A 55,488-nucleotide genomic window follows, 5' to 3' on the forward strand; every position below is an offset into this window, starting at 1 on the left:
ATGTAACTGCAGGTGTAACTCGCCGTCCACTTTTCGTGATGTTGGCCTCACCGGGTTCCGAGCCGAGGAGGCACCGGCAAGGATAGGAACGCTGCACCACCTTCGTCACGTCCGACTTCGCCCTTTCCTTCGTCATGCAGGAGTCCCCATGCAGGCCCAGACCCGCCGCGTCGCCGTCATCGGCGGCAACCGGATCCCCTTCGCCCGGTCCAACAGCGTCTACTCCGACGTCTCCAACCAGGAGATGCTCACCGCGGCCATCGACGGACTGGCCGTCCGTTTCGGCCTCGAGGGCGAGAAGGTCGGTGAGGTCGTGGCCGGTGCCGTCCTGAAGCACTCGCGCGACTTCAACCTGGCGCGCGAGTGCGTGCTGGGCTCCAAGCTGAGCGCCGAGACCCCCGCCACCGACATCCAGCAGGCCTGCGGGACCGGCCTGCAGGCGGTGATCCAGGTGGCGAACAAGATCGCGCTGGGCCAGATCGACGTCGGCATCGCCGGAGGGTCCGACACCACCTCCGACGCGCCCGTCGCCGTGAGCGAGAAGCTGCGCAAGAAGCTGATGAAGGTCAACGCCGCCAAGGACACCAGGTCCCGGCTCACCGCCCTGGGCCAGATCCGCCCCGGCGACATCGGCCTGGACATCCCGCAGAACGGCGAGCCCCGCACCGGCCTGTCCATGGGCGAGCACGCCGCCCTGACCGCGCTGGAGTGGCGGGTTGGCCGTGAGGAGCAGGACGAGCTCGCGGCCCGCTCCCACCAGAACCTCGCCCGCTCCTACGACGAGGGGTTCCACGACGACCTGGTCACCCCCTTCCACGGCGTGGAGCGCGACACCAACATGCGCGCCGACTCCTCGGTCGAGAAGCTCGCGAAGCTGAAGCCGGTCTTCGGCAAGGGCACCGCCGCCACCATGACCGCGGGCAACTCGACGCCTCTCTCGGACGGCGCCTCGGTGGTGCTGCTGGCCTCGGAGGAGTGGGCGGCCGAGCGCGGGCTGCCGGTCCTGGCCTACCTGACCGCCTACGAGACGGCCGCCGTCGACTACGTGCACGGCCAGGAGGGGCTGTTGATGGCCCCCGCCTACGCCGTCGCCCGGATGCTCGAGCGCGAGGGCCTGAGCCTGCAGGACTTCGACTACTACGAGATCCACGAGGCGTTCGCCTCCCAGGTGCTGTCCACCCTCAAGGCGTGGGAGGACCCGGTGTTCTGCAAGGAGCGGCTGGGCCTGGATGCCCCCCTGGGTGCCATCGACCGGGACAAGCTCAACGTCAACGGCTCCTCGCTCGCCGCCGCGCACCCGTTCGCCGCGACCGGTGGACGCATCGTGCCGGTCCTGGCCAAGCTGCTGGACCGCAAGGGCTCCGGCCGCGGCCTGATCTCCATCTGTGCGGCAGGTGGACAGGGCGTGGTCGCAATCCTGGAGAAGTAGGCCACAATCCTCCCTGTGACAGACGTCGGCAGGACCCTCAAGGACTCAGGCAAGCAAGCCAACGACAGCAAGTGGATGGACCACCTCGCGCGCGCGGGGCTCGTCGCCTACGGGGTGGTCCACCTGCTCATCGCCTGGGTGGCGGTGCAGCTGGCCTTCGGTGAGTCGGGCCGCCAGGCGTCCAGCAGCGGCGCGTTCGCCGAGCTCGCCTCGAAGCCCTTCGGCACCTTCGCCCTCTGGGCGCTGGCCATCGGGCTGATCCTGCTGGTGCTGTGGCGCGTGCTGGAGGCGGTGGTCGGGCACGAGGACGAGGAGGGGGCCGACCGCTGGAAGAAGCGGGCCGCCTCGGGTCTCAAGGCCGCGCTGTACGCGGCGCTCGCCTTCTCCGCGCTCAAGACGCTGCTCAGCAGCAACAGCGGTGGCAAGGGCCGGTCCATGACCGGCACCGTCATGTCCTGGCCCGGGGGCAGTGGCTGGTGGTGCTCGCCGGACTGGCGGTGATCGGCTACGCCGGCTACACGGCGTACCGCGGCTGGAGCGAGAAGTTCCTGGAGAGCCTCGACAGCCAGGGCCGCACGGGCGAGGTGGGTGAGGCCTACAAGTGGTTCGGCAAGGTCGGCTACCTCGTCAAGGGGATCTCCATCGGCCTGGTGGGCGGGCTGATCGTGCACGCCGGGTGGACGCACAGCGGCAAGGAGGACAAGGGCCTGGACGACGCGCTGCGCACGGTGCTGGAGCAGCCCTTCGGTCCGGCCCTGCTGACCGCGGTGGCGATCGGGCTCGCGTGCTACGGCCTGTTCTGCTTCGCCCGCGCCCGGCACCTGGACCGCTAGGGCGTTCCGCGTCCGCCCTGCGCGGCAGCGTCGTGCCTCGGCGCTGGTAGGGTCTGGCGCGCACGACATCCTTTAACGAGCCGTCCCGTGAGGCGGAGAAGGAGGTCCAGGCCGCGCATGCCTGCCCCCGCACCAGGACGCACCGTCCTCGACGCCCGTGACATCACCCGGGCCCTGACCCGCATCTCGCACGAGATCCTCGAGCGCAACAAGGGCGCCTCCGACCTGATCCTGCTCGGTCTGCACACCCGCGGCGTACCGCTGGCGCACCGGATCGCCGACGGCATCGCCGCGGTGGAGGGCGTGCCGGTCGCCGTCGGCGAGCTCGACGTCACGATGTACCGCGACGACCTGCGCTCCCAGCCCACCCGGCGCGCGCACAAGACCCAGCTCCCGTCGGGGGGCATCGACGGCAAGGTCGTCGTGCTCGTCGACGACGTGCTGTTCTCCGGCCGCACGATCCGCGCGGCCCTGGACGCGGTGAGCGACCTGGGTCGTCCCGCCGCGGTCCGCCTCGCCGTGCTGGTGGACCGCGGTCACCGTGAGCTGCCCATCCGTGCCGACCACGTGGGCAAGAACCTGCCCAGCGCCCGCTCCGAGCGGGTCAGCGTCAGGCTCGCCGAGACCGACGACCTCGACGAGGTGACGATCTCGTGAAGCACCTGCTCTCCATCGACGACCTCTCCGTCGACGACATCGGCGCCATCTTCGACACCGCGGCCGAGATGCACGACGTGCAGCGCCGGGACGTCAAGAAGCTGCCGGCCCTTCGCGGACGCACCATCGTCAACATGTTCTTCGAGGACTCCACCCGCACCCGGTCCTCGTTCGAGATCGCGGGCAAGTGGCTCTCCGCCGACGTCATCAACGTCAGCGCCAAGGGCTCCAGCGCCTCCAAGGGCGAGAGCCTGCGCGACACCGTGCTCACGGTCTGTGCCATGGGGGTCGACGGGCTCGTCATCCGGCACCCGGCCAGCGGTGCCGCGCACCAGGTGAGCCAGTGGGTCGACGCGGTGGTGGTCAACGCCGGCGACGGCACGCACGAGCACCCCACCCAGGCGCTGCTGGACGCCTACACGCTGCAGCGCCGCATGGGCTCCCTCGAGGGTCGCCACGTGGTCCTGGTCGGCGACCTGACCCACAGCCGGGTCTTCCGCTCCAACGTGCTGTGCCTGACCAAGCTGGGGGCGCGGGTCACCGTCGTCGCCCCTCCCACCCTGATGCCCGCCGGCATCGACTCCTGGTCGCGCGCCGTCGGGTTCGAGACGTCGTACGACGTGGACCAGGTGCTCCCGCAGGCGGACGCGGTGATGATGCTCCGCGTGCAGCGCGAGCGCATGTCGGGCGCCTTCTTCCCGACCGCCCGCGAGTACACCGTCGGCTACGGCCTCACCCGCAACCGGCTGGCGCTGCTGGGGCCGGACGTGCCGATCTGCCACCCCGGCCCGATGAACCGGGGCCTGGAGATCGCTGCCGACGCCGCGGACGCCGCCCAGTCGGTGGTCCTCGAGCAGGTCTCCAGCGGCCTGGCCATCCGGATGTCCGTGCTCTACCACCTGCTTGCCGGAGAGGAAGCCTGATGGCGCTCGTGATCAAGGGGGCCTCGCTGCTCGGCGAGACCTCGGCCGACCTGCTGATCCGCGACGACGTGATCACCGAGGTCGGCTCCGTCGACGCCGCCGGCCACGAGGTGATCGAGGCCGACGGACTCGTCGCGCTCCCGGGACTGGTGGACCTGCACACCCACCTGCGCGAGCCCGGCCGGGAGGACGCGGAGACGGTCCTGACCGGCTCCCAGGCGGCAGCGCTGGGCGGCTACACCGCCGTGCTGGCGATGGCGAACACCACCCCGGTCACCGACACCGCCGAGGCCGCCGTGCGGGTCTGGGAGCTGGGCCGCGAAGCAGGTCTGGTCCACGTGCAGCCGGTGGGCGCGGTGACCCGCGGCCTGGGTGGCGAGGAGCTCGCCGAGCTCGGGCTGATGGCCCGGTCCCGGGCCGGGGTGCGGGTCTTCTCCGACGACGGCAGGTGCGTCCACGACGCCCGGGTGATGCGCCGTGCCCTGGAGTACGTCAAGGCGTTCGGCGGGGTCATCTCCCAGCACTCCCAGGACCCCACGCTGGCCGGATCGTCGGCCTGCTGCCACGAGGGCGAGATCTCGGGTCGGCTCGGGCTTCCCGGCTGGCCGGGCGTGGCCGAGGAGGTCGTGGTGGCCCGCGACGTCATGCTCGCCCGGCACACCGGCTCCCGGGTGCACGTCGCGCACGTGTCCACCGCGGGGTCGGTGGAGGTGATCAGGTGGGCCAAGGCCCAGGGGATCGCCGTCACCGCCGAGGTGACGCCGCACCACCTGATGCTCACCACCGACCTGCTCACCGGCTACGACCCGACGTACAAGGTGAACCCGCCGCTGCGCCCCGACGAGGACGTCGCCGCCCTGCGCGCGGCCCTTGCCGACGGCACCATCGACGCCGTGGCCACCGACCACGCACCCCACGCTCGGCACGACAAGGAGCACGCCTTCACCGACGCCGCCTTCGGCATGGTCGGGCTGGAGACGGCGCTCCCGGTGGTGCGCACCGCGATGGAGGCGATGTCCTGGGCGGACATCGCCCGGGTCATGTCGCACACTCCGGCGCGGATCGCCGGACTGGGTGCCCAGGGGCAGGCGCTCGTGCCCGGCGCCCCGGCGCACCTGGTGCTGGTGGACCCGTCCGCGGTGGTCCGGGTCGACCGGGACGCGTCAGCCTCGCTGTCGCGCAACAATCCGTGGCACGGTCGCGAGCTCACCTCCCGAGTGGTACACACGGTGTACGGCGGTCGCGTCACCGTGCGCGACGGCGTCCTGGCGCGAGGCGAGGAGTGAAGGAGACCCGCTGATGAGTGCCCCTCACCTGCTGCACACCGTGCTGGACGCGGTCGAGATCCGGCGGGAGGCCGAGTTCTGGCGCCAGCTCCTGGACCTGGTCTACCGGCCCGGGGACGAGGCCGGCGAAGGCGACGACGAGGTGGACTGGCTGGTGCTGACCCGGGACGACGGCACCCGCGTGCTGGCGTTCCAGCGGGTCGCCGAGCAGGCCCGGAGCACCTGGCCCAGCCCCGAGGTCCCGCAGCAGCTGCACCTCGACCTGACCGTCGACACTCCTGCGGAGCTGAGCGCCCAACGGGACCGGGCGGTGGGACTGGGGGCCAAGGTGCTGCTGGACCGCTCCGCGGACGAGGACGAGCAGCTGTACGTGTTCGCCGACCCCGAGGGGCACCCCTTCTGCATCTTCGTGGCCTGAGCGCAGCATGCGGCCAGGTCGGCTCCAGCTCGACGGCCACGCCCCGAGACCGGTCCCCGTCGCGGGACCCGGCGCTGATAGGGTCAGGGACGGTTCGAACATCCTTTAACTATCCGTCCTGTGAGGCGGAGAAGGAGGTGCGGCATGGCTCTGCCTGCCCCTGCGCTCATGGTCCTCGAGGACGGGCGCACCTTTCGCGGTGACTCTTTCGGAGCCGAGGGCGAGACCTTCGGCGAGATCGTCTTCTCGACCGGCATGTCCGGCTACCAGGAGACGCTGACCGATCCCAGCTACCACCGGCAGGTCGTCGTGATGACGGCTCCGCACGTGGGCAACACCGGGATGAACGACGAGGACCCCGAGTCCGGGCGCATCTGGGTCGCCGGCTACGTGGTGCGCGACCCCGCTCGGGTGCCCTCGAACTGGCGCAGCGTCCGCACCCTGGACGACGCGCTGCGCGAGCAGGACGTCGTGGGCATCAGTGGCGTCGACACCCGTGCGCTGACCCGCCACCTGCGTGAGCGGGGCGCGATGCGGGTGGGGATCTCCACCACCGAGACCGACCCCGAGCGGCTCCTGGCCCGGGTCCGGGAGTCGGGCGAGATGGCGGGAGCCAACCTCAGCGAGGCCGTCTCCACCGCGCACGCCTACGTGGTCCCACCGGTGGGGGAGAAGCGCTTCACCGTCGCGGCGATCGACCTCGGCATCAAGTCCAACACGCCGAGGATGATGAGCGAGCGCGGCATCGAGGTGCACGTGCTGCCCGCCACCGCCACGCTCGACGAGGTCCGGGCGGTCGCTCCCGACGGGCTCTTCTTCTCCAACGGGCCCGGCGACCCGGCGGCGACGACCGCCCAGGTCGAGCTGCTCCAGGGCGCCCTGGCCGACGAGGTGCCCTACTTCGGCATCTGCTTCGGCAACCAGCTCTTCGGCCGCGCGCTCGGCTTCGGCACCTACAAGCTCAAGTACGGCCACCGGGGCATCAACCAGCCCGTGATGGACCGGACCACCGGCAAGGTGGAGGTCACCGCGCACAACCACGGCTTCGCCGTCGACGCCCCGCTCGAGGGGTCGACCGCCACGCCGTACGGCGAGGCGAGCGTGTCCCACGTGTGCCTCAACGACGACGTGGTCGAGGGCCTGGAGCTGCGCGGGCCGGACGGCGCGCTGAAGAGCTTCTCCGTCCAGTACCACCCCGAGGCCGCGGCGGGTCCGCACGACGCGGCGTACCTGTTCGACCGTTTCTGCGAGCTCATGGAGGCGAGGGCCTGATGCCCAAGCGCGACGACATCAAGTCGGTGCTCGTGATCGGCTCCGGTCCGATCATCATCGGCCAGGCCTGCGAGTTCGACTACTCCGGCACCCAGGCCTGCCGGGTGCTCAAGGAGGAGGGGCTGCGGGTCATCCTGGTCAACTCCAACCCGGCCACCATCATGACCGACCCGGAGTTCGCCGACGCCACCTACATCGAGCCGATCACCCCCGAGTACGTCGAGAAGGTGATCGCCAAGGAGCGTCCCGACGCGCTGCTGGCCACCCTCGGCGGGCAGACCGCGCTCAACTGCGCGATGCGGCTCGACGAGGCCGGCGTGCTGGCCAAGTACGACGTCGAGCTGATCGGCGCCAGCATCGAGGCGATCAACCGCGGGGAGAACCGCGAGCAGTTCAAGAAGATCGTCGACGAGCTCGGCGGCGAGTCGGCCAAGTCGGTCGTCTGCCACTCCATCGAGGACCTGCTGGCCGGCGCGGACGAGCTCGGCTACCCGCTGGTGGTGCGCCCCTCCTTCACGATGGGCGGCACCGGCTCGGGGTTCGCCTACGACGAGGAGCAGCTGCGTCGCATCGGCGGCGCCGGGCTCGCCGCCTCGCCGACCACCGAGGTGCTCCTGGAGGAGTCCATCATCGGCTGGAAGGAGTACGAGCTGGAGGTGATGCGTGACACCGCCGACAACGTGGTGATCATCTGCTCCATCGAGAACTTCGACCCCATGGGCGTGCACACGGGCGACTCCATCACCGTCGCCCCGGCCATGACGCTGACCGACCGCGAGTACCAGAAGATGCGCGACATGGCGATCGGCATCATCCGCTCGGTCGGCGTCGACACCGGTGGCTGCAACATCCAGTACGCGGTCAACCCGGCCGACGGCCGCCTGATCGTGATCGAGATGAACCCCCGGGTCTCCCGCTCCAGCGCTCTCGCCTCCAAGGCCACGGGCTTCCCGATCGCCAAGATCGCCGCCAAGGTGGCCATCGGCTACACCCTCGACGAGATCCCCAACGACATCACCGCCCGCCCGGACGGGTCGAGCACCCCGGCGGCCTTCGAGCCCACCCTGGACTACGTGGTGGTCAAGGTGCCGCGGTTCGCCTTCGAGAAGTTCCCCGGGGCCGACCAGACGCTGACCACCCACATGAAGAGCGTCGGTGAGGCGATGGCGATCGGCCGCAACTTCACCGAGTCGCTGCAGAAGGCGCTGCGCAGCCTGGAGTCCAAGCAGGCCGTCTTCGACTTCGCCGCCGAGCCCGGTGACCTCCAAGAGCTGCTGGAGAAGTCGGAGATCCCGACCGACGGCCGGCTGCGCACCGTGATGGACTCGATCCTGGCCGGCGCCACCCCCGAGCAGGTCTTCGAGCACACCAGGATCGACCCGTGGTTCGTCGACCAGCTCTTCCTGATCCGCGAGGTCGCCGAGGCGGTCGCGGCCGCCGACGAGCTCGATGCCGCCACGCTGCGGATGGCCAAGCGCCACGGCTTCAGCGACGCCCAGCTCGCCGGCATCCGAGGCATGAGCGAGGGCGAGGTCCGGGCGGTCCGGCACGCGCTCGGGGTGCGCCCGGTCTACAAGACGGTCGACACCTGTGCCGCGGAGTTCGCCGCCCGGACGCCGTACCACTACTCGTCCTACGACGAGGAGACCGAGGTCGAGCCGCGAGAGCGCGAGGCCGTCATCATCCTGGGCAGCGGACCCAACCGGATCGGTCAGGGCATCGAGTTCGACTACTCGTGCGTGCACGCCTCCATGGCGCTGTCCGAGGCCGGCTACGAGACCGTCATGGTCAACTGCAACCCCGAGACCGTCTCCACCGACTACGACACCTCCGACCGGCTCTACTTCGAGCCGCTCACCCTGGAGGACGTGCTCGAGATCGTGCACGCCGAGCAGCAGGCGGGTCCCGTCGCCGGCGTCATCTGCCAGCTGGGCGGTCAGACTCCCTTGGGCCTGGCCCAGGGCCTGGCGGACGCCGGGGTCACGATCGTGGGCACCGCGCCCGAGGCGATCCACCTGGCCGAGGAGCGCGGCGCCTTCGGTCAGGTGCTCGCCGACGCCGGTCTGCCGGCGCCCAAGTTCGGGATGGCGACCTCCTACGAGGACGCCAAGGAGATCGCCGCCGGCATCGGCTACCCCGTGCTGGTGCGTCCTTCCTACGTCCTGGGTGGGCGCGGCATGGAGATCGTCTACGACGACGCCTCGCTGCGCGGCTACATCGACCGGGCCACCGAGATCAGCCCCGAGCACCCGGTGCTCGTGGACCGCTTCATCGACGACGCGGTCGAGATCGACGTGGACGCCATCTTCGACGGCACCGACCTGTTCCTGGGCGGGGTCATGGAGCACATCGAGGAGGCCGGCATCCACTCCGGCGACTCCTCCTGCGCGCTGCCGCCGATCACCCTGGGCGCCGCGGAGATCCTGCGCATCCGCTCCGCCACCGAGGCCATCGCCCGCGGCGTCGGGGTGCGCGGGCTGCTGAACATCCAGTTCGCCCTCGGCTCCGACGTGCTCTACGTCCTGGAGGCCAACCCCCGGGCCTCGCGGACCGTCCCCTTCGTGTCCAAGGCGACCGGGACGCCGCTGGCCAAGGCAGCCGCCCGGGTGATGCTGGGCGAGTCGATCGCCCAGCTGCGCGCCTGCGGCGTGCTGCCGGCGCAGGGCGACGGCGGCACCCTGCCGGCCGACTTCCCGATCGCGGTCAAGGAGGCGGTGATGCCGTTCAACCGGTTCAAGACCCCCGACGGCCGCAACGTCGACACGGTGCTGGGTCCGGAGATGAAGTCGACCGGCGAGGTGATGGGCTTCGACGCCGACTTCGGCACCGCCTTCGCCAAGGCCCAGACCGCCGCCTACGGCTCGCTGCCCACCTCGGGGCGGATCTTCGTCTCGGTGGCCAACCGGGACAAGCGGAACATGATCTTCCCGATCAAGGCGCTGGCGATGCGCGGCTTCGAGATCCTGGCGACCCAGGGCACCGCCGAGGTGCTGCGGCGCAACGGGATCGAGGCGCGCACCGTGCGCAAGCACCACGAGGGGGAGGGTCCCGACGGAGAGCAGACCACCGTCCAGCTCATCCACGGCGGCGAGATCGACCTGGTGATCAACACCCCCTACTCCACGGGGACCGCCGGCCGTCTCGACGGCTACGAGATCCGCACGGCGGCGGTGATGGCCAACATCCCGTGCATCACCACGGTCCAGGGCCTGGCCGCCGCCGCCCAGGGCATCGAGGCGCTCAGCCGGGGCGAGATCGGGGTCCGGAGCCTGCAGGAGTGGAACGCCATCACCGGGGCCACCTGATGTACGACGTCATCTTCGACACGGTGCTGACCCGGGTGGACCCCGAGCGTGCCCACCACGTCGGGTTCGGGGCGATCCGCGCCGCGCGTCCCCTGACCCGTCGGGTGCTGGGCGCCTGGGAACGCCCGGTCGGCACCCCGGTGACGGCCATGGGCCTCACGTTCCCGCACGTCCTGGGGCTCGCTGCCGGCTTCGACAAGAACGCCCTCGGCATCGACGCGCTGGCCGGGCTGGGTTTCGGGCACGTGGAGATCGGCACCGTCACCGGGGAGCCGCAGCCGGGCAACCCCACCCCGCGGCTGTTCCGGCTGCCGGGGGACCGAGCCATCGTCAACCGGATGGGGTTCAACAACGACGGCGCGGAGGCGGTGGCCCGACGGCTGGCCGCGCGTGGCCGCAACGACGTGGTGGTCGGGGTCAACATCGGCAAGACGAAGGCGGTGCCCGAGGAGTCGGCGATCGGCGACTACCAGAAGAGCGCCGGCCTGCTCGCGCCGCTCGCCGACTACCTGGTCGTCAACGTCTCCTCGCCCAACACCCCCGGGCTGCGCGACCTGCAGGCGGTGGAGAAGCTGGAGCCCCTGCTGCGCGCCGTACGGCGGCGCGCCGACGAGGTCGTGGACGACCGTCGGGTGCCGTTGCTGGTCAAGATCGCGCCCGACCTCAGCGACGAGGACGTGCTCGCGGTGGCGGACCTCACCCTGGCCGTGGGCCTGGACGGCATCAGCGCGACCAACACCACCATCACCCGTGACCGCCTGACCACCGACCCGAGCGAGGTGGAGCGGATCGGCGCCGGGGGCCTGTCGGGCGCCCCGCTGAGGGCCCGGGCCGAGGAGGTGACGGCGATGCTGCGCCGTCGGGTGGGGCCCGACCTCACCATCATCGGAGTCGGCGGCATCAGCACGGTGCCCGAGGCGCGGGCTCGGCTGGCGGCCGGCGCCACCCTCATCCAGGCCTACACCGCCTTCGTCTACGGCGGACCGTTGTGGCCCCGGCGGATCGCCCGCGGCCTGGCCGGCGGCTGAACCGGTGCCGGACGTCGTACCCACTCGGGCGCTGCCGGACCGGGGCCCGGTGCACGCCACGGGGGAGGTGCTGGCGACCAGGCGAGCCGGCGCCTACCGCGTCCTGACGCTGGCGGTCCCGGGCATCCCCGAGCGCTTCCGGCCCGGGCAGTTCGTCGCGGTCTCCCTGGACACCGCGCACCTGGCCCGCCGCCCGCTGTGGATCCACCGGGTCCGCGCCACCGGCACGCACGGGGCGACCCTCGAGGTAGTGGTGGAGCCGTGCGGGGTGGGAGGCCGGTGGCTCAGCGCCCTGCCGCAGGGCGCCCGGCTGCCGGTCACGGGTCCCCTGGGACGCCCCTTCGCGCTGCCCCGGGAGTCGGTGCCCTGCCTGCTGGTGGGGGAGGGGTACGCCGCGGCGGCCCTGTTCAGCCTGGCCGAGCGGCTCCGCGACCGGGAGTGCCCCGTCACCATGCTGGTGGCCGCCCGGGACGAGGCCCATCTCCTCTCCGCGCTGGAGGCGCGCAGGCTGGCCCGCAGCGTGACGGTCGTGACCGAGGACGGCTCCGTGGGAAGCCGCGGCACGGCCGCGACGCACGTCGGGGCGGCGCTGGACGCCAGCGGTGCCCCCGTCGTGTACGCCGCCGGTGCGGCCTCGACCCTGGCCGTGGTGGCCCGCGAGGCCAGTGCGCGCGGCGTGAGCTCCCAGGTGGCCCTGGAGCGTCCGATGCCGTGCGCCACCGGCCTGTGCCACGCCTGCGTCGTACCGGTCCTGGGCGGCGACGGAGGGGTCCTGCAGGTCCGCGCCTGCCTGGAGGGGCCCGCGTTGCCGGGCGACCGCGTGCTGTGGGACGAGCTGGGATGAGCGGGCTCGGGCTGAGGTCCCCGGTCATGGTCGCGTCGGGCTGCGGAGGGACGGGCCGGGAGCTGGCTCCCTTCACCGACCTCGACGGCCTGGCGTTCGTCACCCGCACGCTGACCTCGGGCGCCAGGAGCGGCGGCCCGACGCCGCGCCTGGTCGAGTCGCCGAGCGGGTTCCTCAACGCCGTGGGGCTGCACAACCCCGGCCTCACGGTGTTCTGCGAGACCGAGCTGCGCTGGCTGGTCCGGGCCGGCGCGCAGGTGTTCGTCTCCATCGCCGGCTCCTCGCTCGCCGAGTACGCCGAGCTCTCGCGCAGCCTGGGCCGCACCCCCGGCATCGCCGGGGTGGAGGTCAACCTCTCGGTGCCCGACCCCGAGGGTGCCGGGGTCTTCGACGCCCGCGAGCCCTACCTGGCGGCGTCCGCGATCTCCGTGGTGCGCCGCGAGCTGCCCCGTGACCTCCCCGTCCTGGCCAAGCTGCGGCTCGACGTCTCCCGGGCGGTGGAGACGGCCCGCGCGGTGAGCGAGGCGGGGGCGAGCGCCGTGGTGCTGGGCAACGCGCTGCCGGCCGCGATGCCGGACGGGCGCCCTGCCGGACTGAGCGGCCCTGCGCTCCGGCCGGTCGCGCTGCGCTGCGTGCTCGAGGTGGTCCGCGCCCTGCCCGGGGTCGCGGTGATCGGGGCGGGCGGGGTCGAGAGCACCGACCACGCCCGGGAGCACCTGCGCGCCGGCGCGGTCGCGGTCCAGGTCGGCACTGCCCTGCTGCACGACCCCACCACCGTGTCCCGGCTCGTCTCCGACCTGGCGGGAGCCCCCCACCTGGTGCGCGGCTCGGACTCGGACCACCGGGACCAGCACCACCACCGCGACCTCCACGACCATCACGCCCCAGACCCCCACGACCCCGGGAGAGACCATGACCGTCGTACCGACCTTCGGAGCCCGGCTGAGTGAGGCGATGTCCACCCGTGGGCGGCTGTGCGTGGGCATCGACCCCCACGCGGGGCTGCTGCTGGAGTGGGGCCTGGGCGACGACGTCGCCGGGTTGGAGAGGTTCGCGATGACGTGCGTCGAGGCGCTCGCTCCGGTGGTCTCGGTGGTGAAGCCGCAGAGCGCGTTCTACGAGCGGTTCGGCAGCGCCGGGATCGCGGTCCTGGAGCGCGTGGTGGCCGAGTCCCGCGCGGCCGGGGCCCTGGTCCTGCTGGACGTCAAGCGGGGCGACATCGGCTCCACCACCCGGGCCTACGCCGACGCCTACCTGGATCCGGCCTCCCCGCTGGCCTCGGACGCGATCACCGCCTCGCCCTTCCTGGGCTTCGGGTCGCTGGACCCGATGGTCGAGGTGGCGCGGCGGCACGGCGGCGGACTCTTCGTGCTGGCTCTGACGTCGAACAAGGAGGGGGCCGAGGTCCAGTCCGCGGTCTCGGGCGCGGACACGGTGGCCGGCACCGTGCTGGCCAACCTGAGCCGGCTCAACGCCGGTGCCGAGCCGATGGGGGACTTCGGAGCGGTCATCGGGGCCACGATCGGCCGACCCGCAGAGGACCTGGACTTCAACGGGCCGATCCTGGCGCCGGGCTTCGGCGCCCAGGGCGGCACGGTGGAGGACCTGCGCCGGATCTTCGGCGCCTCGGCCTCCCGGGTCCTGCCGAGCACCTCGCGGGAGGTGCTGCGCGCCGGCCCGGACCTGATCTCGCTGCGGGACGCGGCACGTCGCGGCAACGACGCGATCGCGGTGCTGGGCGAGGGCTGAAGCAGCGTACGTGGGGGTGATCACGTGCCCGGGCAGGCCCCGCGATTGCTCGTGGACAGGCTCTCTGACTAGATTGATCGGGCCGTGAGCGGCCGCCTGCCGCAACGGCCTGCGACCCGCTGACGACACGACTTTTGCCTGCCGACGACTAGGACTGCTCACGTGGCACTGCCTCCCCTCACCCCCGAACAGCGCCTCGCGGCGCTCGACAAGGCTGCCGCCTCCCGCAGGGAGCGCGCGGAGGTGAAGAACCGGCTCAAGAACTCGGGCGCCTCGATCATCGAGGTGATCCGCGAGGGGCAGGACAACGAGGTGGTCGGCAAGATGCGGGTCGTCGACCTGCTGCAGTCGATGCCCGGCCTGGGCAAGGTGCGGGCCCGACAGGTGATGGAGCGCCTCGGCATCGCCGAGAGCCGACGGGTCCGCGGGCTCGGCACCAAGCAGGTGGCCGCGCTGGAGCGCGAGTTCGCCGACGGCGCATGAGCGCCGTGGGCTCCATACCGGTCTCCCGACTCGTCGTCCTGGCCGGGCCCACCGCCGTCGGCAAGGGCACCGTGGCCGCCGACGTCCGGCGACGCCACCCCGAGGTCTGGATCTCGGTCTCGGTGACCACCCGGGCGCCGCGGCCCGGCGAGATCGACGGCGTGCACTACCACTTCGTCGACGATGCCCAGTTCGACGCGATGGTCGCCAACGACGAGCTCCTGGAGTGGGCCTGCGTGCACGGCGCCGCCCGGTACGGCACGCCGCGCGGTCCGGTCGAGGAGGTGCTGGCCCAAGGTCGCCCGGCGATGCTGGAGATCGACCTGCAGGGGGCCCGCCAGGTCCGCCGGACGATGCCGGAGGCCCTGTTCGTCTTCCTCAAGCCGCCGTCGTGGGACGAGCTGGTCCGCCGGCTCGTCGGTCGGGGCACCGAGAACGCCGAGGAACGGGCTCGTCGACTGGCCACCGCGCGCGAGGAGCTGGAGGCCGAAGCGGAGTTCGACGTCACCATCGTGAACCATGAAGTTCACGCTGCGGTCGAGGAGTTGGTAAACTTGATGGTGCTCGACCCCGGGCGTTGATCCGACTCCGCCCGAACACCCAACTTCGAACCTTGTGAGGCTCACGCGTGTCTGCCCCCAACATCGCCGCAGAGGGCGTCACCAACCCCTCGATCGACGACCTGCTCACCAAGACCGACAGCAAGTACAAGCTGGTCCTCTACAGCGCCAAGCGCGCCCGGCAGATCAACGCCTACTACTCCCAGCTCGGCGAGGGCCTGCTGGAGTACGTCGGCCCGCTGGTCGACACCCACGTCCAGGAGAAGCCCCTCTCCATCGCCCTGCGCGAGATCAACGAGGACCTGCTGACCTGTGAGGACATCGACCCCGCAGAGCTCGCTGCCGAGGAGGCCGCCAAGGCTTCGGCGGGAGCCACCAGCGCAGAGTGACCAGCTCTGATGATCGTCCCGTCGACCACACGCCCGACCCGGTGAACCCCGTCGACGACCACGAGGCCGTGCTCCCGGAGGGGGCGCGGCCGCGTGTCGTTCTTGGGGTGAGCGGCGGTATCGCCGCCTACAAGGCCTGCGAGCTGCTGCGCCGGTTCACCGAGTCCGGCCACGACGTCACCGTGGTCCCCACCGCCGCCGCCCTGGCCTTCGTGGGCGCCCCGACCTGGGCCGCGCTCTCGGGCAAGCCGGTCTCCAGCGAGGTGTGGACCGACGTGCACCAGGTCCCGCACGTCCGGGTGGGACAGACCGCCGACCTGGTCGTGGTCGCGCCTGCGACCGCGGACGTCCTCGCCAAGGCGGCGCACGGGCTGGCCGACGACCTGCTCACCAACACCCTGCTGACCGCGCGCTGCCCGGTGGTCTTCGCCCCCGCGATGCACACCGAGATGTGGGAGCACCCGGCGACCGTGGCCAACGTGGCGACCCTGCGCAGCCGCGGCGCCCTGGTGCTGGAGCCCGCGGAGGGGCGCTTGACCGGCAAGGACACCGGCAAGGGCCGGCTCCCGGACCCGGCCGAGATCTTCGAGATCGCCTCCGGGGTGCTCCAGCGCGGCGCTGGTGGGGCCGACCTGGCGGGTCGCACCGTGCTGGTCTCCGCCGGCGGCACCCGTGAGTACCTCGACCCGGTCCGCTTCCTGGGCAACCGGTCCTCGGGACTCCAGGGCTATGCGCTCGCCAAGGCGGCCGCCTCGCGGGGTGCTAGCGTCACCCTGGTCAGCGCCAACGTCGCCCTGCCGGACCCCGCCGGGGTGCGCGTGTTGCGGGTGGAGACCACCGCCGAGATGCGGGACGCCGTGGTGCGGGAAGCCGCACGCTCCGACGCGGTGGTGATGGCTGCGGCGCCCGCCGACTTCCGTCCCGCCGCGGTGCAGGACGCCAAGATCAAGAAGAGCTCCGACGGGTCCGCGCCCGCGCTGGACCTGGTGCAGAACCCCGACATCCTGGCGGAGATCTCCTCGGCCCGGTTCCGTCCCGACGCCCTCATCGTGGGCTTCGCCGCCGAGACGGGTGACCAGACGGGCTCGGTGCTGGAGCTGGGCCGGGCCAAGCTCGCGCGCAAGCGCTGCGACCTGCTCGTCGTCAACGACGTGAGCCAGGGTGCGGTCTTCGGCAGTGCGGACAACGAGGTGGTCATCCTCGGCGCCGACGGCACCTGCGTCGAGGTCCCGCACGGCCCCAAGTCGCGGGTCGCGCACGCCATCTGGGACGAGATCTCCCGCCGTCTCCAGCCCTGAGGATTCGCCCAGTGAGACGATCGTCTTGCATGCTGACGCGGGTCTAGTGTGATCGACCACCATCAACAACCCGGGAGAGAGTGACACCGTGGCAGGACGCCTTTTCACGTCTGAGTCGGTGACCGAGGGTCACCCCGACAAGATCGCTGACCAGATCAGCGACACCGTGCTCGACTACCTCCTGGCCCACGACCCGGCGAGCCGCGTGGCCGTCGAGACGCTGCTGACCACCGGGCTGGTCGTCGTGGCCGGCGAGGTCACCACCACGGCGTACGCGCCCGTGGCCAAGCTGGTGCGCGACAAGATCCTCGAGATCGGCTACGACGCCTCCGAGAAGGGCTTCGACGGCGCCTCCTGCGGCGTCACCGTGGCCATCGGCGCCCAGTCGCCCGACATCGCCCAGGGTGTCGACGACGCCTACGAGGAGCGTCACGACCAGTCCACCGACGAGCTGGACCGTCAGGGCGCCGGCGACCAGGGACTGATGTTCGGCTACGCCTGCGACGACACTCCCGAGCTGATGCCGCTCCCCATCACCATCGCCCAGCGGCTCGCCGAGCGGCTGTCCCGGGTGCGCAAGGACGGCACGATGCCCAACCTGCGTCCCGACGGCAAGACCCAGGTCACCATCGAGTACGACGACGACAACCGCCCCGTGCGCGTCGACACGGTCGTGCTCTCCACCCAGCACTCCGAGGACACCGACCTCGCCAAGCTCGAGGACGAGATCCGGCAGCACGTGATCGACCCCGTCCTGGCGTCGTTCGACATCCCGTCGGCGGGCTACCGGATGCTGGTCAACCCGACCGGCCGGTTCGTCGTCGGAGGACCGATGGGCGACGCCGGCCTCACCGGTCGCAAGATCATCATCGACACCTACGGCGGCATGGCCCGTCACGGCGGCGGTGCCTTCTCGGGCAAGGACCCCTCGAAGGTCGACCGCTCCGCGGCGTACGCGATGCGCTGGGTCGCCAAGAACGTCGTGGCCGCCGGGCTCGCCCGTCGCTGCGAGGCCCAGGTCGCCTACGCCATCGGCAAGGCCGCCCCCGTGGGCGTCTTCATCGAGACCTTCGGCACCGGGGTGGTCCCGGACTCCAAGATCCAGGAGGCGGTGCTCGAGGTCTTCGACCTGCGCCCCGCCGCGATCATCCGCGACCTCGACCTGCTGAAGCCGAAGTACGCCCAGACGGCGGCCTACGGCCACTTCGGTCGTGAGCTGCCGGGCTTCACCTGGGAGATCACCGACCGCGCCGACCAGCTGAAGGCGGCAGCCGGTCTCTGACCGACTCCGGCCCCCCCGGCCCGCACCGCGGCGTCGGTGGCGACTGGTAGACACACCCTCATGAGCGCACACGAGGCCGGGCAGCCGGAGATGCTGCCCGGCCTTCGTGCGTCCGTGGCGGACGCCCGGGCCAAGGCCGCCGCCACCCGACGCCGCCGGGTCGACGAGGCCGAGCCTGCCGGGACCGACCCCGTGGCCCGGGTCCTGGTCGACGTCCCGCTCGCCCACCTGGACCGGCCCTTCGACTACCAGGTGCCGGCCGCGATGGCCGCCAGCGCCGTCCCGGGAGCCCGGGTCAAGGTCCGTTTCGCCGGCCAGGACGTCGACGGCTTCGTGGTGGCCCGTGCGGCCGGCAGCGACCACCCTGGTCGCCTGACGCCGCTGCGCCGCGTCGTCAGCGCCGAACCGGTGCTGAGCCCCGCGGTGGCCGAGCTCACCGGGGCGGTGGCAGCCCGCTACGCCGGCGCCCGGGCCGACGTGCTCCGGCTCGCGGTGCCGCCCCGTCATGCCGGCACGGAGTCCGCGCCGGTGGTCGGCGCACCTGACCCTGCCCCCTGCGACCCGGCCGCGGCAGCCCGCGCCTGGCTCGACCACGACCACGCCGACTCGTGGTTGCAGCAGCTGGGCGACGGCGGGTCGCCCCGGGCGGTCTGGCAGGCCGTGCCCGGCGCCGACTGGCCGACGCTCCTCGCGCACGCGGCTGCGGTGACGCTGCACGGCGGCCGCGGGGTGCTGGTGTGCGTGCCCGACCACCGCGACGTCGTCCGGGTCTCCGCCGCCTTCGAGCAGGTGCTGGGGCCCGGCCAGCACTCGGTGCTCAGCGCCGAGGCCGGGCCGGCCAAGCGGTACGGCGCGTTCCTCGAGGTCTCGCGTGGGGTCCACCGAGCGGTGGTCGGCACCCGTTCGGCCGCGTTCGCGCCGGTGCACGACCTGGGCCTGGTCGTCATCTGGGACGACGGCGACGACCTGCACGCGGAGCCCCGGGCGCCCTACCCCCACACTCGGGAGGTGCTGCTGATGCGCGCCGAGCAGGAGGGCGCCGCGGCCCTGGTGGGCGGCTGGTCTCGCACCTGCGAGGCGGACTACCTGCTCCGCACCGGGTGGGCGCAGCCGCTGGTCCCGAGCCGGGAGACCGTGCGGGCGCGGGTGCGGGTCGACGTCGCCCCGGCAGAGGACCGGGCGATCGGGGCGCGCATCCCCGGGGCGGCCCATGCCATGGTGCGCCGCGCGCTGACCGAGGGACCGGTGCTGGTGCAGACGCCGCGCTCGGGCTATGCGCCGTCGCTGGCGTGCGAACGCTGCCGGACGCCGGCCCGGTGCCGCGTGTGCGCCGGAGGGCTCCAGCTCGCCGGTCACACCGACCTGCCCACGTGCCGCTGGTGCGGTGCGGTGGAGGACCGCTGGCGCTGTGCCGAGTGCGGGCACCACGGCCTGCGTGCCCCGGTGATCGGGCGGGACCGGACCGCTGAGGAGCTGGGCCGGATGTTCCCGGGCACCACCATCCGCAGCTCAGGTGGGGAGCGGGTGCTGGACGGAGTCGACTCGCACTCCCAGGTCGTGGTGGCCACCCCCGGCGCGGAGCCGGTCGCCCTGGGGGGCTATGCCGGGGTGCTGCTGCTGGACACCTGGATGCCCCTGGCCCGCACCGACCTGCGCACGGAGGAGGAGGCGTTGCGCCGATGGCTCACCGCGGCCGGACTGGTGCGCGCAGGGGGGCACGTGATGGCGGTGGGCGATCCGGCGCATCCGGCCCTGCAGGCGCTGGTGCGGTGGGACCCAGCGGGGTTCGCGGCCCGCGAGGTGGAGCAGCGGCGGCAGGCACACCTGCCGCCGGCCGTGCGGCTGGCCACCGTCACCGGGGAGCCGGGCGCGGTCGACGACGCGCTGACGCTGCTGGCCCTGCCGGCGGTCGCGGAGGTCCTGGGTCCGGTGCCGGTGGGGGAGTCGGAGGTGCGTCTTGTGGTGCGGGCGCCCAGGAGCCAGGGAGGGGCGTTGTCCGCGGCCCTGCTGGAGCTGCAGCGGGTGCGCTCGGCCCGCAAGCTCGAGGCGGTGCGGATCCAGGTCGACCCGCACTCCCTCTGAGGCGACCACGGGCAGCAGGTCTGCAGTGCGACGTGCGGCTGCTCAGCGGATCCACTGCAGGCTGGCGTCCCGGGCCGCCTCCACCTGGGACCCGGTCTGGCGGCGCGCCATGCGCCGCAGCACCATCGGGGTCACCACGGCGCCGACCACCGCCCAGGCGCCCAGCACGCCCACGGTCTCCAGCGTTCGCCAGCTGCCGCCGATCTCCAGCTCCGCGGCCTCGTCGGGCAGGAAGGCCGAGCGCATTCCCAGCGAGAGCCAGTACATCGGGAAGAGCTGGGCCACGACCTGGAGCCAGCCCCACAGCTGCTGGATCGGGTAGAAGACCCCGGAGATGCCCGCGAGGGCCATCACGGGCAGCATCCCCCAGGTGCCGATCTTGGCCACCCCCGGGACCAGACCGCCGATCACCATCCCGATGGGCATCAGGGCCAGCAGCCCCAGCAGCAGCACCCAGACGACGGTGAACCAGCCCGACGAGCTCGCCATCAGGCCGTCGAACAACCAGAAGCTCGGCACCAGGATGACCGTGAGCTGGGGGACCAGCCCCAGTGACTGCAGCAGCAGCTGGCCGGTGAAGTAGCCGCGGAGCCCGTGGGGCACCGCCTTGTAGCGCAGCAGGGTGCCGTCCTCCTTCTCCATGGCCAGGGTGGAGGCCGGACCGATCACCACACCGAACGCCACCAGGGCGCCCAGGATGCTCGGCAGGGACACGGAGGGCAGGAGCAGGTCGGTCCCCGCTACCTCGGTGTTGCGGCGCAGGTAGAGGTAGCCGACGACCGCGGCGGCCGTGAACAGGTAGTAGCCCTGGTCCTGGGTGCTGCGGATGCTCTGGAGGAACTCCGTCCAGCCTCGCCGCACGCCCAGTCGGATCGCCTGCAGGGTGGGGCTCATCGGGTCACCTCGCTGAAGAGCTGGGCCGCGGCGTCGGTGTGCCCGGCCTCGTGCTGACGGACCAGTGAGAGGTAGGCGTCCTCCAGGCTCGCCCGGCGTACCTCCAGGTCACGGATGTCATCCCCGTGGTGCAGCAGCTCCCGGACGAACGCGGTGGCGTCGAGCACCGACTCCGAGTGCGCGCGGCCGCTCTGGGTCCACCTGACCTGTGACTCACCCTCGACCCGCCGCGACAGACCCCCGACGGTGTCGTCCGCGACGATCCGGCCGCCGGCCAGCACCAGCACCCGGTCCGCGAGCTTCTCGGCCTCGTCGAGGTCGTGGGTGGTGAGCAGGATCGTCGTCCCCTCGGCCTCCCCGAGGCGCCGCACGAGCTCGTGGAACTCCCGCCGGGCCTGCGGGTCGAAGCTTGCGGTGGGCTCGTCGAGGAAGAGCAGCTCGGGCCGTCCCACGATGCCGACGGCGACGTCGAGGCGGCGCCGCTGGCCACCGGAGAGGGTCGCGATCTTGCGGTCGGCGAGCTCGGTGAGCCCCACGGTCTCCAGCAGCAGGTCGATGTCGTGCGGCCGACGCCGGTCCGGGGTGGAGAAGGGCGCGAAGTACCCGCCGAGGTGGGTGAGCAGCCGACGAGGCGTCCAGCGGGGATGGTCCCGCCAGGACTGCAGGACCACGCCGGTCCGGGCGCGCCAGGACTCGTCCGCGTTGGCCGGGTCCTGGCCCAGGACGCTCACCTCCCCGGCGGAGCGGATCCGGAAGCCCTCGAGGATCTCGATCGTGGTGGTCTTGCCGGCGCCGTTGGGACCGAGCAGGCAGAGCACCTCCCCGGCGGAGATGTCGAAGTCGACGCCGGTGAGCACGTCGGTGCTGCCGTAGCGCATCCGCAGGCCTCGAACCGTGACTACCGGAGCCATCTCCCGCACCTCCACCCTCGTCGCCCGCGCGCAGAACGGGCCCACCCTAGGGTTCCCGCGGCCCGGTGCCCGGAGCTGTCCGCCGCCGGGGACGAGCCTCGACCGGGGGAGAGGAGCCAGGCGTTCGTAGACTGTCGTTGCGCACCCCTGTGTTCGTCGTCCTCGCAAGGAGCACCACCTCGTGGCAGTCCAGCCCATCCGTCTCTTCGGGGACCCGATCCTGCGTACGCGCGCGATCGAGGTCACCGACTTCGACAAGGAGGTCCGCACGTTGGTCACGGACCTCACCGACACCATGCTCGCCGCCCCCGGCGCCGGGCTGGCGGCCCCCCAGATCGGGGTGGGACTGCGCGTGTTCACCTGGAACGTCGAGGGGGAGATGGGGCACCTGGTCAACCCGACCCTGAGCCTGTCCGACGAGACGCAGGACGGGGCGGAGGGGTGCCTGTCGCTGCCCGAGCTCACCTACGACTGCCTGCGGGCGCTGCGGGTGGTGGCCACCGGCTTCGACATGTACGGCGAGCCGCTGCGGATCGAGGCCTCCGAGCTCCTGGCCCGGGCCCTGCAGCACGAGACCGACCACCTCGACGGGGTGCTGTTCATCGACCGCCTCGACGTCGAGGCACGAAAGGCTGCCATGAAGGCGATCCGCGAGTCCGACTGGTTCGGCCTGGAACGGCCCGTGGTCAAGGTCTCCCCGCACGCCACGCACGGGTTCGGCTCCTGATGCGCCTGGTGTTCGCCGGCACCCCGGAGGTGGCGGTGCCGGCCCTGGACGCGCTGATGGAATCCCAGCACGACGTGGTGGCCGTCGTCACCCGGCCCGACGCGCCGTCGGGCCGCGGCCGCAAGCTGGTGGCCAGCCCGGTCGCCCGACGCGCCGAGGAGCTCGGCCTGCCGGTGCTCAAGCCGGAGCACCCGCGCGACCCGGAGTTCCAGCAGCAGCTGCGCGACCTGCGCCCCGACTGCTGCCCGGTGGTGGCCTACGGCGCACTGCTGCCCCAGAGCGCGCTCGACATCCCGCCCCTGGGCTGGGTCAACCTGCACTTCTCCGTGCTGCCCGCCTGGCGTGGCGCCGCCCCGGTGCAGCACTCGATCTGGGCCGGTGACGAGGTCACCGGCGCCACCACCTTCCGCATCGTCAAGGCCCTGGACGCCGGTCCCACCTTCGGCGTGATGACCGAGCGGATCCGGCCCACCGACACCGCCGGAGACCTGCTGGGCCGGCTCGCCGAAGGTGGCGCGGGACTCCTCGTGGCCACCATCGACGGCCTGGAGTCCGGCGACATCCAGGCGCGGGAGCAGCCCGAGGACGGACTCTCCTTCGCGCCCAAGATCTCCGTCGAGGACGCACGGATCGACTGGACCGAGCCCGCGCTGGCCGTCGACCGCCGCATCCGTGCCTGCACGCCGGGTCCCGGGGCCTGGAGCACGCACGAGGGCGAGCGCATCAAGATCGGTCCGGTGGCACTCACCACCGACCGCGAGCGTCTGGAGCCCGGACAGGTGGAGGTCACCCGCAAGGCGGTCTTCGTCGGCACCGGCACCGATCCGGTGCAGCTCGGCCAGGTCAAGGCGTTCGGCAAGAAGGAGATGGCCGCAGCCGACTGGGCCCGCGGGGCCAGGCTGGACTCCGGCATCCGCTTCGGTGGCCCCGACACCGACACCGACACCGACACCGACACCGACACCGACGCCGACACTGACACCGACTGAGACACCCGGCATGACCGAGCGCACGGACCGCGCGGCCCGACCCGAGGACATCGACGAGATCTGCCTGTCGCTGCCCGAGGTCGAGCTCGGGGTGTCGTGGGGTGACCGCCCCACCTACAAGGTGCCGAGCGGTCCCAAGGGTCGTGGCTTCCTGCTCTTCCGGATGCCGCACCCCACCGCGACCGACCCCGAGACCGGCGAGATGTACGACGACGTCGTGGTGATCACCGTCGCGGACGAGGCGGCCAAGGACGCCCTGGTGGCGGATCCGGGCACCCCCTTCTTCACCATTCCCCACCTCCGCCGAGCCAACGCGGTGCTGCTGCGCCAGTCGCAGGTCGGCGAGCTCGACCTCGGTGAGCTGCGCGAGGTCATCACCCAGGCATGGGCGGCCCGTGCCCCCAAACGACTCTTGAAGGAGTACCGCGACCATGGCTGACCCCAGACGCCGAGCCCCCCGGGCGGGCGGGCGTCCCCCGAAGCCACGCCCGGTCGCCGACCCGCCCCGCCGGGCAGCGTTCGAGGTGCTCAAGGCGGTGCGCGTCGACGGCGCCTACCCCAACCTGGTGCTGCCCGAGGTGCTGCGTCAGCACGGGCTCGAGGCGCGCGACGCCGCGTTCGTCACCGAGCTGGTCTCCGGCACGCTCCGCCGTCGCGGCACGTACCAGGCCGTCCTGGCCGCCTGCGTGGACCGGCCGCTGGCCAAGGTGGAGGAGCGGGTCCTGGACGCGCTGCTGCTGGGCACCCACCAGCTGCTCTCGATGCGGGTGCCCGCACACGCGGCGATCAGCACCACCGTGGACCTGGTGCGGGCCACCACGGGCCAGGGGCCCGCCGGCTTCTCCAACGCCGTGCTGCGCCGGGTCAGCGAGCACGACCTGTCCGCCTGGGTACGCCGGGTGGCCCCGGACCCCGCTCGCGACCCGCACGGCTTCGCCTCCGTCGCCCACTCCCACCCCCGCTGGGTGGTGGACGCGCTCGCCGCGGCGGTGGGGGAGGAGGAGCTGGAGGACCTGCTCGCTGCCGACAACGAGGCGCCCCGGGTGGTCCTGGTGGCGCGCCCGGGCCGCGCGGACCGTTCCGAGCTGCCAGGCGCCCCGACGGCGTACTCGCCGTACGGCGTGGTGCTGGAGGGCGGCGACCCGGGCTCGGTGCCGGCGGTGGCCCAGGGCCGCGCCGGGGTGCAGGACGAGGGCTCCCAGCTGGTGGCGATCGCCCTGGCTGCCGCTGACGTGCCGGCAGGCCGGGACGGCTCCGAGACTCAGCGCTGGCTCGACATGTGCGCGGGCCCCGGCGGCAAGGCGGCCCTGCTCGCAGCGCTGGCGGACCGCAGTGGTGCCACCTTGCTGGCCAGCGAGCGGCAGCAGCACCGCTCCGGCCTGGTGGCGCGTTCGCTGCGGGGGGCGGCCGGTGTGTCCGGCGTGGTCACCGCGGACGGCACCCGGCCGCCCTGGGCGCCGGAGACCTTCGACCGGGTGCTGGTCGACGTGCCCTGCACGGGCCTGGGAGCGCTGCGCCGCCGACCCGAGGCCCGGTGGCGGCGTACGCCGGCGGACCTCGAGGCCCTGGTGCCGCTGCAACGGGCGCTGCTGGACTCCGCGCTGGACAGCGTGCGCCCCGGCGGCGTGGTCCTCTACGCCACCTGCTCCCCGGTGCTGGCGGAGACCGCAGGTGTGGTCACCGAGGTCCTCGCCGGGCGTGACGACGTTGCGTTGGAGGACATGTCGGGGCTGCTTCCAGGGGTCGCCGACGCCGCCGGACCGCTGCCCGGGACGGTGCAGCTGTGGCCGCACCGGCACCAGACCGACGCCATGTTCATGGCGCTGCTGCGGCGCAATCCCCGCTAGCCGCGGCAGCACCTGGGGGACGGTGGTGGTCTCGGGACGCTAGCGTGGGCGAGTGCCCACGAAGTCACCAGCAGTCGAGCTCGAGGTGGACGGGCGCGTCGTCCGGGTCAGCAACCCCGAGCGGGTCTACTTCCCCGAGATCGGGGCGACCAAGCTCGACCTGGTGGAGTACTACCTCGCGGTCGGCGACGGAATCGTGAACGCCCTGCTGGAGCGCCCCTGCATGCTGCACCGGTTCCCCAAGGGGCTGGCCGGTGACAAGGTGCACCAGAAGCGGTTGCCCGCGGGAGCGCCGGACTGGGTGGAGACCGTGGAGCTGTTCTTCCCGCGCTGGAAGCGGACGGCCGATGAGCTGTGCGTCACCGAGCTGGCCCAGGTGATCTGGGCGGTGCAGATGTCGACGGTGGAGTTCCACCCGTGGAACAGCCGGCGCCACGACACCGAGAAGCCCGACGAGTGGCGCATCGACCTCGACCCGGGACCCGACTCCGACTGGGCCCAGGTGCGGCGCGTGGCCCACGTCGCCCACGAGGTCCTCGACGAGCTGGGGGCGACCGGATTCCCCAAGACCAGCGGCGGCAAGGGGATGCACATCTACGTGCGCATCGCCCCCGAGCACGGCTTCGCCGACGTACGGCGGGCCGCGCTGGCGTTCGCCCGCGAGGTGGAGCGCCGCTCGCCCACCGACGTCACCACCGCCTGGTGGCGCAAGGACCGGGATCCCGGCGCGCTCTTCGTCGACTACAACCAGAACGCCCGGGACCACACCATCGCCGCGGCCTACTCCGTGCGCGGGGCGCCCCGGGCCCTGGTCTCGACCCCGGTGTCCTGGGCGGAGGTCGACGAGGTGGAGCCGGACGACTTCACCATCCGGACGGTGCCGAAGCGCTTCGCCGAGCTCGGGGACCTGCACGCCGACATCGACGAGCAGGTCTTCGACCTGGCCCCGCTGCTGGAGTGGGCGGACCGTGACGAGGCGGCAGGCGCCCCGCCGCCGGCCGAGCCGGACTGAGCGCCGCCTAGCATGTGCGGCGTGGGAATCCAGATCACGCCGAGCATCCTGAACGCCGACCTAGCCGCCCTCGGAGCGGAGGTGGCACGGATCCCTCATGCCGACTGGGTCCACGTCGACGTGATGGACAACCACTTCGTGCCCAACCTGACCCTCGGCCTGCCGGTGGTCGAGAGCCTGCTCAAGCACACCGAGCTGCCGCTGGACGCCCACCTGATGATCGAGGACCCGGACCGCTGGGCGCCGGCGTACGCCGAGGTCGGCTGCGGCAGCGTGACCTTCCACGTCGAGGCGGCCAAGGCGCCGGTGCGGCTGGCGCGCGAGATCCGCGCCCAGGGCGCCCGCGCCAGCATGGCGCTCAAGCCGGCTACCCCGATCGAGCCCTACGAGGCGCTGCTGCCGGAGCTCGACATGCTGCTGATCATGACCGTCGAGCCCGGTTTCGGCGGGCAGAAGTTCCTCGATCTCTGCCTGCCCAAGATCTCCTCGGCACGGGCGATGATGGACCGGCACGGGGTCGAGACCTGGTTGCAGATCGACGGCGGCGTGAGCATGGAGACGATCGAGCGCTGCGCGGAGGCCGGCGCCGACGTGTTCGTCGCCGGCTCCGCGGTCTACTCCGCACAGGACCCCGACCGGATGGTCCGTGACCTCAAGGCGAAGGCGGAGGCGGCAGCCGCGCGCTGAGCTCGACCGAGCACGACGGGGCCGGAGCGGCCCTGTTCAGCACCACCTCGCCGCTGGCGTACCCCATCTGGCCCTCGAACCGCCTCACGTCGGTACGACGCCAGGTGCGGCCGTCGTCCACCGACCGGGCCACCGCCATGAACGGGAAGAGGGTGGCGCCGTCTCCGCCGCCCACCACCGCCCGGACTCCGGGTGCCAGGCTCGGGATCCGTTGCTGGAGCAGTCCCGCGAGCTCGGGTCGGTCGGGGTACGGCGACACCGACCACTGGCTCCCGATCCGACCTGGTCCAGCGGTACCGCGCGTAGGTGGCGGTCCTGAACCCGTCCGCGCTCGACGTCACGGCATCGGCTGCCCGGCCGGGCGGGCCCCACACCGCATCGACGCGGATGCACACCAGCTGGACACCTGCGCGCCCCGTGCGGTGCGCTGTGGCAGAGTTGGGTCCGCAAGAGCAGAAACAAGAGCTCGCGTGCTCTGGGGGCGGTGAAACTCCGCACCGGCGGTGAAAGTCCGCGACCCGGCCACCTCCAGTGGTCGGTTGACCAGGTGAAACTCCTGGACCGACGGTCAAAGTCCGGATGAGAAGACGCACGCAGATCTTGTGGAATCCCTTCGTTCGACCTCTTCGGCGACGAGCGTTCCGCGAGATCACGCCCCCCGGTGCCCGCGAGGCCCAAGGCAGGAGGCGTGATGGGAACGAGCCAGGCAGAGCAGCAGGCGATGCTGCGCGCCCTCGGGCTTGCCGCCTCCCCGGACGCACCGCTGGGTCCCAATCCGCGGGTGGGCTGCGTGCTGCTGGCACCGGACGGCAGCACCGTCGCCGAGGGGCACCACCGAGGTGCCGGCACGCCGCACGCGGAAGCCGATGCCCTGGCTCGGGCCGGTGCCGCCGCGCGCGGCACCACCGCGGTGGTCACCTTGGAGCCTTGCAACCACACCGGTCGCACCGGGCCGTGCGCCGAGGCACTGGTGAGCGCCGGCGTACGCCGGGTGGTCTTTGCCCAGGTCGATCCGAACCCGGTCGCCAGCGGCGGCGCACAGACGTTGCGCCAGGCCGGCGTCGAGGTGGAGTCCGGGCTCCTCGCCGAGCCGGCACGGGCAATCAACCGGGTCTGGACGTTCGCGGTGGAGCACCAGCGACCCTTCGTCACCTGGAAGTTCGCCACCACCCTGGACGGGCGGAGCGCGGCGGAGGACGGGACCAGCCGTTGGATCAGCTCGCGGCCCGCTCGGCTCGACACGCACCGGCTGCGCGCGCTGTGCGACACCATGCTGATCGGCACCGCCACGGTGGCGGTCGACGACCCCGAGTTCACCGTGCGCGACGAGCACGACCAGCCGCTCGAGCACCAGCCGCTGCGGGCCGTGATGGGCCTGCGCCACCTGCCCCCGGACCGCCGGGTCTTCAACGACCGTGCCGAGACGCTCCGGCTGCTCACCCGGGACCCGGCGGAGGCTCTGGCCACGCTGTTCGCCCGCGACCGCCAGCACGTCTTCCTGGAAGGCGGCCCAACCCTGGCGGCCGCGTTCCTCACAGCAGGCCTGGTCGATGAGGTCGTGGCCTACGTGGCGCCGTTGCTGCTGGGCGCAGGCCGGGCGAGCGTGGCGGACCTGGGCATCAGAACCATCGCCGACGCGCGCCGGCTCGACGTCACCGACGTCACGGTGCTGGGTGAGGGCACCGAGACCAATGTCCGCCTGACCCTGTCACCTGCCCCGTCGCCTGCAGAGAAGAGCTGATGATGTTCACCGGAATCGTGGAGGAGCTCGGAACCGTGCACGCCGTGCAGGACCAGGGCGACGCCATCAGGCTCACCATCCACGCCGAGAGGGTCCTCGACGACGTGCACCTGGGCGACTCGATCGCCGTCAACGGCTGCTGCCTCACCGTCGCCGCGACCGAGGCCTCCGGCGATCCCGGAGCCGTCGACCTCTGGACCGCAGACCTGATGCAGGAGACGCTGCGGCGCACCAGCCTGGCCGGGGTGGCGCCGGGGGACCGGGTCAACCTCGAGCGCGCCGTCCTGGCGACCGCTCGGCTGGGTGGACACATCGTGCAGGGCCACGTCGACGGCGTGGGCACCGTGATCTCCCGCAGCCCCAGCGAGCACTGGGACCTGGTCGTCGTCTCGCTGCCCCCCGACCTGGCGCCCTACCTCGTCGAGAAGGGCTCCATCACCGTCGACGGCGTCAGCCTCACCCTCGTCGAGGTCGCCGCGGACTCCTTCACCGTCAGCCTCATCCCCGAGACGCTGGCACGCACCACCTTGGGGACGCGTCACCCGGGCGACCGGGTGAACCTCGAGGTCGATGTCATCGCCAAGCACGTGGAGAAGCTCCTGCGTGCCTACCTCCCCCAACCGAAGCAGGATTCATGAACTTCCTAGAGTGGCTGGTCAGCGGCTCCATCGCGGTGGGCGACGGCAGCCTGTCGGTGCCGGAGGTGGTCGGCAACGTGTTCGGGCTGGCCAGCGCCATCCTCGGCATGCGGCGGCTGGTGTGGGCCTGGCCCATCGGCCTGGTCGGCAACGTGCTGCTGTTCAGCGTCTTCGCCAGCGGAGAGCTCAGCAACGTGGTCTCCGAGCCACTGTGGGGGCAGGCGGGCAGACAGGTCTTCTTCGCCGCCGTCAGCCTCTACGGCTGGGTGCGGTGGACCAGGCTCCGCCGCGCCCGCCGCGCCGGTGGCGTCGACGACGGGCGGGCCCTCACCCCGCGGTGGGCCACCTGGTCCGAGCGGGCCCAGCTGCTGGTGGCCGGCGCCATCGGCTACGCGGTGGCCTACGTGGCCCTGGAGCGGATCGGCTCCTGGGGGCCGGCGACCGAGGCCTGGATCCTGGCCGGCTCCATGCTGGCCACCTGGGGGATGGCCCGCGGCTGGGTGGAGTTCTGGCTCGTCTGGATCCTGGTCGACGCCGTCGGGGTGACCACGCTGGTCCAGGCCGGCTATTACCCGACCGCCGGCATGTACGGGTTCTACGCGTTCTTCGTGGCCATGGGCTTCGTCGTCTGGTGGCGCGCCGCACGCGCCAGCGCCCGGGCCCTGCCCACCCCGGACGGGTCCTCCGTCCCTTCCCCCGAAGGAGCACACCGATGAGCGTCCGTCTCGATCCCGTCGAGCGAGCCGTCGCCGACATCGCCGCCGGCAAGGCCGTCGTCGTCGTCGACGACGAGGACCGCGAGAACGAGGGGGACATCATCTTCGCGGCCGCCAAGGCCACGCCGGAGCTGATGGCCTTCACCATCCGGCACTCCAGCGGGGTGATCTGCGTGCCGATGCCGGCCTCGATGCTGGACCGGCTCGAGATCCCCCTGATGACCCCCCACAACAAGGACAAGCTGCGCACCGCCTACACGATCTCGGTCGACGCCCGCGACGGCGTCTCCACCGGCATCTCCGCCGCGGACCGGGCGCACACCGCCCGCACCCTGGCCGACTCCGCCACCGAGCCCTGGGAGCTCACTCGTCCGGGACACGTCTTCCCGCTGCGCTACCGCGAGGGCGGCGTGCTGGTGCGCCGCGGCCACACCGAGGCGGCGGTCGACCTCGCCGTCCTCGCCGGGCTGACCCCGGCCGGGGTGCTGGTCGAGGTGGTCAACGACGACGGCACCATGAAACGCGCCCCCGAGCTGCGCGCGTTCGCCGACGAGCACGGACTGGCCATGATCTCCATCGAGGACCTGGTCCGTTACCGGCGCCGCCACGAGATCCACGTGGAGCGTGCCGCCCAGACCCGGCTCCCCACGCGGTACGGGGACTTCACCGCCCACGGCTACCGCATCACCATCGACGGGTCCGAGCACGTCGCACTGGTCCACGGCGACCTCTCCGGCGACGAGCCGGTGCTGACCCGGGTGCACTCGGAGTGCCTGACCGGGGACGTCTTCGGGAGCAGGCGCTGCGACTGCGGACCCCAGCTCGACGAGGCGCTGGAGCGCATCGTCGCCGAGGGGCGCGGCGTGGTGATCTACCTCCGCGGCCACGAGGGACGGGGCATCGGCCTGGTCGCCAAGCTCCAGGCCTACGAGCTGCAGGACGGGGGACGCGACACCGTGGACGCCAACCTGGATCTCGGGCTGCCGGCCGACGCCCGGCACTACGGCACCGCCACGCAGATCCTGCGGGACCTGGGCGTCGCCTCGGTGCGGCTGATGACCAACAACCCGGCGAAGACCCGCAACCTCCGCGACTACGGCATCGAGGTGACCGAGCAGGTCCCGCTGACGCCGCGGCCCAACGACCACAACCTGGCCTACCTGCTGACCAAGCGGGACCGCATGGGCCACGACATCGCCAACCTGGAGGAGCACCGGTGAGTGGAGCAGGCGCACCAGACAAGAAGTCGTTCGACGCCTCTGGCCTGAAGGTGGCGGTGGTGGCCGCCAGCTGGCACGAGGCGGTGATGGACGGGCTGCTGGCCGGAGCCCGGAGAGCCCTGGTCGAGCACCGGGTCACCGACGCCCTCGAGGTCCGGGTGCCGGGCACCTTCGAGCTCCCCGTCCTCGCCCAGGCCCTGGCCGAGCAGGGGTACGACGCCGTCGTCGCCCTCGGCGTCGTCATCCGCGGGGGCACGCCGCACTTCGAGTACGTGTGCTCCGCGGCCACCGACGGACTGACCCGGGTGGCGCTGGACCACGTCGTCGCCGTCGGCTTCGGGGTGCTCACCTGCGACACCGAGGAGCAGGCCCTGGACCGCGCCGGGCTGCCCTCCTCGCGCGAGGACAAGGGCTTCGAGGCCACCGCCGCCGCGCTCGAGACGGCGCGCGCCCTGCGGGCCGTGCGCGGCGAGGCGAGCGTGGACCGCGGTGCGTGAGCTGCGCCGGCAACGCTTAGGCTGGGTGGTGTGAAGACGTTCGAAGGACTCTGGGCCGAGCTCAACGACCTGGCAGTGACTCGCCCCGAGGGATCTGGCACCGTGCGCGCCCTGGAGGCGGGGGTCCATACGATCGGCAAGAAGCTGGTCGAGGAGGCCGCGGAGTCCTGGATGGCCGCGGAGCACGAGGGCAAGGAGCGCGCGGCGGAGGAGATCAGCCAGCTGCTGTACCACGCCCAGGTCCTCATGCTCGCCAGCGGCATCACGCTCGAAGACGTCTACGCACACCTGTGAGGCACACACCCATGTCCCAGTCCACCGGCAACGGCACGTTGCGGATCGCGGTCCCCAACAAGGGCGCCCTGTCCCAGTCCGCCTCCGAGATCCTGCGCGAGGCCGGCTACCGGCAGCGCAGCGACTCTCGTGAGCTCGCTCTGACCGACCCCGAGAACAACGTCGAGTTCTTCTACCTGCGTCCTCGCGACATCGCCCTGTACGTGGGGGAGGGCACCTTGGACGTCGGCATCACCGGTCGCGACCTGCTGCTCGACTCCGGGGCGAAGGCCGACGAGGTGCTGCGGCTGGGCTTCGGTCGCTCCAACTTCCACTTCGCCGGCCCTGCCGGCGCGTACTCCTCGGTGGACGACCTGGCGGGCAAGCGCATCGCCACCTCGTACGACGGCGTGGTGCGCACCTTCCTGGAGAGCCGGGGCATCGAGGCCACCGTGACCCGGCTCGACGGCGCGGTCGAGACGAGCATCCAGCTGGGCGTGGCCGACGTCATCGCCGACGTCGTGGAGACCGGGTCGACCCTGCGGGCTGCCGGGCTGGCTACGTTCGGTGAGGTGATCCTCTCCTCCGAGGCGGTCGTCATCACCCGGGGCGGGGAGCAGCCGGCCGGCTTCGAGATCTTCAAGCGCCGCGTCGAGGGGGTGCTGGTCGCCCGCAGCTACGTGATGATGGACTACGACATCCGCAGCGAGCAGGTCGGCGACGCCGTTGCCCTGACGCCCGGCATCGAGAGCCCCACCGTCTCGCCGCTGCACCGCGAGGGCTGGGTCGCGGTGAGGGCCATGGTCCCGCGCGACGGAGCCCAGAGGCTGATGGACGAGCTCTTCGAGCTGGGCGCACGCGGCATCCTGCTCACCGACATCCATGCCTGCCGGCTCTGACCTCGAGCTGCCCCGCACGTGGCGCCCCCTGGGCGTGCGGCTGGCAGCGGGGTTCTTCGGCGGTGTGCTGGTGCTGCTGTGCCTGTTCGCCTGGTTCGGCTTCGACGAGTCGATCCGGGACCGGTTCACGCTGTTCCAGCGTGGCACCATCCTGGTGCTCGGGCTGATGGCCGGCTCGCTGGGCCACGCCCTGGCTCGTTCTCGGGTGACGGCCACCGCGGACCGGCTGGTCGTGGTCAACGGCTACCGCAAGCGCGAGTTCGAGTGGCCCGCGGCGGTCGCCGTACGCCTGCCCCCGGGCGCGCCCTGGGCCACCTTGGACCTCAGCGACGGCACCAGCGTGCCAGTGATGGGGATCCAGGGCTCCGACGGCGACCGGGCACGGGTCGCCGTCCGTGAGCTGCGGGCCCTGCTCGATCGCTGACCCGGCCTGCTCACTGGCCGAGCATGACCCCGACCCGGGTGGGTGAGAACCCGGGGAACACCGTGGGGATGCTGGCACCGAACCGGGATGAGACGACCTCGGCCAGCACGCTGCGGTAGTCGGTGGTGACCAGCAGGTCCGCGTCCGGGTCGTTGGTCAGTCCCGGCCAGGTGCCGTGGTAGCCGCCGCGCACCCCGGCCCCGAGCAGCAGCATGGCGTTGCCGTAGCCGTGGTCCAGGCCCCAGTTGGCGTTCTCCGCCACCCGGCGTCCGAACTCGCTCAGGCACACCACCGTGACCGTGTCCCCGAGCGCGCCGAGGTCGGTGAAGAACGCGGCCAGCGCGCCGGAGAGCTGCTCGGCGTTGCGCTTCATCGCGCCCCACTCGGTGGTGCCCAGGTCGGCGTGCATGTCCCAGTCACCGTGGTCCACGGTGACCACCTCGACGCCCACGTCGCTGCGCACGATCCGGGCCACCTCCGAGAGTGCCTTGGCCAGATCCCCACTGGGATAGGCGGCGCCGTTGGCCGGCGTGCTCGGCGAGGCCACCACGGGGGCGAAGTCGGCGACCGCGCCGAACGCGGCCCGCATGGACCCTGCGAGACGGGTCTGTCGCTTGTCCCACATGGTGTGCAGCGACCGGTTGCGCCCGCCGTAGGTGTCCCACTTGTCCGCGCCGGCGATCCCCACCTCGGAGATCGAGCGCGTGGTCAGGAACGGGGCGCTGCCGTAGAGGGCCGCCGGTGCGGTGCCGCCCATCTGCAGGGCCTGCAGCGGAGACGCGATGGCGTCGGAGCCGATCAGCCGGTTGAGCCAGCCGCTGCGCGTGGTGGAGCCGGGGGAGGCGTCCTCGAGCTCCTCCATGGCCGAGAAGTGCGACCGGTTGCGCACCGGCAGGCCGGTGGCGTGGACCGCGGCCATCCGCCCCGCGTTCCACAGCGGCAGCAGCGGTGACAGCGCGGGATGCAGACCGAAGAACCCGTCCTTGGCCACCAGCCGGTCGCTGGGCACCGCCAGGCGCGGGCGGGCGAGGGCGTAGACGGGGTCGCCGTGCGGCACCACCAGCGACAACCCGTCTGCGGCGCCCCGCATCGAGAGCACCACGACCACGCCGCGCGCGGGTGTGCCTGCTGCCGCGGCGGCGGTCTGGATGACCGCCGAGCCGATGGTCGTGGCGACCCCGGCGGCCAGGGCGCCGCCCAGGAAGGCGCGACGTGAGGTGCGGGCGACGGCGCTGAACTCCGCGCAGCACCCGGGCTGGTTCTCGTGGTCCATGGGCCTCACCTGGCGAAGAATTCTGGGGAGTCCAGCAGCGTGGTGAGCAGTCGCGCCATGCTCCACCGCACCAGTGGGTGGTCGTGGGTGATCTTCTCGCCGGGACGCAGGTTGGTGGCCTCGCAGCAGGCCTTCAGCAGCACCGAGGTCGAGGGCTGGTGCAGCAGCTCGCGGCTCAGGTGGTCGACGAGCTGGTCGAAGCGCATCCCGGACTTGGGGACCCATGCCTTCGGGGGTCGATAGCCCACGTCCTGGGTCGGCCACCAGCCGCCGGCCATCTGGTAGTGGGTCCGCAGCGAGGCCAGCAGCCGTGAGGTTGAGGACCACGTCGCGTTGTCCAGCGGGGTGCCGTCGGGGCGCGGCCAGGAGAACGGCATCGCGCCGATCGTCGCTGCCTGCCAGAGCATGGTGTTCGCCGCGGAGTCCGTACCGCGCGGACGGCCCAGCCGGACGCGGAGCACCCGGTAGGTCGCGACCACGTCCTCGGCCGGGTCGCGCAGCTTGTCACCCACCGAGCGGCGGAACTCACGTGAGTCGACCAGCGCCTCCAGCACCGGCTTGATCGCGGTGTCGTGGTGCAGGTAGACCTTCGCCAGCCGTCGTACCAGGGCCGGAGAGGGGTCGTCACCGACGAACTTCACCGCCAGCTTCTGTGCCAGGCGCCGCGCGGTGTCGGGGTGGTGCGCCAGGTAGCGCAGGTAGTCAGCGGTGACAGCCCGACCGTCGGCGGACTTGTTGGCGGCGGTGAACCCCTTGACCTGCACCCGGCCGGTGGCGTGCAGGTCCGGCCGGTAGGAGGCCTTCCAGCTCTTCCACATGTCGACGTACCACCCGGTGAGGATCCGGGCGGAGTCCTTGACGTCCGACTCGGTGAAGCTCCCGCGGCCCACGGTGTGCAGCTCCAGGAGCTCACGCCCCAGGTTCTCGTTGGGGTGGGCAGCGCTGGAGGTGGCGTTGTCGAGGTAGATCAGCATGGCGGGGTGGGTGATCGCCGCGTGCAGGAGCTCGTCGAAGCGGCCCAGGGCGTGCCGGCGGATGACGTCGCCGTAGGTCTTGCGGTACAGGAACCACTGCTCGCCGTTGGTGGGGACGTTGAGGTGGTTCTCCCAGAACTGGGCCATGGTCTCCAGGACCTGACGGCGCGACTGCATCCGGCGCGCCATCACCCACCGCTGGTAGTCCTCCATGACCAGCCAGCCGCCGCGGATCCCGCCGGCGTGGTTCTGCCACAGCGTCAGCGGGCCCTGCGCGAGCTCGGGCCACCACGCCTGGGTGCGGTCGCCGGCCTTGTCGTTGATCTTCCCGGGCGTGAGCTGCCAGGCGAACCAGGCCCGGGCGCCGCCCTTCTTGCGGACCTCGGCAGCCAGGTCGGGGGTGACCCCGTAGCTGAAGCGGCTGACCAGGTGGCGGTCGCGGCCCGAGAGCAGCGTGCGCTTGGCGTAGGTGCGTGGCCGGTACCGGCGCCCTGCTGCGGCCGGAGAGGAGGTCGCCACGATGCCGGCGGCCGCCGCGCTACCCGCCAGCAGGCCGCGACGGGTCGCGGTTGTGCTGCCGGTGGTCCGAGAAGACATAGGTCGAGAGTAAGGGCCCTGAGGCCCACGTCACGTCGAGTTGCGCATTTCCTTCACTCCCCAGGTCGCCGAGACCCGGGCCCCGTCCTGGCCGGCGGGGGCGAGGATCACCAGGCCGGCACCGGAGTTGAAGGCGTCCGCCGGTGCGGTCATGGGCTCCACCGCCAGTGAGCGCCGCGCCTTGTCCGGGACCTCGTCGGCGCTGAAGAGCTGGATCCAGCCGTGGGCGGTGTCCACCCACAGCGCCACCCCGTCGCCGGAGGCCGGGTCGCGCAGCACGACGGTGGCCGTGCCGGTGTCATCGCGTTCCAGGTCGCCGAAGGCGTCGTTGAAGGAGGTGCTGCCGATGGTGCGCGGGGTGCGGAAGTCGTGCGCCGTGCCCGCGACCTCCTCCTCGCCGGTCGGCAGCAGCCGGTCGTCGGTGAGGACGCGCCGCGTAGCAGGCAGGGTCAGCTCGAGGTGGTCGATCCCGGTGCCCACGCACAGGTAGGGATGGGCACCGCTGGCGTAGGGGGCAGGCTCGCTGGACCGGTTCGTGGCGCTCTGGGTGACGCGGAGCCCCGCCGGCGAGACGGAGTAGGTGACGCGCAGGTCCAGCGTCCACGGGTAGCCGGTCTGCGCCATCACCCGGTAGGTCAGCGTCACGGAGTCCGCCTGCTGGTCGACCGCCGTCCACTGCGCCCAGCGGGCGAGACCGTGCGAGGCGGTGCGGGTCCCGGGGTCGCTCAGCGCCAGCTGGTGCCGGCGGCCCCCGAACTCGTGGACGCCGTCGCGGATGCGGTTCGGCCACGGCATGAGCAGCTGGCCCCTGCCCCCGGAGGACATCTCGTGCTGGGCGAAGCCGTCGACCAGGGGGCGGCCGCGGTGCTCGAGGAGACGCAGCGCCCCGCCGCTCTCGGTGACGACCGCCCGGTAGCCCGAGCCCTCGATCTGGAACTGCTCGCCGCTGGGGTCCATGGCGCCACCCTATGAGCTGCGCTCAGCCGGTGGTCAGCACCAGGTCCGCTCGGTCCCGGGTCCGCTCCCGGGCGAAGTGCTCGTGCTCCTTGCCCGCCCAGGCGTCCCAGTGCGGGGCGAAGGCATCGCCGTCGCGAGCCAGCCCCCGCCGCATCCTGACGTCGTGCGCAGCCTCGACCCAGACCAGTGCCGAGCTGAAGGGCGCGGTGGCGCCGGAGCCGGCCGCGACGCCCTCCACCACCAGCACGGACGATGCCGGGACCGGCACCCGGTCGGCGAAGCCTCCCGCCAGCCAGTCGTAGCGGCGGTACGAGGCGGGGGCGCCGGCAGCAAGCGGCTCGAGCACGTCGGAGACCAGTGCGGCCACCGCCCCGTCCAGGCTGCCGTCCCACCCGTCCAGCAGCTCGTCCAGGTGTACGACGGGCGCCCGGGTCGCCGCGGCCAAGGTCGCGGCCAGCGTGGTCTTGCCGGAGCCCGCGGGCCCGTCGATGCAGATCAGCCGGCCCGCGCCCAGGCGCGCGGGTCGCGAGGTCGCGAGCGCCAGGACGCGCGCGACCACGTCGGGGTCGGTGCTCGCTGGTGTGGTCACGGTCGGGGGCACGGTCGGGGGCACGGTCGGGGGCACGGAGTCCTGTGGCCCCTCAGAAGGACTGTCCGGACCCGCGGTAGGTGGGTACGGAGTCCACGAGGCGATCGCCGCTGAGCAGGTGCGCGGTGTTCGTGTGCTCGAACAGCTCCCCGGACTTGGCGTGCCGGAACCACACCAGGTCGCCGATGCGCAGGCTGCTGGCGGGATGCCCGGCGAGCGGGGTCTGCACCTCCCCGGCGCCCTCCAGGCCGGTCAGCCGGAGCCCGGGCGGGGCCCAGGGGATGGGGGCGCGGTCCTCCCCGACGGGTCCCGAGGCGATGAGCCCACCCCCGTGCACCGTGGCCACGTCGGCGGATGGTCGTCGCGTCACCGGCACCCCGAAGAAGGCGGCGGGACGCGGACGGAAGGATTGGTAGTGGTCGAACAGCCCCGGGACCAGCAGGCCCGACCCGGCGGAGACCTCGGTGACCACCGGGTCCTGCGAACTCGTCTCGATCGAGCCCGAGCCGCCGGCGTTCCACAGCTGCAGCGCGCCGAAGGGCTCCAGGGCACGGGCGATCTCGGCGCGCCGGGAGCCCAGCTGACTGACCGAGGCCTGCTTCAGTCGACGTACGACCGCGGACCGGGCACGCTGGCCGGGGACGTCGTCGGGCACGCCCGCGACCTGGCCCTCGTAGGTCATCACGCCCACCAGCCGGAATCCCTCGCGGCGCGAGATCTCGGCGGCCAGGTTCACCACCGCGCCGGCGTCGTACAGGGGGGAGCGCTTGGGGCCCACGTGCTGGTTGGCCATCCTCAGGCCGGCGTCCACGTCGATGGCGACCCGGACCTGCACCGCCTTGGAGGCGCGGACGGCGTCGACGACGTCGAGATGGGCGACGTCGTCCATCATCAGGGTGATGGCGGCCGCGGCCGACGGGGAGGCGACGAGCCGGGAGAGCGCCTCCAGGTCCACCGTCGGGTAGGCGACCAGGATGTCGTCGCTGATGCCGTGCTCCAGCAGCCACAGGGCCTCGCGCAGGGAGTAGCCGAGCACGCCCTGGAAGCCCGGTGTGGCCAGGGCGCGTGCGACCAGCGCGGGGACTCGCAGCGACTTGGAGGCCACCCGCACCGGGGTGTCCCCGGCCCGCCGCACCAGGTCCGCCGCGTTGGCGTCGAAGGCGTCCAGGTCGACCACCACCAGCGGGGTGGGCAGGTGGTCGCCGTGCTCCGCGACCGCCGAGGCCAGCCTGGTCGCCAGCCGGTGCCGGGCGATGGTGGCGTCGTCCATCAGTTGATGCCGCGCTTGCGCAGCAGGGCCTCGATGTCCGCCAGGTCGTCGTCGACCACGGGGGCGGTGCGCGCGGAGGCGCCCCGGGGCAGCTTGCGCTCGCCGGCCTTGTCCCCGGCCACCGCCGGGACGGCCCGCTCCTGCCGGGAGCGCAGCAGGCCGGAGAGCAGGAACAGGCCCACCGCCGCACCGCCGAGCACCACCCCGGCCCACACGACGGGGCTGAAGACGAGGTGGGTGGCCCAGTCGGCGATAGAGCCGGCGATCTCGGTGACCATCTCCAAGGTCCCGGTGAGCCAGGCAGCGGCAGGCAGCAGCGTGAAGGCCGCGCCGCGCGTCCCGGCCGCGGCGCCGCGCCGGGTGAAGGCCCACCACGTGTACAGCGCGCCGAGCAGGGTCAGCGTCAGGGTCAGTGCGCCCCAGGTCACCTCGTCCACCCGCCAAGCGTCCCACATCTGCGTCTAGGCTCGGACCATCATGGTCGACCCACACCGCTTCGACGGCGCCCGGATCCTGGAGTCCTCGTTCCCTGACGACACCGGAGCGGCGGACCCCGCGCTGTCGGCGGCCCTGGCTGCCTTCGCTGCCGGCTCCGGCGGCTTCGCCGAGGTGGTCCAGGCCCTGGCTCCGACCCGGGTGCTGGTCCCGGTCGTGGCGGTCCTCGGCGAGGTGGAGGTCGACGACCAGGGCCTGGCCCACGACAAGTCCAGCGACATGGCCGCCGTCCTGCTCACCGGTGCCGACGGGCGGCTGGCGCTGCTGGCCTTCACCTCCTCGGACTCGCTGACCCGATGGAGCGCCGAGGCCCGCCCGGTGCCGGTGCCCGCCCAGGTGGCGGCCCAGAGCGCCGTGCAGGAGGGCGCCGCCGCCCTGGTCATCGACGTGGCGGGGCCGTCCCAGTTCGTGCTCGAGGGCGAGGACCTGGCGGCGTTCGCAGCGGGATGGACCCTGACCCGGGTGGGCGACGACCTGGGCTGGTTGCGCCCCGCGGAGTGAGACTCGTGCGGGTCCGGGGGAGCGGCCACCGGAGAGTCGGCGGCGGCACGGGAGTCCGATTGGCCGGAGCGGGAATGCTCGGGTAGCATTCATGCGTTGACCGATCGTCTCCGGCACCCGTCGGAGGAGATCACCAAGCGGAGGCAAGCACCACGCCCCCCACCCGCATCGGCCGAGTCAGGTCGTCGGGTCCGGTCGCGAAGGATGATCGACGGCAGGATTTGTCGGACATCCCTCGAGGTGCATCCCGCAAAGGATGCGCCTGACTGGCTTCCGCTTGTACGAGCGGGAGCCATTGTTCATTTGTGGACGATGGCCCTGACATCAGACCACTGGAGGACACATCAGCACTGAGCTTCGTATCAACGAGCGGATCCGGGTACCCGAGGTCCGCCTTGTTGGACCCAACGGCGAGACGGTCGGCATCGTTCCGACCGACCAGGCCCTCAAGCTGGCCCAGGAAGCAGACCTCGACCTCGTCGAGATCGCGCCCCAGGGCCGCCCGCCCGTCTGCAAGCTCATGGACTACGGGAAGTTCAAGTACGAGAACGCCCAGAAGGCCCGTGAGGCTCGACGGAACCAGACGAACGTGATCATCAAGGAGATGAAGCTTCGTCCCAAGATCGACGCGCACGACTACGAGACGAAGAAGGGCCACGTGGTCCGCTTCCTCCGTGCCGGGGACAAGGTGAAGATCACCATCATGTTCCGTGGCCGTGAGCAGCACCGTCCCGAGCTCGGGTTCCGTCTGCTGCAGAAGCTGGCCGAGGACGTCAGTGAGCTCGGCTTCATCGAGTCCTCGCCCAAGCAGGACGGGCGCAACATGATCATGGTGCTCGGCCCGCACAAGAAGAAGGCCGACGCCAAGGTCGAGCTCCAGGCCGAGAAGGTGACCAAGGCCGCCGAGAAGGCAGCCGCCGACGCCGAGGAGCGCGCAGTGTTCGCTCCCAAGTCGGACCAGAAGGTCGCCCAGAAGAAGGAGCGCGGCCGCTCCGAGAACCTCGATCCCGAGATCGAGGCCTGAGCCCCACCCACGCACTCTCGGCGGTCCGCAGACCGTCGACGCACCACCACGAGTAGAGAGAGCATCCTGATGCCCAAGAACAAGAGCCACTCCGGTGCCGGCAAGCGCTTCCGCGTGACCGGTTCAGGCAAGATCCTTCGCGAGAAGGCCGGCAAGCGCCACAACCTGGAGAAGAAGTCCTCCAAGGTGACGCGTCGCCTGACCGGGACGGTCGAGGTCGCCAAGGCCGACGTTCCGCGCGCCAAGAAGATGCTGGGTCTCTGACCGTTCTTCGCCCCACTCACTTCCTCCTGGTCCGCTGACCGGGAAACACACAGCAACAAGGAGCAAAAATGGCACGCGTCAAGCGGGCAGTAAACGCCCACAAGAAGCGTCGGGTCGTCCTCGAGCGGGCCTCGGGCTACCGGGGTCAGCGTTCGCGTCTGTACCGCAAGGCCAAGGAGCAGGTCACCCACTCCCTGGTCTACAGCTACAACGACCGTCGCAAGAACAAGGGCAACTTCCGCAAGCTGTGGATCCAGCGCATCAACGCCGCGGCCCGCGCCAACGGCATGACCTACAACCGGTTCATCCAGGGCCTCGGCCTGGCCGGTGTCGAGGTCGACCGCAAGATCCTGGCCGAGCTGGCCGTCAACGACGCTCCCGCCTTCGCGGCGCTGGTGGAGACGGCCAAGGCCGCCCTGCCCGAGGACGTCAACGCCCCCAAGGCGTCCTGACCCCACTCGTGGCCACTCCTCTGTCGCACGGCAACAGCCGCGTCAAGGAGGCACGGAAGCTCAGCCGCCGCTCGGTGCGAACCGAGCGGCGGCTTTTCCTTGCCGACGGCCCGAAGGCCGTCGCGGGTGCCCTGGGTGTTCGTGACTGCGTCGTCGAGGTCTTCGCCACCGCCGCCGCTCTCGAGCAGTACGCCGACCTGCTGGCCGGCGTCGACGAGGTCACACTGGTCGATCCCCGGGCGATGGACTCCCTCTCGGACTCCGTCACCCCGGCTGGGGTGGTGGCCGTGTGCCGCTTCCTCGACGTCCCCCTGGACTCGGTGCTGGCCGCCGGGCCCCGGTTGGTGAGCGTGTGCGCCGACGTCCGCGACCCCGGCAACGCCGGGACCGTGATCCGGACCAGCGACGCGGCCGGTGCCGACGCCGTGGTGCTGAGCGGCCACTCGGTCGACCCCTACAACCCCAAGACCGTGCGCGCCACCGTGGGCAGCCTGTTCCACCTGCCGTTGGTGATCTCCGAGGACTCCGAGGCGGTGGTCGCCGCTCTCCGGACGGCCGGGCTCAGGGTGCTGGCCACCGACGGCGCCGCGGAGCGCGACCTGCATGACCCGGCCCTGGAGGCCGACCTCGGCGGGCCCACCGCCTGGCTCTTCGGCAACGAGGCGCACGGTCTGCCCGAGGCGCTCGCCACCCTGGCCGACGACCGGGTCTCCATCCCCATCCACGGTCGTGCCGAGAGCCTCAACCTGGCAACCGCGGCGGCGCTCTGCCTCTACGCCAGTGCCCGGGTCCAGCGTTCCTGAGCGGCTATCGTTCTCCCGGTGATCCTGATCGACCCGCCGAGCGTGCCGCGCTGGGACCGGTGGTGGTCGCACCTGGCCAGCGACACCGGCTTCGCCGAGCTGCACGAGTTCGCGCGGCGCGCCGGTCTGCCCAGCCGCGGGTTCGACCGGGACCACTACGACGTCCCGCAAGAGCTCTACCAGGCGATGGTGCTGGCCGGAGCTGTGCCGGTGCCGTCCCGGGAGCTGGTCAGGCGTCTGCGTCTGGCAGGCCTGCGACGTCCCAAGCCATCGTCCGCAACGTGATGAGCTCGGAGGAGACGTTGGCGCGTGCCTGGTGCTCCCACCGCTCACGCGCGTGCCGGGTCGCGTAGATCCACTCGCCTGACAGCAGTTCCTCGAGCACGGCGATCCGACCCACGGCGAACTCGTGGTCGCCGTACCGGGCGTACTCGCGGCGAACCCCCGCGGCGTACTCGGCGTAGCGCTGCGGGGTCGCGGCCAGGATGGCCAGGTCCGCGTCCGAGAGCGCCTGACCGGCCGCGTCCCCGGGCTCGGGACGGTGCCCGGCGGTGAGCCGGACCAGCCTCGCCACCTCGGCGGCGTCCGCGTCGGTGCCCCCGAGCGCCTCCGCTGCCCACTGGGCCGACCGCTCCTCGGCAGCTGACGTGCCGTCGTACACCGCGTCGTGGAACCACGCCGCCAGCAGCACCTCGGTCGGCTCGAACCGATGGTCGACCGAGAGCTCTGCCAGCCGCTCGAACACCTCCACCAGGTGCCGTACGTCGTGGTACCCCCGGTCCGGGGAGCGGTAGGCCGCCTCGAGGTCGTGTCGCAGCTCGTCGTGATCGGGCAGGGGCCACCAGCGAGTCAGGTCCGTCAGGTGCCCGGGGGACTCGCTAGATTCCATGCCGTGAGTCAACCAGATCTCGACGCGTTGCCCGACGGCGTGCTGATCGCCGACGCCGACGGCCTCGTCACCGTCGCCAACGCCGCCTCCCGATCCATGCTGGGGCGCTCCGAGCTCGTGGGGCGGCCGCTGTACGACGTGCTGACCCTGCTGGACCAGGACGGTCGGGACTGGTGCTCGGCCAACGAGCCGTACGGGGGCCTGGGGATCCGCACGGGCGTCCCCGAGCAGTCCTGGATCCTGCCCAACGGCGACGAGGTCCTGGTCAACGCCCGGCTCCGGCGATCCTCGCCCACCGCGCCGGTCGACCTGGTCACCCTCTGCCTGCGCAACGGGCGTGGACGTGCGCGCCTGGACCGGGAGCGCTCCGACCTGGTGGCGACAGTGGCCCACGAGCTCCGCTCGCCGCTGACCGGGGTCAAGGGCTTCGTCCAGGCGCTGCTCAACCGCTGGGACCAGCTCAGCGACGACCAGCGCAAGCTCATGCTCACCACCGTCAACGCCGACGCCGACCGGCTGGCCCGGCTGATCGCGGAGCTGCTGGACGTGGCACGGATCGACACCGGGCGACTGAGCATCTATCCCCGCGAGGTCGACCCGGTCCTGCTGGCCGGGCGGGTCGTCAGCTCGGTGCAGGCGGCCACCTCGCGCCAGGTGCAGCTGGAGGCTCCCGAGGAGCAGCTGTGCGCCCATGCCGACCCGGACAAGTTCACCCAGGTGCTCACCAACCTGGTCGAGAACGGCGTCCGTCACGGTGAGGGCACGGTCCGGGTGTCCCTGCGGCGGCTGGACGGCGGGGAGTGGCCCGGGGTCAGGCTGATCGTGGACGACGAGGGAGAGGGCATCGCCGAAGGGATCCGGCGCCGGGTGTTCACCAAGTTCTGGACCGGCGGCACCGGTGGGGGGTCCGGGCTCGGGATGTACATCGTGGGCGGGCTGACCCGCGCCCACGGGGGCACGGTGACCATCACCGAGGCGCCCGGCGGGGGCGCCCGGGTGGCCGTGGACTGGCCCAGCGTCGACCTCCGTCCGTCCCGCTAGCCACCCCGCGCCGCTGCCGCCACCGGCGATCTGCACCAAGCCTTCACATGTCCAGGGCCCCTTCTCCACGTCGCGGCTCCTAGGGTCGCGGTCATGGACGGTGTGCGCAGGACGGTGCTGGTGGTGGAGGACGAGCGGGTGATCAACGACGCCTTGGCGCAGCGGCTGCGCGCGGAGGGCTACCACGTCGTCCAGGCGTTCGACGGCCCGGCTGCGGTGTCGCTGGCCGCCGAGGCGCGTCCCGACGCGGTGGTGCTCGACGTGATGCTCCCGGGCCTGGACGGGCACGAGGTGTGTCGCCGCCTGCAGCTGGACCGACCGGTGCCGGTGCTGATGCTGACGGCACGCGACGACGAGGCCGACGTGCTCACCGGCCTGGCGGTGGGGGCCGACGACTACCTGACCAAGCCCTTCCGGATGCGCGAGGTGGTCGCCCGGGTGGCTGCGCTGCTGCGCCGGGTGCAGCGAGCCGCAGAGCTCGCCGCCGCGGGGGACACCACCCTGGTCTGCGGGGACCTGGTCGTCGACACCCGCCGGCGGATCACCACGGTGGCGGGTCGCGAGGTGCACCTGACGCCGACCGAGTTCGACCTCCTGGTCTGCCTGGCCCGCCAACCGGGTGAGGTGCTGACCAGGACCCGGCTGCTGGCGCAGGTGTGGGACTGGCCCGACGCCTCGGGCACCCGGACCGTGGACAGTCACGTCAAGGCCCTGCGCGGCAAGCTCGGCGCGCCACGGGTGCGCACGGTGCACGGCGTGGGCTACGCACTCGAGGTCGTGGGGGAGGACAGCAGCGATGGCTGAGGCCCACGTGCGTCCCCTCGACGCGGTCACCAGCATCAAGACCAAGCTCGGGGTCCTGGTGGGCGCCTCGGTCGTGGTGGCCGCCCTGCTCGGGGCGCTGGGCGCCGCGGCCGGAGTGCCGGGGTGGCTCACCGTCCCGGTCGCGGTCGCCCTGGCGCTGGGGGTCACCCAGCTGCTGGCGGCCGGGATGACCCAGCCCCTGCGCCAGATGACACAGGTGGCCCAGCAGATGGCACGGGGCGACTACTCCGGCCGGGTCCGTACGTCGGCCGGGGACGAGGTCGGTCAGCTGGCCCGGGCGTTCAACCGGATGGCCGAGGACCTGGCGACGGTGGACCGTGAGCGTCGGGACCTGGTCGCCACGGTGTCCCACGAGCTGCGCACGCCGCTGACCGCGATGACCGCTGTGCTGGAGAACCTCGCCGACGGCGTGGTCCCGGCGGACCGGGCGCACCTGGCCCAGGCGCTGGCGCAGGCCGAACGGCTCAGCGCCCTGGTCCAGGACCTGCTCGACCTGTCCAGGGTGGAGGCCGGGGTGGTGCCGCTCGCCGCACAGCAGGTCTCGGTCCGCACCCTGGTCGAGGACTGCGTGCGAGAGGTCAGCGCCGCCGGCCGCGGGGCGACGTACGACCTGTCGGTGCCGGTGGATCTCACCGTGACTGCCGACGAGATGCGCCTGCGGCAGCTGCTCACCAACCTGATCGACAACGCGGCCCGGCACAGCCCGGACGCTCGCCCGGTGCGGGTCAGTGCCGGGGCCGACGGCGGGTCCTGGTGGCTGGAGGTCGAGGACCACGGCAGGGGAGTGCCCGAGGAGGACCGGGAACGGGTCTTCGCGCGTTTCGGCACCGACCCCGAGGGGGGCGGCACCGGCCTCGGGCTCGCGGTCTCCCGCTGGGTGGCCACGCTGCACGGGGGGACGCTGCGCTTCGTCGACCCCAGGACGGACCAACCCGGGGCCCGCATCCGCCTGGTGCTCCCACAGGCCCCGGGCGCCGCCTCCGCGCCGCACCCACCCGCGCCCATGGCGCCGGAGCAGGCGGCTGCCCCCGGGGACCCGGCGCCGAACAGGGCCTCGACCGGGGTGCCGACCACATCACCGGGGCTCCTCGACACGTTGTTCGCCACGATCTGGCCGGAGCCGCCGGGGCTGCCCGGCAGACGGGTGGTGCTGGCTGCAGCGGGTGTCGGTCTGGTCGCCGGAGCCGTGATGACCTTCCAGGCCCCGGGACTCGCCTGGGCGCTGGTGCTGGTGCTGGCAGGCACGGCCGCCTTCGTCACCGCCCGCTACCGGCGGACGCCGTTCACCGTGCTGTGCACGGTGCTGGCCGTGCTGCTGGTGCTGCCCGTGGTGCTGCTGGCAGCGTTCTGGGTGCAGGCGGTCGGCGTCCTGACGGCGGCCGCGGTCTTCCTCGTCGGGGTCACCCGGGGCCGCACCGTCCCGTCCTTCGTGCTGGCCTGGGTGAGCTGGCCCCTGTCCTCGCTGCGCGGACTGCCCTGGTTCGGGCGCAGCCTCTTCCTGGGCGGGACGGGTGGCCTGACGCCGGCCGTGGTGCGCACCACCGGGTGGTCGCTCCTGGCCCTGCTCGTCTTCGGCTTCCTGTTCGCCTCCGCCGACGCCCTGTTCGCCTCCTGGGTGGACGCCGTGGTGCCGAGCCTCTCGGTGGGCGACACCGTGGTGCGCGGGTTCGTGGCGGTGGCCGTCTTCGGCCTCACCCTGGCCGCGGCGTACCTGGCGCTCAACCCGCCCGCGCTCAGGGAGGGAGAGCGCGCGCTCCCGCTGGCCAACCGGTTCGAGTGGCTGGCCCCCGTGCTGCTGGTGGACGCGGTCTTCGCGGTCTTCCTGCTGGCCCAGGCGACCGTGGTCTTCGGCGGGCACGACTACCTGGAGCGGACCACGGGCGTCACCTACGCCGACTACGTGCACCAGGGCTTCGGCCAGCTCACCCTGGCGACGGCCCTGACCCTGCTCGTGGTGTGGGCCGCGTCGCGTCGCGCGGGAAGCACCGTCGCGGACCGGCTCTGGCTGCGGATCTCCCTGGGCCTGCTGTGCGCCTTCACCCTGGTCGTGGTCGCCTCCGCGCTCTACCGGATGCACGTCTACCAGGAGGCCTACGGTTTCACCGGTCTCCGGCTCTTCGTCGATCTCTTCGAGGGGTGGCTCGGGGCGGTGGTGCTGCTGGTGATGGTGGCCGGGGTGCTGGGACACGGACGGTGGCTGCCCCGGGCGGCGCTCGTGCTCGGGGCGGTCGGTGTGCTGGGCCTGGCCGCGATCAACCCCGATGCCTGGGTCGCGCGTCAGAACCTGGACCGGTACGCCGAGACGGGCAAGCTCGACGTCGCCTACCTCCATGGTCTGTCCCAGGACGCGGTCCCGGTCATCGTCGAGGAGCTGCCTCCCGGTGCCGCGAGGTGTGCCGCGCCGGAGCCTCCCCCCGCCAAGGAGAGCGACGGGTTCTGGTCGTGGAACCTGGGCCGCGCCCGTGCCGAGCAGGCACGCGAGGACCTCCCGACGTCGCCGCCGAGCGCGGTCGAGGACGACCTGTGCGGGTCGGCGTACGACGTCTACCCGCCGGACCCGGCGGCGTCCACGACCCGGCACCGGCAAACCGGTTCGTCGGTTGCGCGGGGCACTTCCTAGACTGGCCCCCGGCCCGCTCGTGGGCGAGCCGTTCCCCCAGCCCGGAAGGCAGTCATGTCGGGACCCAACACCGAGTACGACCCTGTCGAGGTCACGCCCCTGCGCGCCGACGAGGTCGAGGCGATGCGTGACGCGGCCCTGGCCGCCATCGATCAGGCGGGTGACCTGGAGACGTTGAAGCAGGTGCGCCTGGACCACGCCGGCGACCGTTCGCCGCTGGCACTGGCGAACCGGGAGATCGGCGCGCTGCCGCCCCAGGCCCGCAAGGAGGCCGGCCAGCGCGTCGGCCAGGCCCGCGGCGCGATCAACAAGGCGCTCGGCCGACGCCAGGAGGTGCTGGAGGCCGAGCACGAGGAGCGGATGCTGGTCGAGGAGACCGTCGACGTCACCCTGCCCACCGACCGACGCCCCCGCGGGGCCCGGCACCCCGTCACCACGTTCTCGGAGCGGCTGATGGACGTCTTCGCCGCGATGGGCTGGGACGTGGCCGAAGGACCGTGGGTGGAGGCCGAGTGGCTCAACTTCGACGCCCTCAACATGGGCGCGGACCACCCGGCGCGCACCATGCAGGACACCTTCTGGCTCGAGCCGGCGGACGCGGGCCTGGTGCTGCGCACCCACACCTCCCCGGTCCAGGCCCGGACCATGCTCACCCGGGAGCCCCCGATCTACGTGGTGTGCCCCGGACGGGTCTACCGCTCCGACGAGATCGACGCCACGCACTCCCCGGTGTTCCACCAGATCGAGGGCCTGGTCATCGACAAGGGCATCACCATGGCCCACCTCAAGGGCTCGCTGGACCACATGACCACCGCGCTCTTCGGCGAGGGCATCACCACCCGGTTCCGGCCGTCGTACTTCCCCTTCACCGAGCCGTCGGCGGAGATGGACATGGTCTGCTTCGTGTGCCGCGGTCAGGACTCGGAGTCCTGTCGCACCTGCCGCGGCGAGGGCTGGATCGAGCTGGGTGGCTGCGGGGTGGTGAACCCGCGGGTGCTGCGTGCCTGCGGCGTCGACCCCGAGGTCTACAGCGGGTTCGCGTTCGGCTTCGGCATCGACCGGATGCTGATGTTCCGGCACAACGTCGAGGACCTGCGTGACGTCTTCGAAGGTGACGTCCGTTTCGCCCAGCCGTTCGGAGTGGAGATCTGATGAAGGCGCCCGTTTCCTGGATCCGCGATTACGCCGGTCTGCCCCAGGACCTCTCGCTCGACGAGCTCACCCACCGCCTCACGATGCTCGGGCTCAAGCTCGAGGCGGTCGAGACCCCCGGCGACGCCATCACCGGGCCGCTGGTGCTGGGTCGCGTGCTGACGATCGAGAAGGAGCCGCAGAAGAACGGCAAGGTGATCAACTGGTGCACCGTCGACGTCGGCGACGCCAACGGCACCGGAGAGCCGCAGGGCATCATCTGCGGCGCCCACAACTTCGTCGAGGGCGACCTGGTGGTCGTCTGCCTGCCTGGCGCCGTGCTGCCCGGCAACTTCGAGATCAGCGCCCGCAAGACCTACGGGCACATCTCCGCTGGGATGATCTGCTCGGCCCGCGAGCTCGGGCTGGGGAGGACCACGACGGCATCATCGTGCTGCCCGCCGACGCCGGCGACCCGGGCACGGACGCCTTTGGGGTGCTCTCGCTGGACGACCCGGTCATCGAGTTCGAGATCAACCCCGACCGCGCCTACGCACTGTCCCTGCGCGGCATCGCGCGGGAGGCCGCCCTGGGCTTCGACGCCCCCTTCACCGACCCGGCGCAGCGGGAGCTGCCGCCGGCCAACGACTCCGGCTACCCGGTCGTGGTGGAGGACCCCGCCGGCTGCCCGGTCTTCGTGGCCCGCTCGGTCTCCGGATTCGACCCTGCCGCGACCACGCCGGAGTGGATGGCGACGCGTCTGGAGCAGTGCGGGATGCGACCGATCAGCCTGGCGGTCGACATCACCAACTACGTCATGCTCGAGCTCGGGCAGCCGATCCACGGGTACGACCGCAGCAGGCTCTCCGGTGCCATCCGGGTACGCCGCGCCCAGCAGGGCGAGCAGCTCACCACCCTCGACGGCCAGCGCCGCACCCTCGACTCCGGTGACCTGCTGATCACCGATGACTCCGGCCCCATCGGCATCGCCGGCACCATGGGCGGCGCGACGACCGAGCTGTCCGCGAGCACCACCGACATCGTGGTGGAGGCCGCCCACTTCGACGCCACCTCGGTGTTCCGCACCGAGAAGCGGCACCGGCTGCCCTCCGAGGCGTCCAAGCGGTTCGAGCGGGGCGTGGACCCCACCATCCCCGAGGCCGCTGCCGACCGGGTCGTGGAGCTGTTGGTCAGCCTCGGCGGCGCCGTCGCCGATCCCGGGGTCACCGTCGTCGGGGCACCCCGGGCAGCCCGGAGCATCACCATTCCCGCCGACCTCCCGGCGCGGATCTCCGGGATGGACATCCCCGCGGAGACCACCGTCGCGGACCTCGAGGCGATCGGCTGCCAGGTCAGCGTCTCGGACGGGTCACTGACCGCCGTCGTCCCACCCTGGCGCCCCGACCTGACCGACCCCTACGACCTCGTCGAGGAGGTCGTGCGGATCGTCGGCTACGACCGGGTGCCCTCGGTCCTGCCGCCCGCTCCCGCCGGTCAGGGCTGGACCCCGACCCAGCGGCTGAGGCGGCGGGTGGGGCTCACCCTCGCCGGTGCCGGTTTCACCGAGACCATCACCTACCCCTTCGTCGGTACGTCGGCGTGGGACCGTCTGGGACTGCCCGAGGGCGACCCGCGGCGCCAGGCGCTCAAGATCGTGAACCCGCTCAACAGCGAGGAGCCGCTGCTGGCGACCACCTTGCTGCCGGGCATCCTGGAGGCGTTGAGCCGCAACGTGGGCCGCGCCAACCCCGACGTCGCCCTGTTCGAGCACTCCCTGGTCTTCCGGCCCACCGGCGAGGAGAAGGCGCCGATCCCGGGCGTCGAGCAGCGCCCTGACGCCTCGGAGTGGGCAGCGATCCAGAAGGCGGTCCCGGCCCAGCCGATGCACCTGGCGGTGGCAGTGACCGGCCAGCGTGACGCTGCGGGCTGGTGGGGTCCGGGTCGCCAGGCGGACTGGTCCGACGTCATCGGCGCCGTTCGGGAGGTGGCCGGGGCGCTGGGTGTCGAGGTGGCGGTGTCCCAGTCGTCGCTGGAGCCCTGGCACCCGGGCCGCTGTGCGGAGTTCCGGGTCGGTGACCGGGTCATCGGCCACGGTGGTGAGCTGCATCCCAAGGTCTGCAAGGCCTTCGGGCTGCCGCCCCGGTCGGCGGCTGCCGAGGTCGATCTCGACGTCCTCATCTCGCACGCCACCTCGGTGGTGCAGGCGCCCCGGTTCTCGAGCTTCCCGGTCGCCAAGGAGGACGTCGCGCTGGTGGTCGACGCCGGAGTGCCGGCGGCCGCGGTGGAGGAGGCGCTGAGGGAGGGTGCCGGAGAGCTGCTGGAGTCGGTCCGCCTCTTCGACGTCTACACCGGTGACCAGGTGGGCCCGGGCCGCAAGTCGTTGGCGTTCGCGCTGCGGCTGCGGGCCTCTGACCGCACCCTGAAGGAGGGTGAGTCCGCCGCAGCCCGCGACGCTGCGGTGGCCCTGGCGGGGGAGCGCACCGGCGCCGTGCAGCGCTGAGGGACTCTGGGCGCCGTGCACATGGTGGTGACACCATCACGCTCCTAGCGTGATGGTGATCACACCCCCTGGCTCGTCGTTCCTCAGCCACGAGGTCGAGGAACGCCCGCCCTGTCACGTCTCGGAGTCACGTATGAACCATCGTTCACGGATCCTCAGTGCCCTGGCCGCCACCGTCGGCCTGCTCCTCCCGATCGCCGGCATCGCTTCCCCGGCGACAGCGGCAAGCCCCTACGAGCGGGGCCCCGACCCGTCCCGGACGAGCATCGAGGCGCGGCGCGGCCCGTTCGCGGTCACGTCCACCTCGGTCTCGGACCTGTCCACGCCCGGTTTCGGGTCGGCCACCATCACCTACCCGACCTCCACGGCGGAGGGCACCTACGGTGCCGTGGCGGTCTCGCCCGGCTTCACGGCGTCGGAGTCCACGATCGCGTGGCTGGGCCCGCGCCTCGCGTCCCAGGGCTTCGTCGTCATCACGTTCAACACCCAGTCCCGGCTGGACCAGCCCGCCGCCCGTGGAGACCAGCTCCTGGCCGCGCTGGACTACCTGACCCAGCGCAGCAGCACCACGATCCGCTCCCGCATCGACCCCACCCGGCTGGCCGTCATCGGCCACTCGATGGGTGGCGGCGGCACCCTGGAGGCGGCCAAGGACCGGCCGTCGCTGCAGGCCACGGTCGGGCTGACGCCGTGGAACCTGGACAAGAGTTGGCCTGAGATCCGTACGCCCAGCCTGGTGATCGGCGCCGAGAGCGACACTGTCGCCCCCGTGGGGTCGCACGCCGTGCCGTTCTACCAGTCGATCCCGAGCTCCACGGCCAAGGCCTATCTCGAGCTCAACAACGCCAGCCACTTCGCGCCCAACACCGAGAACACCACCATCGCCTCGTCCACCATCAGCTGGCTCAAGCTCTACGTCGACGACGACGACCGCTACCGGCAGTTCCTCTGCCCGGGGCCGCAGTCGTCGGTGACGGGCGCTGTGTCCGACTACCGCAACACCTGCACCAGCTGAGGCGCAGCAGCGGCTGCACTCCCTGAGCCGCCTACGCGCCGACCGACGGCTCGCCTCGACCGGTTCGCTCGACCGGTCGAGGCGGGCCGTTGCCTGCACTAGTCGATGGATCCTCCCAGCAGCCTCCGGAGCCGGCCCAGTGCCTCGGCGTCGCCGGCGGTGCGGATCTCGGAGTCGTCGCTGCGGTGCCACAACCAGGCGTCCAGGGCGCCGGCTGTGCCCTCGATGACGGCGTCGGGCTCGACGGCCGGGTCGCTGACCACCATCACGTCCTCCTCGTCGTGGGAGGTGCCGGTCTCCGGGTCGGTCCCGACGAAGCGGGCCAGGTTGACCCAGACCTGGTCGTCGGTGTCGGTGGTGTCCACCCGCACGTGCGCCTCGCCCGGGACGTGCTTGCCCCAGGTCGGGCAGCCGCCGTACATCACCGCCAGGAGCTCGTGCACACCGTCGGCGGCCAGCCTGGGGTCGAGGGCGGTGACCGAGTCGGCCGCCTGCTCGGCGTCCAGCCGGTGGATGAGGGCCTCATGAGCCTGGCGTCGCAGGATGAAGCCCACTGTGTGGTCCGCCGACCAGGTCCACGCCTCGTCCGCCACGGCGGCGCCGCCCAGCGCCTGGAGCAGGTCGGCCGAGGCCTGGTCGAAGAACCCCAGCAGGTCGTGGTGGCTCGGCGGGCGCTCCGGCTCGGCGAAGTCGTCGGCGGTCGGCGCGGCGGGGCGCTCATGCACCACCTGGGCCCAGAAGTGCTGGACGTGGCCGAGGTGCCACAGCAGGTCACTGGCGTCCCACGCCGGGCAGCTGGGCACCGGGGCGGCGGGGTCGCAGTGCTCGAGCACCTCGCGGAACCGGGCGGACTCGGTCTCGAGATGTCGCAGGTAGTCCGCCCGGGTGAGGCCACTGGTGGGGCCGGGAGTTTCGCCCGGAGCCTGGCTGGGCACCTGGGGGATCGGCGTGAAGGGTCTCGGGACTTCCGACATGATGTGATCCTAGGTCCGGGTACCCGGGGGAATGGCCAGCCCATTCTCTGAGACGCGGGCCGGTCTCATCGCATGGACATACATAAGAGTGTATTGTTATGCAGGTGAGTGACAAGAAGCTGCGGGTCGCGGTCGCCGGTGCCAGCGGGTACGCCGGAGGCGAGGTGCTCCGCCTCCTGCTCGGGCACCCGGACGTGGAGATCGGTGCCCTGACCGGAGGCTCCAACGCCGGCCAGTCGATGGGCGCCCTCGTGCCGCACCTGGTGCCGCTGGCGGACCGCGTGCTGGAGGAGACGACGCCGGCGACCCTGGCCGGGCACGACGCCGTCTTCCTCGGCCTTCCCCACGGCCAGTCCGCCGGGGTGGCCAACGCCCTGGGCGGCGACACCGTCGTGATCGACTGCGGCGCCGACTTCAGGCTGACCGACGCCGCCGCCTGGGAGAAGTTCTACGGCTCCCCGCACGCCGGCTCGTGGCCCTACGGCATACCGGAGCTGCCGGGCCTGCGCCAGGAGCTCGTGGGCGCCCGGCGGATCGCGGTCCCCGGCTGCTATCCCACGATCTCCTCGCTCGCCGCGTTCCCCGCACTGGCGGCGGGACTCGTCCAGCCCGACGTCAGCATCGTCGCGGCCAGTGGCACCTCCGGCGCCGGCAAGGCCGCCAAGACCAACCTGCTGGGCAGCGAGGTGATGGGCAGCGCCTCGGCCTACGGCGTGGGCGGGGCGCACCGGCACACCCCGGAGATCATCCAGAACCTGGAGCGGGTCCACGGCGCCCCGGTGCGGGTCTCGTTCACCCCGATGCTGGTGCCGATGCCCCGCGGCATCCTGGCCACGGTCTCCGCGCCGCTGGTCGGCGAGACCACCCCGGAGGAGGCGTACGACGTCTACGCCAAGGCCTTCGCCGACGAGCCCTTCGTCCACCTGCTGCCCTTCGGGCAGTGGCCCCAGACCAAGTCCGTGGTCGGGTCCAACGCCGTCCACCTCCAGGTCACCGTGGATGCCGAGGCCCGACGACTCGTGGCGGTCGGCGCGGTGGACAACCTCACCAAGGGCACCGCGGGGGCCGCCGTCCAATGCTTCAACCTCGCCTTCGGGCTCGAGGAGACCACCGGACTGACGACGATCGGACTCGCACCATGACCACCACCCACCCCGCCGGCTTCCTCGCTGCCGGCGTCCCCGCCGGACTCAAGTCCAGCGGCGCCCGTGACCTAGCCCTGGTCGTCAACCAGGGCCCGACGTACGACTCAGCGACGGTGTTCACCGCCAACCGCTGCAAGGCCAACCCGGTGCTGTGGAGCCAGGAGGTCGTCAAGGACGGAGTGGTCCGGGCCGTCGTCCTGAACTCCGGCGGGGCGAACTGCTACACCGGTCCCGAGGGCTTCCAGACCACGCATGCCGTGGCCGAGCAGGTGGCGGGCCACCTCGGGATCGGCGCCATCGACGTGGTGGTGTGCTCCACCGGCCTCATCGGTCTGGCCAACCCCCGCGAGAACCTGCTGGCAGGGGTGGACGCCGCCCACGCCGCGCTGGCCGCCGACGGTGGTCAGGACGCCGCCGAGGCGATCATGACCACCGACAGCGTGTCCAAGACCGTGGTGGTCGAGGGTGCCGGCTGGTCGATCGGCGGGATGGCGAAGGGCGCCGGCATGCTCGCGCCCGCGCTCGCCACCATGCTGGTGGTGCTGACCACCGACGCGGTCGTCCCAGCCGCCGAGCTCGACCAGGCTCTGCGTGCGGCCACCCGGCTCACCTTCGACCGGTTGGACTCCGACGGCTGCATGTCGACCAACGACACGGTGACGGTGATGGCGAGCGGCGCCTCGGGGATCACGCCCTCGCCCGACGACTTCACCGCCGCCCTGACCCAGGCGTGCAGCGACCTGGCCATGCAGCTGCTCAAGGACGCCGAGGGCGCCGACCACGAGATCGCGATCACCGTCCTGCACGCGGTGAGTGAGTCGGAGGCCGTGGAAGTC

At 72.1% G+C, this 55,488-nt stretch carries 58 protein-coding genes, 1 pseudogene and 1 riboswitch (1 of these 60 only partly in view); of the genes and pseudogenes, 48 read left to right on the forward strand and 11 right to left on the reverse strand.

Annotated elements, in window-relative coordinates:
* Positions 1-148: 148 nt before the first annotated feature.
* The 19 genes from C0R66_RS08190 to C0R66_RS08280 all read left to right on the forward strand — a co-directional run bounded on the left by C0R66_RS08190 (position 149) and on the right by C0R66_RS08280 (position 19,838).
* Positions 149-1,429: an acetyl-CoA C-acetyltransferase gene (locus tag C0R66_RS08190; protein WP_101524288.1), complete on the forward strand. Its 1,281-nt coding sequence runs from the start codon at positions 149-151 to the stop codon at positions 1,427-1,429.
* Between the two features lie 15 nt (positions 1,430-1,444).
* Complete coding sequence (locus C0R66_RS08195) at positions 1,445-1,930, forward strand: DUF1206 domain-containing protein (protein WP_101524289.1); 486 nt, start codon at positions 1,445-1,447, stop codon at positions 1,928-1,930.
* Positions 1,909-2,262 carry a DUF1206 domain-containing protein gene (locus tag C0R66_RS18655; protein WP_158647963.1) on the forward strand — a complete coding sequence of 118 codons (354 nt, stop codon included), beginning with the start codon at positions 1,909-1,911 and terminating at the stop codon, positions 2,260-2,262. Before C0R66_RS08195 ends, C0R66_RS18655 begins: the two co-directional genes overlap by 22 nt.
* A gap of 117 nt (positions 2,263-2,379) precedes the next feature.
* The gene (gene pyrR / locus C0R66_RS08205) at positions 2,380-2,919 is read left to right on the forward strand and encodes a bifunctional pyr operon transcriptional regulator/uracil phosphoribosyltransferase PyrR (RefSeq protein WP_101524291.1); all 540 of its coding nucleotides are present in this window, start codon (positions 2,380-2,382) and stop codon (positions 2,917-2,919) included.
* Entirely contained in the window at positions 2,916-3,842 is a 927-nt protein-coding gene (locus C0R66_RS08210) for an aspartate carbamoyltransferase catalytic subunit (RefSeq protein ID WP_101524292.1), read from the forward strand. The genes pyrR and C0R66_RS08210 overlap by 4 nt, the downstream gene beginning before the upstream one ends.
* Positions 3,842-5,128: a dihydroorotase gene (locus C0R66_RS08215; protein ID WP_101524293.1), complete on the forward strand. Its 1,287-nt coding sequence runs from the start codon at positions 3,842-3,844 to the stop codon at positions 5,126-5,128. The genes C0R66_RS08210 and C0R66_RS08215 overlap by 1 nt, the downstream gene beginning before the upstream one ends.
* A gap of 13 nt (positions 5,129-5,141) precedes the next feature.
* Positions 5,142-5,546: a VOC family protein gene (locus C0R66_RS08220; RefSeq protein WP_240311593.1), complete on the forward strand. Its 405-nt coding sequence runs from the start codon at positions 5,142-5,144 to the stop codon at positions 5,544-5,546.
* Positions 5,547-5,690: 144 nt separating this feature from the next.
* Complete coding sequence (gene carA / locus C0R66_RS08225) at positions 5,691-6,818, forward strand: glutamine-hydrolyzing carbamoyl-phosphate synthase small subunit (protein WP_101524294.1); 1,128 nt, start codon at positions 5,691-5,693, stop codon at positions 6,816-6,818.
* Positions 6,818-10,123 carry a carbamoyl-phosphate synthase large subunit gene (carB, locus tag C0R66_RS08230; protein WP_101524295.1) on the forward strand — a complete coding sequence of 1,102 codons (3,306 nt, stop codon included), beginning with the start codon at positions 6,818-6,820 and terminating at the stop codon, positions 10,121-10,123. Before carA ends, carB begins: the two co-directional genes overlap by 1 nt.
* Positions 10,096-11,151: a quinone-dependent dihydroorotate dehydrogenase gene (locus C0R66_RS08235; RefSeq protein WP_241901638.1), complete on the forward strand. Its 1,056-nt coding sequence runs from the start codon at positions 10,096-10,098 to the stop codon at positions 11,149-11,151. The genes carB and C0R66_RS08235 overlap by 28 nt, the downstream gene beginning before the upstream one ends.
* A gap of 4 nt (positions 11,152-11,155) precedes the next feature.
* Positions 11,156-11,995 (forward strand): iron-sulfur cluster-binding protein, encoded by an 840-nt coding sequence (locus C0R66_RS08240; RefSeq protein ID WP_101524296.1) that lies wholly within the window; start codon positions 11,156-11,158, stop codon positions 11,993-11,995.
* Positions 11,992-12,945 (forward strand): tRNA-dihydrouridine synthase, encoded by a 954-nt coding sequence (locus tag C0R66_RS08245; protein WP_101524297.1) that lies wholly within the window; start codon positions 11,992-11,994, stop codon positions 12,943-12,945. Before C0R66_RS08240 ends, C0R66_RS08245 begins: the two co-directional genes overlap by 4 nt.
* Positions 12,908-13,744, forward strand: coding sequence for an orotidine-5'-phosphate decarboxylase (gene pyrF, locus C0R66_RS08250; protein ID WP_101524298.1), 837 nt, complete (start codon positions 12,908-12,910; stop codon positions 13,742-13,744). The genes C0R66_RS08245 and pyrF overlap by 38 nt, the downstream gene beginning before the upstream one ends.
* A 162-nt stretch (positions 13,745-13,906) precedes the next feature.
* Complete coding sequence (mihF, locus tag C0R66_RS08255) at positions 13,907-14,227, forward strand: integration host factor, actinobacterial type (protein WP_101524299.1); 321 nt, start codon at positions 13,907-13,909, stop codon at positions 14,225-14,227.
* Positions 14,224-14,808: a guanylate kinase gene (gene gmk, locus C0R66_RS08260; protein ID WP_101524300.1), complete on the forward strand. Its 585-nt coding sequence runs from the start codon at positions 14,224-14,226 to the stop codon at positions 14,806-14,808. The genes mihF and gmk overlap by 4 nt, the downstream gene beginning before the upstream one ends.
* Positions 14,809-14,855: 47 nt before the next feature.
* Positions 14,856-15,176, forward strand: a complete 321-nt coding sequence (gene rpoZ / locus C0R66_RS08265) for a DNA-directed RNA polymerase subunit omega (RefSeq protein ID WP_101524301.1) — start codon at positions 14,856-14,858, stop codon at positions 15,174-15,176.
* A gap of 68 nt (positions 15,177-15,244) precedes the next feature.
* The gene (gene coaBC, locus C0R66_RS08270; protein ID WP_101526125.1) at positions 15,245-16,474 is read left to right on the forward strand and encodes a bifunctional phosphopantothenoylcysteine decarboxylase/phosphopantothenate--cysteine ligase CoaBC; all 1,230 of its coding nucleotides are present in this window, start codon (positions 15,245-15,247) and stop codon (positions 16,472-16,474) included.
* Between the two features lie 88 nt (positions 16,475-16,562).
* Positions 16,563-17,756 (forward strand): methionine adenosyltransferase, encoded by a 1,194-nt coding sequence (gene metK / locus C0R66_RS08275; RefSeq protein ID WP_101524302.1) that lies wholly within the window; start codon positions 16,563-16,565, stop codon positions 17,754-17,756.
* 60 nt (positions 17,757-17,816) lie between these two features.
* Positions 17,817-19,838 (forward strand): primosomal protein N', encoded by a 2,022-nt coding sequence (locus C0R66_RS08280; protein ID WP_158647964.1) that lies wholly within the window; start codon positions 17,817-17,819, stop codon positions 19,836-19,838.
* A gap of 42 nt (positions 19,839-19,880) precedes the next feature.
* On the opposite strand, the gene C0R66_RS08285 is transcribed toward C0R66_RS08280, so the two are convergent.
* Positions 19,881-20,732 (reverse strand): ABC transporter permease, encoded by an 852-nt coding sequence (locus tag C0R66_RS08285; RefSeq protein ID WP_101524303.1) that lies wholly within the window; start codon positions 20,730-20,732, stop codon positions 19,881-19,883.
* A complete protein-coding gene (locus C0R66_RS08290; protein ID WP_101526127.1) occupies positions 20,729-21,643 on the reverse strand; it encodes an ABC transporter ATP-binding protein in 915 nt (304 codons plus the stop codon). The genes C0R66_RS08285 and C0R66_RS08290 overlap by 4 nt, the downstream gene beginning before the upstream one ends.
* Before the next feature lie 181 nt (positions 21,644-21,824).
* On the opposite strand from C0R66_RS08290, the gene def reads away from it, so the two are divergent.
* The 6 genes from def to rpe are packed head-to-tail and all read left to right on the forward strand — an operon-like array spanning position 21,825 to position 26,905.
* Entirely contained in the window at positions 21,825-22,370 is a 546-nt protein-coding gene (gene def / locus C0R66_RS08295; RefSeq protein ID WP_101524304.1) for a peptide deformylase, read from the forward strand.
* On the forward strand, positions 22,370-23,359 hold the full coding sequence (gene fmt, locus C0R66_RS08300; RefSeq protein WP_101524305.1) for a methionyl-tRNA formyltransferase: 990 nt from the start codon (positions 22,370-22,372) through the stop codon (positions 23,357-23,359). The genes def and fmt overlap by 1 nt, the downstream gene beginning before the upstream one ends.
* 10 nt (positions 23,360-23,369) lie before the next feature.
* Entirely contained in the window at positions 23,370-23,798 is a 429-nt protein-coding gene (locus tag C0R66_RS08305; RefSeq protein ID WP_101524306.1) for an MmcQ/YjbR family DNA-binding protein, read from the forward strand.
* Entirely contained in the window at positions 23,791-25,206 is a 1,416-nt protein-coding gene (locus C0R66_RS08310; protein ID WP_101524307.1) for an RsmB/NOP family class I SAM-dependent RNA methyltransferase, read from the forward strand. Before C0R66_RS08305 ends, C0R66_RS08310 begins: the two co-directional genes overlap by 8 nt.
* A 52-nt stretch (positions 25,207-25,258) precedes the next feature.
* A complete protein-coding gene (gene ligD / locus C0R66_RS08315; RefSeq protein ID WP_101524308.1) occupies positions 25,259-26,218 on the forward strand; it encodes a non-homologous end-joining DNA ligase in 960 nt (319 codons plus the stop codon).
* A gap of 21 nt (positions 26,219-26,239) precedes the next feature.
* Entirely contained in the window at positions 26,240-26,905 is a 666-nt protein-coding gene (gene rpe, locus C0R66_RS08320) for a ribulose-phosphate 3-epimerase (protein ID WP_101524309.1), read from the forward strand.
* Here the strand turns inward: rpe and C0R66_RS08325 are convergent.
* Complete coding sequence (locus C0R66_RS08325; RefSeq protein ID WP_101524310.1) at positions 26,871-27,164, reverse strand: hypothetical protein; 294 nt, start codon at positions 27,162-27,164, stop codon at positions 26,871-26,873. The genes rpe and C0R66_RS08325 overlap by 35 nt on opposite strands.
* Positions 27,165-27,371: 207 nt before the next feature.
* A riboswitch (FMN riboswitch) is annotated at positions 27,372-27,502 on the forward strand.
* A gap of 94 nt (positions 27,503-27,596) precedes the next feature.
* Between C0R66_RS08325 and ribD the strand changes: the two genes are divergently transcribed.
* Genes ribD through C0R66_RS08365 form a run of 8 tightly spaced genes read left to right on the forward strand, consistent with a single transcriptional unit; the run spans position 27,597 to position 33,313 of the window.
* Positions 27,597-28,646, forward strand: a complete 1,050-nt coding sequence (gene ribD / locus C0R66_RS08330; protein ID WP_241901639.1) for a bifunctional diaminohydroxyphosphoribosylaminopyrimidine deaminase/5-amino-6-(5-phosphoribosylamino)uracil reductase RibD — start codon at positions 27,597-27,599, stop codon at positions 28,644-28,646.
* 2 nt (positions 28,647-28,648) lie between these two features.
* The gene (locus C0R66_RS08335) at positions 28,649-29,284 is read left to right on the forward strand and encodes a riboflavin synthase (RefSeq protein ID WP_101524311.1); all 636 of its coding nucleotides are present in this window, start codon (positions 28,649-28,651) and stop codon (positions 29,282-29,284) included.
* Positions 29,281-30,000 carry a nicotinamide mononucleotide transporter family protein gene (locus C0R66_RS08340; protein ID WP_101524312.1) on the forward strand — a complete coding sequence of 240 codons (720 nt, stop codon included), beginning with the start codon at positions 29,281-29,283 and terminating at the stop codon, positions 29,998-30,000. The genes C0R66_RS08335 and C0R66_RS08340 overlap by 4 nt, the downstream gene beginning before the upstream one ends.
* Complete coding sequence (locus C0R66_RS08345) at positions 29,997-31,220, forward strand: bifunctional 3,4-dihydroxy-2-butanone-4-phosphate synthase/GTP cyclohydrolase II (RefSeq protein WP_101524313.1); 1,224 nt, start codon at positions 29,997-29,999, stop codon at positions 31,218-31,220. Before C0R66_RS08340 ends, C0R66_RS08345 begins: the two co-directional genes overlap by 4 nt.
* A complete protein-coding gene (gene ribH / locus C0R66_RS08350; RefSeq protein ID WP_101524314.1) occupies positions 31,217-31,717 on the forward strand; it encodes a 6,7-dimethyl-8-ribityllumazine synthase in 501 nt (166 codons plus the stop codon). Before C0R66_RS08345 ends, ribH begins: the two co-directional genes overlap by 4 nt.
* Before the next feature lie 30 nt (positions 31,718-31,747).
* Complete coding sequence (locus C0R66_RS08355; RefSeq protein ID WP_101524315.1) at positions 31,748-32,011, forward strand: phosphoribosyl-ATP diphosphatase; 264 nt, start codon at positions 31,748-31,750, stop codon at positions 32,009-32,011.
* An 11-nt stretch (positions 32,012-32,022) separates the two neighbouring features.
* On the forward strand, positions 32,023-32,889 hold the full coding sequence (hisG, locus tag C0R66_RS08360; RefSeq protein WP_101524316.1) for an ATP phosphoribosyltransferase: 867 nt from the start codon (positions 32,023-32,025) through the stop codon (positions 32,887-32,889).
* The gene (locus C0R66_RS08365; protein ID WP_101524317.1) at positions 32,873-33,313 is read left to right on the forward strand and encodes a PH domain-containing protein; all 441 of its coding nucleotides are present in this window, start codon (positions 32,873-32,875) and stop codon (positions 33,311-33,313) included. The genes hisG and C0R66_RS08365 overlap by 17 nt, the downstream gene beginning before the upstream one ends.
* Positions 33,314-33,323: 10 nt before the next feature.
* Here C0R66_RS08365 and C0R66_RS08370 read toward each other — a convergent pair whose 3' ends face one another.
* From C0R66_RS08370 to C0R66_RS08395, 6 genes are read right to left on the reverse strand one after another with little or no spacing between them, the layout of a single operon-like run.
* The gene (locus C0R66_RS08370) at positions 33,324-34,586 is read right to left on the reverse strand and encodes a DUF1501 domain-containing protein (protein ID WP_101524318.1); all 1,263 of its coding nucleotides are present in this window, start codon (positions 34,584-34,586) and stop codon (positions 33,324-33,326) included.
* 5 nt (positions 34,587-34,591) lie between these two features.
* On the reverse strand, positions 34,592-36,157 hold the full coding sequence (locus C0R66_RS08375) for a DUF1800 domain-containing protein (RefSeq protein WP_101524319.1): 1,566 nt from the start codon (positions 36,155-36,157) through the stop codon (positions 34,592-34,594).
* Positions 36,158-36,187: 30 nt separating this feature from the next.
* Positions 36,188-37,114 carry an aldose 1-epimerase family protein gene (locus C0R66_RS08380; RefSeq protein ID WP_101524320.1) on the reverse strand — a complete coding sequence of 309 codons (927 nt, stop codon included), beginning with the start codon at positions 37,112-37,114 and terminating at the stop codon, positions 36,188-36,190.
* A 22-nt stretch (positions 37,115-37,136) separates the two neighbouring features.
* Positions 37,137-37,703, reverse strand: a complete 567-nt coding sequence (locus C0R66_RS08385) for a nucleoside/nucleotide kinase family protein (protein ID WP_240311589.1) — start codon at positions 37,701-37,703, stop codon at positions 37,137-37,139.
* Between the two features lie 52 nt (positions 37,704-37,755).
* Positions 37,756-38,973: an amino acid deaminase/aldolase gene (locus tag C0R66_RS08390; RefSeq protein ID WP_101524321.1), complete on the reverse strand. Its 1,218-nt coding sequence runs from the start codon at positions 38,971-38,973 to the stop codon at positions 37,756-37,758.
* The gene (locus C0R66_RS08395) at positions 38,973-39,410 is read right to left on the reverse strand and encodes a cellulose synthase (protein WP_158647965.1); all 438 of its coding nucleotides are present in this window, start codon (positions 39,408-39,410) and stop codon (positions 38,973-38,975) included. Before C0R66_RS08395 ends, C0R66_RS08390 begins: the two co-directional genes overlap by 1 nt.
* A 40-nt stretch (positions 39,411-39,450) precedes the next feature.
* Between C0R66_RS08395 and C0R66_RS08400 the strand changes: the two genes are divergently transcribed.
* The 6 genes from C0R66_RS08400 (at position 39,451) to C0R66_RS08425 (ending at position 42,797) form a co-directional block, all read left to right on the forward strand.
* On the forward strand, positions 39,451-39,969 hold the full coding sequence (locus C0R66_RS08400) for an SseB family protein (protein ID WP_101524323.1): 519 nt from the start codon (positions 39,451-39,453) through the stop codon (positions 39,967-39,969).
* 361 nt (positions 39,970-40,330) lie between these two features.
* A complete protein-coding gene (infC, locus tag C0R66_RS08405) occupies positions 40,331-40,993 on the forward strand; it encodes a translation initiation factor IF-3 (protein WP_422385615.1) in 663 nt (220 codons plus the stop codon).
* Positions 40,994-41,062: 69 nt separating this feature from the next.
* Positions 41,063-41,257: a 50S ribosomal protein L35 gene (gene rpmI / locus C0R66_RS08410; protein WP_101524325.1), complete on the forward strand. Its 195-nt coding sequence runs from the start codon at positions 41,063-41,065 to the stop codon at positions 41,255-41,257.
* Positions 41,258-41,325: 68 nt separating this feature from the next.
* Complete coding sequence (gene rplT, locus C0R66_RS08415) at positions 41,326-41,709, forward strand: 50S ribosomal protein L20 (RefSeq protein WP_101524326.1); 384 nt, start codon at positions 41,326-41,328, stop codon at positions 41,707-41,709.
* Positions 41,710-41,717: 8 nt separating this feature from the next.
* Positions 41,718-42,512, forward strand: coding sequence for a TrmH family RNA methyltransferase (locus tag C0R66_RS08420; RefSeq protein WP_199286859.1), 795 nt, complete (start codon positions 41,718-41,720; stop codon positions 42,510-42,512).
* An 18-nt stretch (positions 42,513-42,530) separates the two neighbouring features.
* Positions 42,531-42,797 carry a DUF4031 domain-containing protein gene (locus C0R66_RS08425; RefSeq protein ID WP_101524327.1) on the forward strand — a complete coding sequence of 89 codons (267 nt, stop codon included), beginning with the start codon at positions 42,531-42,533 and terminating at the stop codon, positions 42,795-42,797.
* Here the strand turns inward: C0R66_RS08425 and C0R66_RS08430 are convergent.
* Positions 42,742-43,401, reverse strand: a complete 660-nt coding sequence (locus C0R66_RS08430) for an HD domain-containing protein (RefSeq protein ID WP_241901640.1) — start codon at positions 43,399-43,401, stop codon at positions 42,742-42,744. The two genes, C0R66_RS08425 and C0R66_RS08430, sit on opposite strands and share 56 nt — an antisense overlap.
* A 3-nt stretch (positions 43,402-43,404) precedes the next feature.
* Here C0R66_RS08430 and C0R66_RS08435 point away from each other — a divergent pair, with 3 nt between their 5' ends.
* From C0R66_RS08435 to C0R66_RS08460, 7 genes and pseudogenes are all read left to right on the forward strand, one after another.
* Entirely contained in the window at positions 43,405-44,442 is a 1,038-nt protein-coding gene (locus C0R66_RS08435) for a sensor histidine kinase (protein WP_101524328.1), read from the forward strand.
* 93 nt (positions 44,443-44,535) lie between these two features.
* Positions 44,536-45,246 carry a response regulator transcription factor gene (locus C0R66_RS08440; protein ID WP_101524329.1) on the forward strand — a complete coding sequence of 237 codons (711 nt, stop codon included), beginning with the start codon at positions 44,536-44,538 and terminating at the stop codon, positions 45,244-45,246.
* Positions 45,239-47,887, forward strand: coding sequence for a DUF4153 domain-containing protein (locus C0R66_RS08445; RefSeq protein WP_101524330.1), 2,649 nt, complete (start codon positions 45,239-45,241; stop codon positions 47,885-47,887). Before C0R66_RS08440 ends, C0R66_RS08445 begins: the two co-directional genes overlap by 8 nt.
* 54 nt (positions 47,888-47,941) lie before the next feature.
* Positions 47,942-49,039: a phenylalanine--tRNA ligase subunit alpha gene (pheS, locus tag C0R66_RS08450; RefSeq protein ID WP_101524331.1), complete on the forward strand. Its 1,098-nt coding sequence runs from the start codon at positions 47,942-47,944 to the stop codon at positions 49,037-49,039.
* A gap of 83 nt (positions 49,040-49,122) precedes the next feature.
* Positions 49,123-49,380, forward strand: a pseudogene (locus tag C0R66_RS20110) (phenylalanine--tRNA ligase subunit beta); the annotation flags it as partial.
* An 89-nt stretch (positions 49,381-49,469) separates the two neighbouring features.
* Entirely contained in the window at positions 49,470-51,518 is a 2,049-nt protein-coding gene (gene pheT / locus C0R66_RS08455; protein ID WP_338418227.1) for a phenylalanine--tRNA ligase subunit beta, read from the forward strand.
* A 133-nt stretch (positions 51,519-51,651) separates the two neighbouring features.
* The gene (locus C0R66_RS08460) at positions 51,652-52,533 is read left to right on the forward strand and encodes an alpha/beta hydrolase family protein (RefSeq protein ID WP_101524332.1); all 882 of its coding nucleotides are present in this window, start codon (positions 51,652-51,654) and stop codon (positions 52,531-52,533) included.
* 98 nt (positions 52,534-52,631) lie between these two features.
* Here C0R66_RS08460 and C0R66_RS08465 read toward each other — a convergent pair whose 3' ends face one another.
* On the reverse strand, positions 52,632-53,507 hold the full coding sequence (locus tag C0R66_RS08465) for a maleylpyruvate isomerase N-terminal domain-containing protein (RefSeq protein ID WP_101524333.1): 876 nt from the start codon (positions 53,505-53,507) through the stop codon (positions 52,632-52,634).
* A gap of 98 nt (positions 53,508-53,605) precedes the next feature.
* On the opposite strand from C0R66_RS08465, the gene argC reads away from it, so the two are divergent.
* Positions 53,606-54,649, forward strand: coding sequence for an N-acetyl-gamma-glutamyl-phosphate reductase (gene argC, locus C0R66_RS08470; RefSeq protein WP_101524334.1), 1,044 nt, complete (start codon positions 53,606-53,608; stop codon positions 54,647-54,649).
* Positions 54,646-55,488, forward strand: partial view of a bifunctional glutamate N-acetyltransferase/amino-acid acetyltransferase ArgJ gene (argJ, locus tag C0R66_RS08475; RefSeq protein WP_101524335.1) — the 5' portion only. It continues 309 nt past the right edge of the window; the window shows 843 of its 1,152 coding nt (coding positions 1-843); the start codon lies at positions 54,646-54,648; the stop codon falls past the right edge of the window. The genes argC and argJ overlap by 4 nt, the downstream gene beginning before the upstream one ends.

The sequence above is a fragment of the Nocardioides houyundeii genome, assembly GCF_002865585.1.
In the GTDB taxonomy this organism is placed as follows: domain Bacteria; phylum Actinomycetota; class Actinomycetes; order Propionibacteriales; family Nocardioidaceae; genus Nocardioides; species Nocardioides houyundeii.

What these genes read in the sequence shown, in the direction of transcription:
- pyrR (WP_101524291.1), top strand. Translation starts at nt 2,380, where the DNA reads ATGCCTGCCCCCGCACCAGGACGCACCGTCCTCGACGCCCGTGACATC.
- gmk (WP_101524300.1), top strand. Translation starts at nt 14,224, where the DNA reads ATGAGCGCCGTGGGCTCCATACCGGTCTCCCGACTCGTCGTCCTGGCC.
- carA (WP_101524294.1), top strand. Translation starts at nt 5,691, where the DNA reads ATGGCTCTGCCTGCCCCTGCGCTCATGGTCCTCGAGGACGGGCGCACC.
- C0R66_RS08390 (WP_101524321.1), bottom strand. Translation starts at nt 38,973, where the DNA reads ATGGACGACGCCACCATCGCCCGGCACCGGCTGGCGACCAGGCTGGCC.
- pheS (WP_101524331.1), top strand. Translation starts at nt 47,942, where the DNA reads ATGTCGGGACCCAACACCGAGTACGACCCTGTCGAGGTCACGCCCCTG.
- C0R66_RS08285 (WP_101524303.1), bottom strand. Translation starts at nt 20,732, where the DNA reads ATGAGCCCCACCCTGCAGGCGATCCGACTGGGCGTGCGGCGAGGCTGG.
- C0R66_RS08440 (WP_101524329.1), top strand. Translation starts at nt 44,536, where the DNA reads ATGGACGGTGTGCGCAGGACGGTGCTGGTGGTGGAGGACGAGCGGGTG.
- C0R66_RS08340 (WP_101524312.1), top strand. Translation starts at nt 29,281, where the DNA reads ATGAACTTCCTAGAGTGGCTGGTCAGCGGCTCCATCGCGGTGGGCGAC.
- fmt (WP_101524305.1), top strand. Translation starts at nt 22,370, where the DNA reads ATGCGCCTGGTGTTCGCCGGCACCCCGGAGGTGGCGGTGCCGGCCCTG.
- argC (WP_101524334.1), top strand. Translation starts at nt 53,606, where the DNA reads ATGCAGGTGAGTGACAAGAAGCTGCGGGTCGCGGTCGCCGGTGCCAGC.
- rplT (WP_101524326.1), top strand. Translation starts at nt 41,326, where the DNA reads ATGGCACGCGTCAAGCGGGCAGTAAACGCCCACAAGAAGCGTCGGGTC.
- C0R66_RS08375 (WP_101524319.1), bottom strand. Translation starts at nt 36,157, where the DNA reads ATGTCTTCTCGGACCACCGGCAGCACAACCGCGACCCGTCGCGGCCTG.
- C0R66_RS08465 (WP_101524333.1), bottom strand. Translation starts at nt 53,507, where the DNA reads ATGTCGGAAGTCCCGAGACCCTTCACGCCGATCCCCCAGGTGCCCAGC.
- C0R66_RS08460 (WP_101524332.1), top strand. Translation starts at nt 51,652, where the DNA reads ATGAACCATCGTTCACGGATCCTCAGTGCCCTGGCCGCCACCGTCGGC.
- C0R66_RS08215 (WP_101524293.1), top strand. Translation starts at nt 3,842, where the DNA reads ATGGCGCTCGTGATCAAGGGGGCCTCGCTGCTCGGCGAGACCTCGGCC.
- C0R66_RS08445 (WP_101524330.1), top strand. Translation starts at nt 45,239, where the DNA reads ATGGCTGAGGCCCACGTGCGTCCCCTCGACGCGGTCACCAGCATCAAG.
- C0R66_RS08335 (WP_101524311.1), top strand. Translation starts at nt 28,649, where the DNA reads ATGTTCACCGGAATCGTGGAGGAGCTCGGAACCGTGCACGCCGTGCAG.
- C0R66_RS08365 (WP_101524317.1), top strand. Translation starts at nt 32,873, where the DNA reads ATGCCTGCCGGCTCTGACCTCGAGCTGCCCCGCACGTGGCGCCCCCTG.
- C0R66_RS08430 (WP_241901640.1), bottom strand. Translation starts at nt 43,401, where the DNA reads ATGGAATCTAGCGAGTCCCCCGGGCACCTGACGGACCTGACTCGCTGG.
- C0R66_RS08290 (WP_101526127.1), bottom strand. Translation starts at nt 21,643, where the DNA reads ATGGCTCCGGTAGTCACGGTTCGAGGCCTGCGGATGCGCTACGGCAGC.
- C0R66_RS08380 (WP_101524320.1), bottom strand. Translation starts at nt 37,114, where the DNA reads ATGGACCCCAGCGGCGAGCAGTTCCAGATCGAGGGCTCGGGCTACCGG.
- C0R66_RS08280 (WP_158647964.1), top strand. Translation starts at nt 17,817, where the DNA reads ATGAGCGCACACGAGGCCGGGCAGCCGGAGATGCTGCCCGGCCTTCGT.
- C0R66_RS08305 (WP_101524306.1), top strand. Translation starts at nt 23,370, where the DNA reads ATGACCGAGCGCACGGACCGCGCGGCCCGACCCGAGGACATCGACGAG.
- hisG (WP_101524316.1), top strand. Translation starts at nt 32,023, where the DNA reads ATGTCCCAGTCCACCGGCAACGGCACGTTGCGGATCGCGGTCCCCAAC.
- C0R66_RS08345 (WP_101524313.1), top strand. Translation starts at nt 29,997, where the DNA reads ATGAGCGTCCGTCTCGATCCCGTCGAGCGAGCCGTCGCCGACATCGCC.
- C0R66_RS08370 (WP_101524318.1), bottom strand. Translation starts at nt 34,586, where the DNA reads ATGGACCACGAGAACCAGCCCGGGTGCTGCGCGGAGTTCAGCGCCGTC.
- ribD (WP_241901639.1), top strand. Translation starts at nt 27,597, where the DNA reads ATGGGAACGAGCCAGGCAGAGCAGCAGGCGATGCTGCGCGCCCTCGGG.
- C0R66_RS08220 (WP_240311593.1), top strand. Translation starts at nt 5,142, where the DNA reads ATGAGTGCCCCTCACCTGCTGCACACCGTGCTGGACGCGGTCGAGATC.
- carB (WP_101524295.1), top strand. Translation starts at nt 6,818, where the DNA reads ATGCCCAAGCGCGACGACATCAAGTCGGTGCTCGTGATCGGCTCCGGT.
- rpmI (WP_101524325.1), top strand. Translation starts at nt 41,063, where the DNA reads ATGCCCAAGAACAAGAGCCACTCCGGTGCCGGCAAGCGCTTCCGCGTG.
- C0R66_RS08310 (WP_101524307.1), top strand. Translation starts at nt 23,791, where the DNA reads ATGGCTGACCCCAGACGCCGAGCCCCCCGGGCGGGCGGGCGTCCCCCG.
- pyrF (WP_101524298.1), top strand. Translation starts at nt 12,908, where the DNA reads ATGACCGTCGTACCGACCTTCGGAGCCCGGCTGAGTGAGGCGATGTCC.
- C0R66_RS08400 (WP_101524323.1), top strand. Translation starts at nt 39,451, where the DNA reads ATGGTCGACCCACACCGCTTCGACGGCGCCCGGATCCTGGAGTCCTCG.
- C0R66_RS08190 (WP_101524288.1), top strand. Translation starts at nt 149, where the DNA reads ATGCAGGCCCAGACCCGCCGCGTCGCCGTCATCGGCGGCAACCGGATC.
- C0R66_RS08245 (WP_101524297.1), top strand. Translation starts at nt 11,992, where the DNA reads ATGAGCGGGCTCGGGCTGAGGTCCCCGGTCATGGTCGCGTCGGGCTGC.